At 71.4% G+C, this 56572-nt stretch carries 49 protein-coding genes (1 of these 49 only partly in view); 30 read left to right on the top strand and 19 right to left on the bottom strand.

Going from position 1 to position 56572, the window contains the following annotated elements; translation table 11 throughout:
• Positions 1-636 precede the first annotated feature (636 nt).
• Positions 637-4320, top strand: coding sequence for a helix-turn-helix domain-containing protein (locus tag ACIBQ1_RS07810; protein WP_397275366.1), 3684 nt, complete (start codon positions 637-639; stop codon positions 4318-4320).
• A 162-nt stretch (positions 4321-4482) separates the two neighbouring features.
• Here ACIBQ1_RS07810 and ACIBQ1_RS07815 read toward each other — a convergent pair whose 3' ends face one another.
• The 3 genes from ACIBQ1_RS07815 to ACIBQ1_RS07825 form a co-directional block, all read right to left on the bottom strand.
• Complete coding sequence (locus ACIBQ1_RS07815) at positions 4483-4974, bottom strand: RICIN domain-containing protein (RefSeq protein ID WP_397275368.1); 492 nt, start codon at positions 4972-4974, stop codon at positions 4483-4485.
• 233 nt (positions 4975-5207) lie between these two features.
• The gene (locus ACIBQ1_RS07820) at positions 5208-5390 is read right to left on the bottom strand and encodes a hypothetical protein (RefSeq protein ID WP_397275370.1); all 183 of its coding nucleotides are present in this window, start codon (positions 5388-5390) and stop codon (positions 5208-5210) included.
• 148 nt (positions 5391-5538) lie between these two features.
• On the bottom strand, positions 5539-7011 hold the full coding sequence (locus ACIBQ1_RS07825) for an FAD-dependent oxidoreductase (RefSeq protein ID WP_397275372.1): 1473 nt from the start codon (positions 7009-7011) through the stop codon (positions 5539-5541).
• Between the two features lie 98 nt (positions 7012-7109).
• On the opposite strand from ACIBQ1_RS07825, the gene ACIBQ1_RS07830 reads away from it, so the two are divergent.
• Positions 7110-7718: a TetR/AcrR family transcriptional regulator gene (locus ACIBQ1_RS07830; RefSeq protein ID WP_397275373.1), complete on the top strand. Its 609-nt coding sequence runs from the start codon at positions 7110-7112 to the stop codon at positions 7716-7718.
• A 171-nt stretch (positions 7719-7889) separates the two neighbouring features.
• Here the strand turns inward: ACIBQ1_RS07830 and ACIBQ1_RS07835 are convergent, their stop codons facing one another.
• The gene (locus ACIBQ1_RS07835) at positions 7890-8462 is read right to left on the bottom strand and encodes a TetR/AcrR family transcriptional regulator (RefSeq protein ID WP_397275375.1); all 573 of its coding nucleotides are present in this window, start codon (positions 8460-8462) and stop codon (positions 7890-7892) included.
• A 77-nt stretch (positions 8463-8539) separates the two neighbouring features.
• Between ACIBQ1_RS07835 and ACIBQ1_RS07840 the strand changes: the two genes are divergently transcribed.
• Complete coding sequence (locus ACIBQ1_RS07840) at positions 8540-10189, top strand: FAD-dependent oxidoreductase (RefSeq protein WP_397275376.1); 1650 nt, start codon at positions 8540-8542, stop codon at positions 10187-10189.
• A gap of 90 nt (positions 10190-10279) precedes the next feature.
• Positions 10280-11713, top strand: a complete 1434-nt coding sequence (locus ACIBQ1_RS07845) for an ATP-binding protein (RefSeq protein WP_397275378.1) — start codon at positions 10280-10282, stop codon at positions 11711-11713.
• A 227-nt stretch (positions 11714-11940) separates the two neighbouring features.
• On the opposite strand, the gene ACIBQ1_RS07850 is transcribed toward ACIBQ1_RS07845, so the two are convergent.
• Positions 11941-12969, bottom strand: a complete 1029-nt coding sequence (locus ACIBQ1_RS07850; protein WP_397275380.1) for an ROK family protein — start codon at positions 12967-12969, stop codon at positions 11941-11943.
• Positions 12970-13042: 73 nt separating this feature from the next.
• Between ACIBQ1_RS07850 and ACIBQ1_RS07855 the strand changes: the two genes are divergently transcribed.
• The 7 genes from ACIBQ1_RS07855 to ACIBQ1_RS07885 all read left to right on the top strand — a co-directional run bounded on the left by ACIBQ1_RS07855 (position 13043) and on the right by ACIBQ1_RS07885 (position 21147).
• The gene (locus tag ACIBQ1_RS07855; RefSeq protein ID WP_397275382.1) at positions 13043-14221 is read left to right on the top strand and encodes an MFS transporter; all 1179 of its coding nucleotides are present in this window, start codon (positions 13043-13045) and stop codon (positions 14219-14221) included.
• On the top strand, positions 14208-15125 hold the full coding sequence (locus ACIBQ1_RS07860; RefSeq protein ID WP_397275384.1) for an aminoglycoside phosphotransferase family protein: 918 nt from the start codon (positions 14208-14210) through the stop codon (positions 15123-15125). Before ACIBQ1_RS07855 ends, ACIBQ1_RS07860 begins: the two co-directional genes overlap by 14 nt.
• 959 nt (positions 15126-16084) lie before the next feature.
• Positions 16085-16228, top strand: coding sequence for a hypothetical protein (locus ACIBQ1_RS07865; protein WP_397275386.1), 144 nt, complete (start codon positions 16085-16087; stop codon positions 16226-16228).
• 39 nt (positions 16229-16267) lie between these two features.
• The gene (locus tag ACIBQ1_RS07870) at positions 16268-16792 is read left to right on the top strand and encodes an NUDIX domain-containing protein (RefSeq protein ID WP_397275388.1); all 525 of its coding nucleotides are present in this window, start codon (positions 16268-16270) and stop codon (positions 16790-16792) included.
• A 431-nt stretch (positions 16793-17223) separates the two neighbouring features.
• Positions 17224-18279, top strand: coding sequence for an LLM class flavin-dependent oxidoreductase (locus tag ACIBQ1_RS07875; protein WP_397275390.1), 1056 nt, complete (start codon positions 17224-17226; stop codon positions 18277-18279).
• Positions 18280-18296: 17 nt separating this feature from the next.
• Entirely contained in the window at positions 18297-19781 is a 1485-nt protein-coding gene (locus ACIBQ1_RS07880; RefSeq protein WP_397275392.1) for an AMP-binding protein, read from the top strand.
• A 208-nt stretch (positions 19782-19989) separates the two neighbouring features.
• Entirely contained in the window at positions 19990-21147 is a 1158-nt protein-coding gene (locus ACIBQ1_RS07885; protein WP_397275394.1) for a cytochrome P450, read from the top strand.
• A 94-nt stretch (positions 21148-21241) separates the two neighbouring features.
• Here the strand turns inward: ACIBQ1_RS07885 and ACIBQ1_RS07890 are convergent, their stop codons facing one another.
• Positions 21242-22150, bottom strand: coding sequence for a cyclase family protein (locus tag ACIBQ1_RS07890; protein WP_397275396.1), 909 nt, complete (start codon positions 22148-22150; stop codon positions 21242-21244).
• A gap of 44 nt (positions 22151-22194) precedes the next feature.
• Between ACIBQ1_RS07890 and ACIBQ1_RS07895 the strand changes: the two genes are divergently transcribed.
• Positions 22195-23370 carry a serine hydrolase domain-containing protein gene (locus ACIBQ1_RS07895; protein ID WP_397275397.1) on the top strand — a complete coding sequence of 392 codons (1176 nt, stop codon included), beginning with the start codon at positions 22195-22197 and terminating at the stop codon, positions 23368-23370.
• A gap of 15 nt (positions 23371-23385) precedes the next feature.
• Here ACIBQ1_RS07895 and ACIBQ1_RS07900 read toward each other — a convergent pair whose 3' ends face one another.
• Positions 23386-24123 (bottom strand): SDR family NAD(P)-dependent oxidoreductase, encoded by a 738-nt coding sequence (locus tag ACIBQ1_RS07900; RefSeq protein WP_397275399.1) that lies wholly within the window; start codon positions 24121-24123, stop codon positions 23386-23388.
• Positions 24123-24704 carry an isochorismatase family cysteine hydrolase gene (locus ACIBQ1_RS07905; protein ID WP_397275558.1) on the bottom strand — a complete coding sequence of 194 codons (582 nt, stop codon included), beginning with the start codon at positions 24702-24704 and terminating at the stop codon, positions 24123-24125. Before ACIBQ1_RS07905 ends, ACIBQ1_RS07900 begins: the two co-directional genes overlap by 1 nt.
• A 176-nt stretch (positions 24705-24880) precedes the next feature.
• On the opposite strand from ACIBQ1_RS07905, the gene ACIBQ1_RS07910 reads away from it, so the two are divergent.
• The 7 genes from ACIBQ1_RS07910 (at position 24881) to ACIBQ1_RS07940 (ending at position 33584) form a co-directional block, all read left to right on the top strand.
• Entirely contained in the window at positions 24881-26617 is a 1737-nt protein-coding gene (locus ACIBQ1_RS07910) for a serine/threonine-protein kinase (RefSeq protein WP_397275400.1), read from the top strand.
• 53 nt (positions 26618-26670) lie between these two features.
• A complete protein-coding gene (locus ACIBQ1_RS07915; protein ID WP_397275402.1) occupies positions 26671-27033 on the top strand; it encodes a Zn-ribbon domain-containing OB-fold protein in 363 nt (120 codons plus the stop codon).
• Positions 27030-27353 (top strand): VOC family protein, encoded by a 324-nt coding sequence (locus ACIBQ1_RS07920; protein ID WP_397275404.1) that lies wholly within the window; start codon positions 27030-27032, stop codon positions 27351-27353. Before ACIBQ1_RS07915 ends, ACIBQ1_RS07920 begins: the two co-directional genes overlap by 4 nt.
• A 15-nt stretch (positions 27354-27368) precedes the next feature.
• Positions 27369-28877 (top strand): class I adenylate-forming enzyme family protein, encoded by a 1509-nt coding sequence (locus ACIBQ1_RS07925; RefSeq protein ID WP_397275406.1) that lies wholly within the window; start codon positions 27369-27371, stop codon positions 28875-28877.
• Positions 28874-30889 carry an acetate--CoA ligase family protein gene (locus ACIBQ1_RS07930; RefSeq protein WP_397275408.1) on the top strand — a complete coding sequence of 672 codons (2016 nt, stop codon included), beginning with the start codon at positions 28874-28876 and terminating at the stop codon, positions 30887-30889. Before ACIBQ1_RS07925 ends, ACIBQ1_RS07930 begins: the two co-directional genes overlap by 4 nt.
• Complete coding sequence (locus ACIBQ1_RS07935) at positions 30876-31625, top strand: glucose 1-dehydrogenase (RefSeq protein WP_397275409.1); 750 nt, start codon at positions 30876-30878, stop codon at positions 31623-31625. The genes ACIBQ1_RS07930 and ACIBQ1_RS07935 overlap by 14 nt, the downstream gene beginning before the upstream one ends.
• 276 nt (positions 31626-31901) lie before the next feature.
• Positions 31902-33584 (top strand): CHAP domain-containing protein, encoded by a 1683-nt coding sequence (locus ACIBQ1_RS07940; protein ID WP_397275411.1) that lies wholly within the window; start codon positions 31902-31904, stop codon positions 33582-33584.
• A gap of 28 nt (positions 33585-33612) precedes the next feature.
• On the opposite strand, the gene ACIBQ1_RS07945 is transcribed toward ACIBQ1_RS07940, so the two are convergent.
• From ACIBQ1_RS07945 to ACIBQ1_RS07955, 3 genes are read right to left on the bottom strand one after another with little or no spacing between them, the layout of a single operon-like run.
• On the bottom strand, positions 33613-34434 hold the full coding sequence (locus ACIBQ1_RS07945) for a TIGR03619 family F420-dependent LLM class oxidoreductase (RefSeq protein ID WP_397275413.1): 822 nt from the start codon (positions 34432-34434) through the stop codon (positions 33613-33615).
• A complete protein-coding gene (locus ACIBQ1_RS07950; protein ID WP_397275415.1) occupies positions 34431-35393 on the bottom strand; it encodes an acyl-CoA dehydrogenase family protein in 963 nt (320 codons plus the stop codon). The genes ACIBQ1_RS07945 and ACIBQ1_RS07950 overlap by 4 nt, the downstream gene beginning before the upstream one ends.
• On the bottom strand, positions 35390-36493 hold the full coding sequence (locus tag ACIBQ1_RS07955; protein ID WP_397275417.1) for an acyl-CoA dehydrogenase family protein: 1104 nt from the start codon (positions 36491-36493) through the stop codon (positions 35390-35392). The genes ACIBQ1_RS07950 and ACIBQ1_RS07955 overlap by 4 nt, the downstream gene beginning before the upstream one ends.
• A 62-nt stretch (positions 36494-36555) precedes the next feature.
• Here ACIBQ1_RS07955 and ACIBQ1_RS07960 point away from each other — a divergent pair, with 62 nt between their 5' ends.
• Positions 36556-37590 (top strand): helix-turn-helix domain-containing protein, encoded by a 1035-nt coding sequence (locus ACIBQ1_RS07960; RefSeq protein ID WP_397275418.1) that lies wholly within the window; start codon positions 36556-36558, stop codon positions 37588-37590.
• Between the two features lie 39 nt (positions 37591-37629).
• Here ACIBQ1_RS07960 and ACIBQ1_RS07965 read toward each other — a convergent pair whose 3' ends face one another.
• Positions 37630-38595, bottom strand: a complete 966-nt coding sequence (locus tag ACIBQ1_RS07965) for an alpha/beta hydrolase fold domain-containing protein (RefSeq protein ID WP_397275420.1) — start codon at positions 38593-38595, stop codon at positions 37630-37632.
• 85 nt (positions 38596-38680) lie between these two features.
• The gene (locus tag ACIBQ1_RS07970) at positions 38681-39349 is read right to left on the bottom strand and encodes a type 1 glutamine amidotransferase domain-containing protein (RefSeq protein ID WP_397275422.1); all 669 of its coding nucleotides are present in this window, start codon (positions 39347-39349) and stop codon (positions 38681-38683) included.
• Positions 39350-39422: 73 nt separating this feature from the next.
• Between ACIBQ1_RS07970 and ACIBQ1_RS07975 the strand changes: the two genes are divergently transcribed.
• On the top strand, positions 39423-40304 hold the full coding sequence (locus ACIBQ1_RS07975; RefSeq protein ID WP_397275424.1) for a LysR family transcriptional regulator: 882 nt from the start codon (positions 39423-39425) through the stop codon (positions 40302-40304).
• Here ACIBQ1_RS07975 and ACIBQ1_RS07980 read toward each other — a convergent pair.
• Positions 40301-41101 carry a helix-turn-helix domain-containing protein gene (locus ACIBQ1_RS07980; RefSeq protein WP_397275426.1) on the bottom strand — a complete coding sequence of 267 codons (801 nt, stop codon included), beginning with the start codon at positions 41099-41101 and terminating at the stop codon, positions 40301-40303. The genes ACIBQ1_RS07975 and ACIBQ1_RS07980 overlap by 4 nt on opposite strands.
• Positions 41102-41198: 97 nt before the next feature.
• Between ACIBQ1_RS07980 and ACIBQ1_RS07985 the strand changes: the two genes are divergently transcribed.
• Complete coding sequence (locus ACIBQ1_RS07985; RefSeq protein WP_397275428.1) at positions 41199-41921, top strand: dienelactone hydrolase family protein; 723 nt, start codon at positions 41199-41201, stop codon at positions 41919-41921.
• On the opposite strand, the gene ACIBQ1_RS07990 is transcribed toward ACIBQ1_RS07985, so the two are convergent.
• Genes ACIBQ1_RS07990 through ACIBQ1_RS08000 form a run of 3 tightly spaced genes read right to left on the bottom strand, consistent with a single transcriptional unit; the run spans position 41913 to position 46544 of the window.
• Entirely contained in the window at positions 41913-42653 is a 741-nt protein-coding gene (locus tag ACIBQ1_RS07990) for an ABC transporter ATP-binding protein (RefSeq protein WP_397275429.1), read from the bottom strand. The genes ACIBQ1_RS07985 and ACIBQ1_RS07990 overlap by 9 nt on opposite strands.
• A 1-nt stretch (position 42654) precedes the next feature.
• Positions 42655-45342: an ATP-binding cassette domain-containing protein gene (locus tag ACIBQ1_RS07995; RefSeq protein WP_397275430.1), complete on the bottom strand. Its 2688-nt coding sequence runs from the start codon at positions 45340-45342 to the stop codon at positions 42655-42657.
• Positions 45339-46544: an ABC transporter substrate-binding protein gene (locus ACIBQ1_RS08000; protein ID WP_397275432.1), complete on the bottom strand. Its 1206-nt coding sequence runs from the start codon at positions 46542-46544 to the stop codon at positions 45339-45341. The genes ACIBQ1_RS07995 and ACIBQ1_RS08000 overlap by 4 nt, the downstream gene beginning before the upstream one ends.
• Before the next feature lie 172 nt (positions 46545-46716).
• Between ACIBQ1_RS08000 and ACIBQ1_RS08005 the strand changes: the two genes are divergently transcribed.
• The 3 genes from ACIBQ1_RS08005 to ACIBQ1_RS08015 are packed head-to-tail and all read left to right on the top strand — an operon-like array spanning position 46717 to position 48599.
• Complete coding sequence (locus tag ACIBQ1_RS08005; RefSeq protein ID WP_397275434.1) at positions 46717-47805, top strand: alcohol dehydrogenase catalytic domain-containing protein; 1089 nt, start codon at positions 46717-46719, stop codon at positions 47803-47805.
• Between the two features lie 58 nt (positions 47806-47863).
• Positions 47864-48196, top strand: coding sequence for a hypothetical protein (locus tag ACIBQ1_RS08010; protein WP_397275436.1), 333 nt, complete (start codon positions 47864-47866; stop codon positions 48194-48196).
• A 19-nt stretch (positions 48197-48215) separates the two neighbouring features.
• Positions 48216-48599 carry a hypothetical protein gene (locus ACIBQ1_RS08015; RefSeq protein ID WP_397275437.1) on the top strand — a complete coding sequence of 128 codons (384 nt, stop codon included), beginning with the start codon at positions 48216-48218 and terminating at the stop codon, positions 48597-48599.
• Here ACIBQ1_RS08015 and ACIBQ1_RS08020 read toward each other — a convergent pair.
• On the bottom strand, positions 48583-50796 hold the full coding sequence (locus ACIBQ1_RS08020) for an MMPL family transporter (RefSeq protein ID WP_397275439.1): 2214 nt from the start codon (positions 50794-50796) through the stop codon (positions 48583-48585). The two genes, ACIBQ1_RS08015 and ACIBQ1_RS08020, sit on opposite strands and share 17 nt — an antisense overlap.
• 94 nt (positions 50797-50890) lie before the next feature.
• Between ACIBQ1_RS08020 and ACIBQ1_RS08025 the strand changes: the two genes are divergently transcribed.
• Positions 50891-51415, top strand: a complete 525-nt coding sequence (locus tag ACIBQ1_RS08025) for a TetR/AcrR family transcriptional regulator (protein ID WP_397275441.1) — start codon at positions 50891-50893, stop codon at positions 51413-51415.
• Here ACIBQ1_RS08025 and ACIBQ1_RS08030 read toward each other — a convergent pair.
• Entirely contained in the window at positions 51412-52509 is a 1098-nt protein-coding gene (locus ACIBQ1_RS08030) for an ROK family transcriptional regulator (protein ID WP_397275442.1), read from the bottom strand. The two genes, ACIBQ1_RS08025 and ACIBQ1_RS08030, sit on opposite strands and share 4 nt — an antisense overlap.
• Before the next feature lie 109 nt (positions 52510-52618).
• Between ACIBQ1_RS08030 and ACIBQ1_RS08035 the strand changes: the two genes are divergently transcribed.
• The 4 genes in view from ACIBQ1_RS08035 to ACIBQ1_RS08050 are tightly spaced (each overlapping or abutting the next) and all read left to right on the top strand, a layout consistent with a single transcriptional unit that may run on beyond the window.
• Entirely contained in the window at positions 52619-53848 is a 1230-nt protein-coding gene (locus ACIBQ1_RS08035) for a Gfo/Idh/MocA family protein (RefSeq protein ID WP_397275444.1), read from the top strand.
• Complete coding sequence (locus tag ACIBQ1_RS08040; protein WP_397275446.1) at positions 53845-55098, top strand: ABC transporter substrate-binding protein; 1254 nt, start codon at positions 53845-53847, stop codon at positions 55096-55098. Before ACIBQ1_RS08035 ends, ACIBQ1_RS08040 begins: the two co-directional genes overlap by 4 nt.
• Positions 55095-56012: a carbohydrate ABC transporter permease gene (locus tag ACIBQ1_RS08045; RefSeq protein WP_397275448.1), complete on the top strand. Its 918-nt coding sequence runs from the start codon at positions 55095-55097 to the stop codon at positions 56010-56012. The genes ACIBQ1_RS08040 and ACIBQ1_RS08045 overlap by 4 nt, the downstream gene beginning before the upstream one ends.
• Positions 56002-56572: the 5' portion of a carbohydrate ABC transporter permease gene (locus ACIBQ1_RS08050; RefSeq protein WP_397275450.1), read on the top strand. The gene runs 236 nt beyond the window's last position; 571 of the gene's 807 nt are visible here — the first part of the coding sequence; its start codon is at positions 56002-56004; the stop codon falls past the right edge of the window. The genes ACIBQ1_RS08045 and ACIBQ1_RS08050 overlap by 11 nt, the downstream gene beginning before the upstream one ends.

The raw sequence follows: 56572 nt of genomic DNA on the forward strand, positions 1-56572 counted from the left end.
TCAGATCCTCTGCAGAAATCGGCGCTCAGTCCTCGCCCCTTGATCGAACCCGCGGACCATCCGCGGTGGCCGGCAGGGTCAGGGCGGTCACGACTACTGGGGCGCTCCTGGAGCTCGTGCGCATGGATGTCCTTTCAGAGGTGGTCGATCAACGGAGAACGAGATCACGAGACTGGTCGCGATCATCAGCAGTCACTGATCCCGATCCGTGGGCAGACCGGGACAGGTCACACGTCCGTGTGCCGGCTCCCGGCGGTCCCAGCGGCAAGCGGTGCCGTGACCGCTTGTCCGCCGAGGCCTGTGGCACCAGGATCGTGGCGGCAAGATTGTTCGGCACCCCTCATCAGACAGGCAAACAATGCATTTCCCGGCGCATGAATCCGCTCCGCGCCTCCCCAACCGGTGGCAGCGGCTCCTGACACCGACCGACCTTCCGGCGGGCTCTTGCCACTGGGCATGTGCGTGTCGCTCACGCGCGCGGGCATTCGGGTCTGCGACGCACGCGATCGGCGAGCCGGGGGTCAACAGGTGATGTGATCAGCGAGCGCATCTGAACCGTCTTCGTCGTCCAATGAAAGGAGTTCCATAACGGTGGTGGGCCGTCGTGAAAGTCCGGTGGACCCGACAGCGGGACCGGTGCAACGCTTTGCCTCCGAGTTACGCAAGCTGCGCCAGGAGGCGGGCGGCCTGACCTATCGGGCCATGGCCAAGCGGGCGGGTTATTCGGTCACCACGCTGTCGCAGGCGGCGGCGGGTGAGCGGCTGGCTTCGCTGCCCGTCGTCCTCGCCTTCGTGGAAGCATGCGGCGCAGACGTCTCCGAATGGGAGCGCCGCTGGCAGCGGGTCGCTCATGAATTGGCCCGCGAGAGGGCGGACGATGACGGTGCCGCCGGGCCGTACCTGGGCCTGGCCTCCTACGACACGCACGATTCCGGTCGTTTCTTCGGACGGGATCGGCTCGTCGCCGAATTGCACGAGCTGCTTGGCCGGCATCGTTTCGCCGCGGTGTTCGGCTCTTCGGGCAGCGGCAAGTCGTCCCTGTTGCGCGCCGGGCTCGTGCCCGCCGCACGCGGGGAGACGACGCCCACGGGCGAACCCCTCGGGCAGAGCCGGATACTCACACCAGGCGAGCACCCGATGCGGCACGCCGACCGGCTCCTCCCTGGCGAGGGCGACTCCGACACGCTGATCGTGGTCGACCAGTTCGAGGAGGTGTTCACGCTCTGCCAGGACCAGCGCGAGCGTGGGCAGTTCATCGACCTGCTGCTCAGCGCGCGGCAACCGCAGAGCCGGATGAGAGTGGTGATAGCGGTGCGCGCCGACTTCTACGGGCGATGCGCCGAGCACCGCGAGCTCACCGCGGCCCTGCGTGAGGCCAACCTGCTGGTGGGGCCGATGCAACCGGACGAGCTCAGGGAAGCGATAGTGCAGCCGGCCATGGCCGAGGGTTTGACCGTGGAGCGAGCGCTGACTGCCGAGATCGTCGCCGACGTCGCCGACGAGCCCGGGGCGCTTCCGCTGATGTCGCACGCGCTGCGGGAGGTCTGGCGCCGCCGTACGGGCAAGATGCTGACCTTGGACGCCTACGAGAGCGTGGGCAGGGTCCACGGGGCGATCAGCCATACCGCGGAGGAGCTGTACGCCGGCCTGTCGCAGGAACAGGCGAGGATCGCCCGGCGGATCCTGCTCAGGCTGATCCAACCAGGCGAGCAGGCCCAGGACACCCGCCGTCCCGCTGACCGGGCTGAGCTGGACCCGTACGGGGAGGCGGACACCGCGCTGGTCATCGAGCACCTGGCCAGGGCCAGGCTGCTCACGCTGCACCAGGACACCGTGGAGATCGCGCACGAGGCCTTGATCGAGTCGTGGCCGCGACTGCGTGGATGGGTGGACGAAGGACGCGATCGCCTGCGCACACATCGGCAGTTGACCAACGCGGCCGAAGCCTGGGAGGCGCATGGCCGGGACGCCGGGCTCCTCTACCGGGGCACCCGCCTGGCCGTCGTCGACAAGCTGTTCATCGAGCCGCGTGACCGCGACGACCTCACACCCCTGGAACGGAACTTCGTTGACGCGAGCGCGGCACTGGCCCGGCGCACATCCCAGAGGCGGGTCGCCGTCTCGGCCGTTCTGGTGGTCTTGCTGGTCGCCTCCATGGTCGCGGCGGGAGTCGCCATCCGGCAGGCGGGCCTGGCCGACGATCGGCTGGAGGAGGCGACGGCCCGGCTGGCCGCCAGGCGCGCGGACACCCTGCGGATGAGCGACCCGAAGCTGGCCCGCCGACTGAGCGCAGCGGCCTGGCGGATCGCCCCGGTCCCCGAGGCCAAGAGCGAGCTGATCGACTCGATGGCGCTGCCCTTGGTGGACGTCGTCACCGCCCCGTACAGCGCGACGGACTTGGGGCATGGGCTCAGCGTGGATGGCACCAAACTGGCCGTCTACACACCTGGTCCGGCGGTCCAGCCGGGCGCACTGCACGTGCTCGACCTGGCCACGAAGAAGGAGGTCGCGAGCGCCAAATGGACGGGGCAACCTGTCTCGGAAGTGGTGTGGAGTCCTGACGGCCGTACGCTGGCGGTGGACGACGGGACCAACGCACAGCTGTGGACCGTCGGCGCCGGAGGCCTGACGGACCTCGGCGTGGCCTTCCCCCGCCTCGACCCTACGAAGTTCAGCCCGGACGGGCGCTTTCTCATCGGGGTCCGCGATGGGATGAACGAAGCCTTGAGCATCGCGGACCGGACACGAGCGCTCGACGAGCCGGTCAGTGCCATCAGCCCGGACGGCCGGCTGGCCCTGGTCATCCAGGCGCAGGCCAAGAAATCGACGAGCACCCCATCGCGCCCCGACAGCACAGCGAACTCGGGGCGGAAGGTGGAGCTCTGGGACATCAAGAAGCGAAAGCCGCTCCGGGCCCCCCGTCTACCGGAAACCACCACGGAAGGCGTGTTCAGCCCAGACGGGAAGCACCTGGCCGTCTCGACCGGCGACGGTGTCCGGCTGTGGGACATCTCCTCGGGCAAGGAGGTCCTGAGCCCGCTGCTTCCACCTGCGGAACGTGTGGAGTTCAGCCCCGACGGCCGATTCCTGGCCGGGACGCGGGATGGAGGATGGGTGGTCCTGTGGCGGGTGGACGACGGCACACTGCTGCTGAGCTCCTCGGTTCTCTCCGGCGCTGTGGGAGCCCATCCCCGTATCTCGCCGGATGGCCGGTTCCTCCGGGTGATCGGCCGGTTCGGCACAGTGAACGTCCTGGACATCTCCCCCTACACCCGCCCCGAGGTGCTCGCTCCGGGAAGCGACAAGCGGTTGTTCAGCCCTGACGGCCGCCTCCTGGTGACGGCCAATCGCCGAAAAGGCAGGACGGAGGTGCGCATTTGGGATGTCGCCGCGCGGAAACCCGTGAGCGGCCCGCTACCCATCGACGATCTCCCGGAAAACGACCCTGCGGAGACGGCCTACTCCCCGGTGTTCAGCCCCGATGGGCGCACGCTTGCGCTCGCCCACCCCGCGTCCCCCGTGGTGACCTTGTGGGACGCCACGAACGGCCGCAACATCGGCGTATTGCGCGTCCGGAGACCAGGAGCCGTCGGAGTCTTGTCCATGGTCTTCTCCCCCGACGGCAGAACCGTCGCGGTGGCCCCCCTCTTCGCGAACCCGGATAACGAAGAGGGGCTCGACGGCCTGGAAGTCAACGACCTGGAGTTGTGGGACGTGAGAGCCAGAAGATGGATCCGCACCGTCTCCGATGCGGGATCAGGGGTTCTGATCTTCGAGCCGGACGGGCGCCGGATGCTCGTGGACGGATCCAGCAAGGGGCGAATCCTGGTCGATACGGCCATCGGAGCGATACGCCAGCACCCATCCGACGCCCGCGCCGAGGGAGAGATTCTCTTCATCGAGAACATGGCCGCGATCGGCGACGACAACGGGCGTTTGACGTTCTGGGACAGAAGGTTGCGCAGGCCCCTGGCCCCGCCGCAGAGCGCGCACACGGCATCGATCATGGCTCTTGTCCCTTACCCGCATGGCGGGCTACTCGCCACCGTCGCCCGCGAAGGCGATCTTGGCATCCAGCTATGGGACTGGCGCGGGTATCAGCGGATGGCCGCACCGATCAGCTTCAACACCCCGTCCGTACCGGCCGTGGCATTCAACCGGACCGCTCTCCTCGTCTCATCCACCGACGGGGCATTGCGTGAGATCATCGTCGATCCCGGCACCGCCACCGCCGTGATCTGTCGCCGGGATGGCGGCCTGTCCCCTGCCGAGTGGCAACAACACATCCCAGAACTGGCCTATCAAAAGACCTGTCAATGACGATTCTCTGGGAGAAGCTGCGGCCGTTTCTCTCAAGGGTCCGCAGTTATCGAGCGTGACTCTTGGTAGTCATTCGTGTGTGGCAAGTAAGGCACGCGACGGAGGGAGGACGTAAATGCCGTCGCCGAGGAGATGCGGGGCCGCCTCTGAGCTCCATGGGCCTCAGCTGACGCCGTGTGTCTCCCACTCCTGGGAGGCGCTGTTCAGGCAGGGCCAGGCGATCATCTTGGCGCCGCGGGCGCGCGTACCGTTCGGGACCGCCAGGCAGCCCTTGTAGCCGGCGTTCTGCAGGTTGGACGCCCCCCAGACCATCCAGATGTCCCGGGTGGTGCCGGTGCACGGCAGTTGGCGGATCGGCGCGCCCTTTCCTGGCTTGTTGATGGCGAGGCACATGTTGGAGGCGGCGTTGATGTACTGCCCGCCGTTAAAGTCGTCGTAAGGGTTGAAGTACCACTTCTGACTGTTGCTGCCGTTGCAGGGCCACTGGATGATGCGGGCCCCGAACTTCTTCGTGCCATTGGGGACGGCCAGGCACTGGCCGGTGCGGGAGTTGACGATGCGGTAGGCCGAGGCCTGCTTGGCCTGGGCGGCCGGCGCGGGGACGAGGGTGAGGGCGATCGACGCGGCGCCCGCGGCTGCCAGTAAGGTTCGCATGCGCTCAATGTGCGGCGTGCCGTGTTGAGGCGGTGTTGAGAAAGCGTTGAGCGACGCCTTATCATCACAGGCCCAAAGGGGTGGGCGGACGGGTTCAAATCCCACCACCACCGCCACTACGAAGAACCTTCGACCTGAACCAGCAGGTCGGAGGCCTTTCGTCTGTCAGATTCCGGACGCGACAGCGAACGTGTGACGCATACACGATCGCCAAGCGCTTCAAGAATGCACTTTCAACAGTCGTCCGAGATGTGCAGGCCAGCCCGGGCCTTGTTCAGCGCCTCGACGACGTTCTCGGGCGGAGCCACGTTCGTCACGAGGGCGTTCACGCTGTCGAAGGAGCACAGCAGGACAGGGGCGGACATCGAGAACTTGGTATCGTCCACAAGGAGGATGATCTCGTCGGCGATGTCCATAGCGCCCGTTTCGTGGGACGTTCGATGTCGGTGGCCACGTACACGCCACGGGCGTCTACGGCGGCGGCGCCCATGAAGAACCCTCCCGAGCGGCAACCCGCACACCAGTCCAGCTCGCACCCTCACTTCCCGGATTCGCGAAGGGTTCTCAGGCCGTCTGCTTCCGCGCTCCGCTGAACGGCAGCGTCCCCATGGGGTGTTCGGCGGTGCCGGTGATGTTGTCGCCGTCGATGGTTGCCTCGCACGGCATGGTGCCGGGGATCGGTTCCTCGACTGCGACTCGGATACGGAGTTTGCCCTCTGTGTCGAAGTACGCGCTGTCGAGTGGCGTGCCGTCCAGCGCGCCTGCGAGACCGTCGTGGGTTGCCTGCAGCGACAGCTCAGCGGGGCGGGTGCCGCCGGGGACCTCGAAGGCAATCTGCCAGGTGCCGGTCGCGGCGCGGATGCGGCGGTAGTCGGCGGCACCCTCGATGTAGCGGCGGTGCTCCTCGGCGTGGTCGGGGGCGAGGTGCTCGATGTCGTCCGTACCGATGCCGAAGAAGGCACGGGTGGCGCGGTTCGAGGAGGCGGCGAGGCCGCCGGCGCGGGCCTGCATGACGGGCTCGTACCGCCGCAGGGCGTCGTCGAGAGTGGGCTCCTCGGCGATGGCGTGCGCCAGCTCGACGGCGTCCAGCAGGGCCAGGTTGACGCCGTGGCCGCCGAACGGGCCCATGGCGTGGGCTGCGTCGCCGAGGAGGGTGACACCTCGTGTGCGCTCCCAGGCCGGCGGGGCGGGCATGAACCAGATGGCGCGGTCGATGTACTCCTCGCTCTCGGTGAGGAACGGCAGCAGCTCGGGCACCCAGCCGTCGAACTGCTTCAGCAGATAGGCGTGCACGGCGGCGCGGTCGTCCATGCGCACACCCGCCTGGGCTGCCCAGTCGTGGTCGGTGCGCATCGCGACGTAACCGCGGATGACGCCATTGCTGTTGCGCTGGGCGATGATCGCGTTGCCGTCGTCGCCGCGGACGAAGAGATGCCCGCGGTCGACCAGTTGGGCTACGGCCGGGTGCCGCCGGGCGGCATCGTCGTAGCGGACATCCAGGAACGAGACGCCTGAGTATTCGGGCCCGCCGTCGCTGACCAGCGGCCGCACCTTGGACCAGACGCCGTCGGCGCCGATGACGAGGTCCGCCTCGACGGTGGCGCCGTTCGCGAACTCGAGCCGATGCCGGCCGTCCCCGGCCGGAGCGGCGGCCACAAGCTTGTGGCCCCAGCGAACCGAGGCGGGATCCACGTGCGCGGCGATGAGCGCGCGCAGCTGCCCGCGGTCGATCTCGGGCGCGGCCGTGTCGCCTTCCTCCGGCTCAAAGGTGCCGGTGACAGCGCCGTGCCGGTCCATATTGCGCTTGCTCTGGTCCTCCACGCGGGCCACGGCCATGAACGCGTCGAGCAGCCCGGCGTCGGTGAGGGCGATCTGCCCGGTGTCGGCGTGCAGGTCGAGCGAGCCGCCGGCGTCGCGGGCGTCGGCGGTGGCATCGGCGTCGTAGACCGTGACGTCGATGCCGTGCCGCTGCAGCATGCGAGCGGCGATGAGGCCGCCGGGGCCGGCGCCGACGATGGCGATGTTCGGGGAAATCATGGTGGAGCCCTCCTGGCTACAGCCAATCAATCGACCGATTGGCTTCTACTCTCGAAGCTAACCAATCGATCGATTGATAGTCAAGCTAGGATGTCCGTATGTCTACGACCTCGGGCCGAGCCCGCCGCAGCGGCGCGCAGACCCGCGACGAGATCCGCAGGGTCGCGATGCGGCTGTTCACGGAGCGTGGTTTCGATGCCACCAGCACCCGCGATATCGCGGCTGATCTTGGCATTAACCAGTCCTCGCTCTACTACCACTTCAAGAGCAAGGACGAGATCGTCGCGAGCCTGATGCAGTCCCGCCGCGAGGAGGTGGAGGAGTTCGTGACGTGGCTGAAAGCCCAGCCGCGCACGCCGGACCTCCTCCGCACGGCGGCGTTGCGCTGGCTGGACGCGACGACGGAGGAACACATCCACGCCCAGCGCCTGGCGCTGGGCAGCCAGGCCGCCTCACAGCGGCGCTTCCGCGGCGGCGAGAACAGCGTCCCGGTGGCCTTCGAGGAGGTCATCGCGCACTTCGTGGACAAGGACACGCCGCCGGAGGAGGCGCTCTACGTCCGTACTCTGTTCAATGCGGTCGGCTCGGTCATCATGGCGACCTTCGGGCGGGAGACGGCCCCGGCGGACATCCTGGCGGCGGCGCGGCGGGTGGTGATGGCGATGACGTCATATGAAGGCGGGAGCGGGGGCAGGGAAGAGAGCTGAGCGGGGGCGCGAGCCAAGCGCGGGCGAAGGGGCGAGCGGGCGCGACACGTGCCAGGACGCCTTGAGGCTCTGCGAGTCGATGATCCCGGCCGTGGGCTTCGCCTTCTTCCCGGCGCCCTTGCGGGCCGGCTCGCGCAGCGCGTCGTGCAAAGTGCGCTTCTGCAGCAGCCGTCAGTTACGCACCAGCGTGCGCACGATCGCGGCGGCCCAGGCCTCGTCCGCCTCCGGGAGCTCGACGAAGTAGGACAGGTTCGCCCGGTGGAAGCAGGCGCCCATGAGCATCGACGCGGCGGCGCCGGCGTCGATCCCCGCATCGAGCCGGCCGCCGCGCTGCTCGGCCCGGAGGATCTCGGCCAGCGCCAGGATCGGCAGGTGCGGGCCCATGTCGTTCGCGGCCAGCATGCCCCTGAACCCCGCCATGAGCGTCGGGTCGGCCAGCACGCCGGAGGCGATGCCCACGGCCTTGGCGTAGAACTCCAGCGCCGTCAGCGCGAACTCGGTGAGGTTGCCCGTCAGGTCGCCCTGCCCGGTGCTCGCCCGCAGCCGCGTCAGCGCGGGGCCGAGCGCGGGCAGCCGCTCCAGCAGGACCGCGAGGAAAAGCGCCTCTTTACCGGCGAAGTGCTTGTAGAGCAACGCCTCGGAGCAGCCGGCCTGCTGGGCGATACGCTTGGTGGTGGCACCCGCGATGCCGAACTCCCGAATTGCCTGCTCAGCGGCGTCGACGATGCGATCGCGTGTACCCATCCGACCATGATATGAGCGAGCGCTTACTGACTCCCCCGCGCATGACATGCTTCCTGTAGGACGAGTGGGGAGAAGACATGGACAAGCCGGTCATCGTTACAGTTGATGACGATCCGGGCGTCTCGCGGGCGGTGGCCCGCGACCTGAGACGTCGCTATGGCCAGGAATACCGGATTGTCCGCGCCGAGGCGGCCCGGGACGGCATCGAGGCGGTCCGGGAGATGCGGCTGCGGGGTGACGAGGTGGCGGCCATCCTGGCCGACTACCGCATGCCGCAGATGAACGGCGTGGAGTTCCTTGAGGCCGCCATGGACATGTATCCGTACGCGCGCAGGGTGTTGCTGACCGCCTACGCCGACACCGACGCCGCGATTCAGGCGATCAACGTGGTCGACCTGGACCATTACCTGCTCAAGCCGTGGGACCCGCCGGAGGAGAAGTTCTACCCCGTGATCGACGGGCAGCTCGACGCCTGGATGCGCACGGACCGGGTCGAGCGGTCCGAGCTGCGGGTGGTGGGCGACCGGTGGTCGGCCCAGTCGTACAAGGTGCGTGATTTCCTGGCCCGCAACCACGTGCCGTACCGGTGGATGTTGTCGGAGGACCCGGAGGGCGCGCAACTGGTGAAGGCGGCCGGCGAGGGCTGCCACCTGCCGCTCGTGGTGACCGCCGACGGCGCCACGCTGGAGTCGCCCGACCAGGCCACGCTGGCGGCGGCGGTGGGCCTGTCGACCACGCCGGCCACCGACTTCTACGACCTGATCGTGGTGGGCGGCGGGCCCGCCGGGCTCGGCGCGGCCGTCTACGGCGCTTCGGAGGGGCTGAAGACCGTGCTGGTCGAGGCCTACTCCTCGGGCGGCCAGGCAGGACAGAGCTCCAGGATCGAGAACTACCTGGGCTTCCCCGACGGCGTCTCCGGGCAGCAGCTCGCGGACCGGGCGCGCAGGCAGGCGCTGAAGTTCGGGGCGGAGCTGCTGACCGCGCGCAAGGTGGTCTCGCTGGAGCCGCGCGGGCAGGCGCGGGTGATCGGGTTCCAGGACGGCGGGGAGATCGCCGCGCACGCGGTCATCCTGGCGACCGGCGTCACCTACCGCCGGCTGGACGCGCCGGGGCTCGACGACTTCACCGGCCGGGGCGTCTTCTACGGCGCCGCCCTGACCGAGGCGCCGTCCTGCCAGGACACCGACGTGTACATCGTGGGCGCGGCCAACTCGGCCGGGCAGGCGGCCGTCTACCTGGCGGGATTCGCGAGCAAGGTCAACTTGTTGGTGAGGGGTGACGGTTTGGAGAAGTCCATGTCGCACTACCTCATCGAGCAGATCGCCGCGATCCCCAACATCGAGGTGCACCTCCAGACGGAGGTCGCCAGCGGCGACGGCGACGGCCACCTGGAGCGCCTGACGCTCTCGACCAAGGGCGAGACCCGCACGGTCGACGCCCAGTGGTTGTTCGTGTTCATCGGCGCCGAGCCGTACACGTCGTGGCTGGGCGAGACGGTCGAGCGCGACGAGAAGGGGTTCGTGCTGACCGGGCCCGACCTGGTACAGGGCGGGAAGCGGCCGCGTAACTGGCCGCTGCGGCGCGAGCCGTACTTCCTGGAGACGAACGTGCCCGGGGTGCTGGCCGCGGGTGACGTACGCGCCGACTCGATCAAGAGAGTGGCCTCCGCCGTCGGCGAAGGCGCGATGGCCGTCGCGCTCGTGCATCGGTACTTGGAGAAGCAATGACCAACACGGAGCGAACCCGACGCAGTGAGCGGAGTGGAGGGCCGATGAACGAGGCACTCCGCGGAGCGAATGAGGAGCGGTGAGCGACCAATGAACATCGACATCGATGAACTGCGCAAACTGTTCCTCTTCGAGCGGCTGAACGACGAGCAGCTCACCAAGCTCGCCAACAGCGGGCAGGTGCGGACGTTCGGCGCGGACGAGGTGATCCTCCAGCAGGGCGAGCCGGCCGACTGCTTCGCGGTGCTGCTCGAGGGCGAGATGCAGATGATCAGTGAGACGGTCAGCGCCGGGACCGTGGCGATGCCCCGTACGTCGCAACCCGGTGTCTACGGGGGCGCCACCAGCGCCTACCTCGGTGACCGGGCGCCGCAGACGTACCAGCACACGCTGCGCACGACCGCGCCGACGCGGATGTTCCTGCTGCCGGCCAGGAAGTTCGCCTACATCGTGGCCGAGTGGTTCCCCATGGCGATGCACCTGCTCGACGGCATGCTGTCGGGCGGGCGGATGCAGCGGGAGATCATCGACCGGCGGCAGCGGCTGACCGCGCTCGGCACGATCACGGCCGGGCTCACGCACGAGCTGAACAACCCGGCCGCGGCTGCGGTGCGCGCCGCGAGCGAGCTGCGCTCGCTGCTCAGGACCTCGCGGCTGCAGCTCGCCCAGCTCGCCGAGGAGGGCATCCCGCCGGAGAAGCTGCGCACGCTGATCGAGTGGCAGGAGTCCTGCACGGCCAACCTGGGCAAGCGGCCCGAGCTCTCCCCGCTGGAGATCTCCGACGCCGAGGACGAGCTGAGCGACGCGATGGAGGAGCTGGGCATCGAGGACCCGTGGGACCTGGCCCCCGCGCTGGTCAACGCCGGGTTCACGCCCGAGGCGCTGGAGAAGATCCGCGGCAAGGTGGGCGAGGAGCGCGTGCCCTCCGCGGTGCAGTGGCTGGCCAAGGCGATCGAGATCTCCCAGATGCTCAACGAGGTGACCGAGGCCACCGAGCGCATCACGTCGCTGATCAGCTCGGCCAAGCAGTACTCCCAGATGGACCGGGCGCCGTTCCAGCAGGCCGACGTGCACGACCTGCTCGACAGCACGGTCGCGATCTTCCGCGGGAAGATCCCCCCGGGCATCAGCGTGGTCACCGACTACGACCGCACGCTGCCGCCCATCCCCTGCTACGCGGGCGAGCTCAACCAGGTCTGGACGAACCTCATCCACAACGCGCTCGACGCGATGGGCGACCAGGGCGCGCTCACGATCCGCACGGCGCACGACGAGGACGAGGCGATCATCGAGATCGGCGACACCGGGCCCGGCGTCCCCGAGGCGCTCAAGGACCGGATCTTCGAGCCGTTCTTCACGACGAAGAGCGTGGGTCAGGGCACCGGTCTCGGCCTGGACATCTCGTACCGGATCGTGGCCGGACGGCACGGCGGGGAGATCAAGGTGCGCTCGGTTCCGGGCGAGACCTGGTTCGAGGTACGGCTGCCGCTCCGGGAGCCGGTGCCCGCCGTCTCCGTGACCTGACTCTTGTCACTTCATGTAATGGTTGACCGAAATGCGGGAAGGAGGCGTGCCGGCGAGCGCGTCCGAGACGGGCGTTCGTGTCGATCCCGGCGGGCTACGACGCCGGCCCGCCGATCACGCCGACCGACGCCATCCTGTCGGGGCTCACCACGGCCGCCGCGCACACCGTCGATCCCGCCTGCACGGTCACGCCGCCGGACGCGCCGGGCGTCGGCGCCGCTTCGCCGTCAGCCGAAGATGTGGTCGCGGGCCAGGTCCAGGGCGGTCAGCACGGCGCCCTGGAGTATCGCGTTGCCCGTGACCGTGCTGGCGCGGACCTCCGTGGGCGCCGGGCCCAGGGCACGCAGGTGGCCGGCCACCCGCTCGGCCAGCTCGGCCCCGCCCGCGTGGCCCGTCGTCCCGCCGAGGACGACGAGGCCGGGGTCGAGGAGGGTGGCGAAGGCGAAGGCGCCCCTGGCGATCCGCCGGGCCAGCTCGTCGCGGTCGAGGCGCGCTCTGACCTCGGGGTCCACCTGCTCGCAGAAGGCCACACCGCCCACTTCCAGGAACCCGATTTCCCCCGCGCCGCCCGACGCCCCCCGGCGGAGCCGGCCTCCGAGCACGACCGCCGCCCCCACGCCGTCGTCCAGCCAGAGCAGCACGAAGTCCTCGCTCCCCGCCGCGGCCCCGGTGCGCGACTCGGCGATGGCGGCGAGGTTGACCTCGTTCTCCAGGATCACCGGCGCGCCCAGTCGCTCGCGTACGGACGCCATCATGCCGCGCCGCCAGCCGGGCACGTCGTTGGACGACACCAGCTCCCCGTCACGCGGGTTGACCAGCCCCGGAGCGCCGACCACGACCGTGTCGAGCGCGCGCTCGCCCGCGGCGTCCCTGACCACGCTCACGATGAGGCCCGCCAGGTCGGTCCGCGCCGCGCCGCCGAGCGTCGCCGCGGCCTCGCAGACCACCCGCCCGGTGATGTCGGCGACCGTGACGTTCACGGCATCGCGCCGGAGGTCCACTCCCGCCACGTGAGCCCGATCCGCCACCAGGCCGTACAGGCGCGCGTTCGGCCCTCGCCGGTCCTCGCCGTACTCCCCCGTGACCTCGATGAGCCCGGCCTCCATGAGGCGCTCGATCAGGTCGGACACGGTGGGCCTGGACAGCCCGGTCAGCGTGCGGAGCTGGGGGGCGGTCAGCGGCCCGTGCTCCAGGAGCAGGTCGAGGGCCAGCCGGTCGTTGATCGCACGAGCCAGGGCGGGGGTGGCGGTCTTCACGGTCCTCATAATAATCAGGGACCCTGCCTAAAACCTATTTCCATCAGGAAGCCTGCCTGATAATTTGCGGAACATGAGCCCTCACCGCGCCATCGTGGTCGTCTTCGCCGCGCACGGCGCCGTCGCCGGCAGCCTGTCCACCCGCATCCCCTGGATCCAGGAGCACCTGCAGCTCAGCCCCGGCACCCTCGGTCTCGCACTGCTGTGCCCGGCGATCGGCGCCTTCGTGGGCATGCCGATGGCCGGCCGCCTCGCCTACCGCTTCGGCAACCGCGCCGCCACGCGCGCCCTCCTCGCGCTGTGGTGCGCGAGCCTGACGTTGCCCGCTCTCTCGCCGTCGCCCATCTGGCTGTTCGGGGCTTACCTGCTGTTCGGGGCGGCGGCAGGCATGTGCGACGTCGCGATGAACGCGTACGCCGTCTTGCTCGAACGGCGCCTGGGCCGCTCGATCATGTCGGGGCTGCACGGCATGTGGGCCGTCGGCAGCCTGGCCGGCGGCGGCATCGGCGCCCTGGCCGCCCACGCGGGCATCGACGCCAGGATCCACCTCGCGGCCATGTCACTCGCGTTACTCGTCCTCGGCGGGCCGGCCGGCCGCGGCCTGCTCCCCGACAGCGGGTTGACAGGTTCCGCCCGCCTGGCCGACGCACCCGCGCCGCGGCGTTTCGCGCTCCCCACACGCGGGATCCTGGCCATCGGGCTGGTGGGGTTCTGCGCGACCTTCGTGGAAGGCGCCAGCTCCAACTGGACCGCCGTCTACCTCATCTCGGTCACCGACGCCGATCCCGGGCCCGCTGCCACCGGGTACACCGTCTTCATGCTCTGCATGGCGGGCGCGCGACTGCTGGGCGACCACGTCATCCACCGGCTCGGCCCGGTGACGGCCGTCAGGACGGGCGGTGCCGTGGCGGCCGTGGGCGGCGCCCTCGTGGTCGCGGCCCGCACACCGGCACTCGGGATCACCGGGTTCGCCCTGATCGGGCTGGGGGTGGCGGTGATCATGCCGCTCGTGATCGCGGCGGCGGGCAACGCGGGCAAAAATCCGAGCGAGGGCGTGGCCGGGGTGGCTACGATCACATACCTGTCGGGCCTGGTCGCCCCGGCCGTGACGGGCTGGGTCGCGGGCGGACTCGGCTACCCCGCCGCGTTCGCGATGATCACCGGCGTGGCCGTGCTGCTGGCGTTGCTCGCCCCGGTCCTGCGCCCCTCCCCCGTCTCTCACCCTGAAGGAACCGTCCGTGTCGACGCCTGACCCCGAAGACCCGCAGATCGACGAGGCCCTCGTGCGCCGCCTGCTGGCGGCGCAGCTCCCCCGGTGGGCCGATCTGCCCGTCTCCCCCGTGCCGCGGTCCGGGTTGGACAACGCGACGTTCCGGCTCGGCACGGACATGTCCGTACGATTGCCCCGCTATCGCCGGTGGGTCGGGCAGGTGGAGCGCGAGCACGAATGGCTGCCGCGACTCGCCCCGCACCTGCCACTGCCGATCTCCGAGCCGCTCGCGAAAGGCGAGCCCGGCGAGGGCTACCCGTTCCCCTGGTCGGTCTACCGGTGGCTGCCGGGCGAGACGACGGAAGACCTCGCCGATCCCGTCGAGGCGGCCAAGGAACTGGCCGGGTTCGTCAGCGCGCTGCAGCGGATCGACGCCACCGGCGGCCCCGGCCCTTCGTGGAGCAACGCGTTCCGTGGCGTGCCGATGGGCGACGAGCGGGACTCGCTGGCTGTTGAGGCCCGCGTACGCCCCAAGATCGAAGCGCTACGCGGGATCGTGGACGCCGGCGCGGTGACGGCCGTGTGGGAGGCGGCCCTGGCGGCCCCCGCCTGGGACGGCCCGCCGGTGTGGGTCCACGGCGACCTCGCACCCGGCAACCTCCTGACCATTGACGGCAGGCTGAGCGCCGTCATCGACTTCGGCACGCTCGCCGTCGGAGATCCCGCCGTGGACCTGCTGCCCGCGTGGAAGCTCCTGCCTCCGGCGGCACGGGACGTCTACCGGGAGACGCTCGGAGTGGACGACGCGACGTGGGCGCGGGGGCGCGGCTGGGGGCTCGCAGCGTCACTGCCCGTGCCCGACGACCCGTTCTACGCCGATCCCGTACGCGCCGAGACCGCCCTGCGGCACCTGGAGGAGATCATCGCCGACTTCCGCACCACCTGAAACCCTGGCAGCGTTCGGCATCTCGGCCCAAAGGCCGCCACCCACCGAACGGTCCGTTACGTTGATCCATCAGCCGGTGTACCGTGCAGCGCTTTATGGAATCAGACAATCTGACCGCATGAAGGTGATGACCGCCAATGGACGAGGCCGAGCGAGGGGAGACCACCGTGGTCACTTGGGGCAGGAGGCGGATCGTGGTGATCGATCCTGCCCCCACGGCGCCCGCTACGTCCAAGGAGGACGTCACGGTAAGCGCGTGTCCTCACGCTACTGTGGAGGAGGTCCACGACCGTCACGCGACTTCCTACTTGCAGAGCTACAGAGGTCACCTGACCGCCCCAGCGGTGCCTGTCGTCACTGCACTGCTGGGCTGGTGCAGTGGGTGGCTTCTGCGGAGGTCGGCATAACGGAAGGCAACACGACGGGCGGCTCGGTCAGGTTCGAGCACCGAATGATAGGCGTAAATGACCCGCTTGCGGTGAGGGTCCCAGCCGGTACGCCACCAATAGCGGTCGCCGTCGCACCAGACCACCAGTCCTACCCAGACGGATACCAGGGCCAGTCCGTAGCCGTCGTGGACATCGGCGGGGACACCGAGAACTTCCAGAGCGTTTCCCATGGCGCGAGCAGCGCGGAGTGGGAGCGGTGAAGCGACGATCTCGGGTTTGTTGTATGTCATGCCGCCAGTGCACTTGGTCTGGGGGCACCCCCATAAGCGCGTGATCGAGGCTGACGGTGGAAGTCGGTCCACACCCCGTGTGAATGCGATGTAGTTGTGACCCTGTCTTCCAGCGACACGCCTGTTCGCAATGTGATGATCCAATTACACTCCGAATACGGGAGTCGCTCGTCGGAGGTCCAAACGTGAGTGAGCCGAACATCCTGCTGGATTCGCTGCTCGCAGAATCATCCTCGCCGAGCGAGGAGAGCTCGAACAGGACGCCTCCACCGCTGAGGGCATGCTCGACTGCACCGCCGGCATGGAATCCGAGCGACTCACCGAGCGCATCGAGGCGGTGACAACGGCACTGAGCGGCTACGACACACAGTTCGTCAAGGCGTTCCTCGCCCGCGCCAGACAGCAGGCCGACATCCCCTTGTAGCGTGGTGCCGATTCAGGCGTCCACCATGGGAGCAGCCGCATGCGCTGGCAGGTTCACTCCGAAGAACAGCTCTACACCGACCCATGGCTCGATGTCCGGGTGGCCGATGTGGAGCTTCCTGATGGAAGGCATCTCGATCACCGGCTCATCCGCACCGCGCCCGGAGCCGGTGCGGTCGTCATGGATGACCAGAATCGCGTGCTGCTCATCTGGCGGCACCGCTTCATCACCGACACGTGGGGATGGGAGATCCCCATCGGCAAGGTCGACGAAGGTGAAGAGCCGATCGCAGCCGCCGCCCGGGAGGTCGAGGAAGAGACCGGCTGGCGGCCCGGCCCCTTGCGTCTGTTGCTCTACACACAGCCGACCAATGGCATCTCCGACTCCGAACACCACATCTTCCGCGCCAACAGCGCCCAGTACATCGGCCCGCCTACCGAGTCATGGGAGGCTGAACGCATCGAGTGGGTACCGCTCACGGACATCCGCCGTCTGATCGACAAGCGCGACCTCGTCAGCGGGACCAGCATGAACGCCCTGCTCTACGCCCTTACAGAGGTGTAGTCGCCCACGATCGCGGTGCCGCCGGCGTCATGGTTCCGCACCTTCGAAGTCGCTTCAAGTAGGCGCCTGTCGCACCGATCCGCAGGCGGACCGTCCTTTCGCGGGCGGAAGAGGGCTCCAGCGAGCCCATCCGGTAACCACGCAACGGGCGGTCGACTGGCGAGCGAAGCGAGCGGGGTTTGGGCGGGCTCCAGCAGGCCAAGCCGGTAATCGGGCAAGGGGCGGGGACCGGCGAGCGAAGCGAGCGGGGGGTTTCGGGGGGTCGAAGGGGGACGGAGCCCCTCCTGGGAGACACTGTCTGGAACCCCTTGGCGCGAAGCGCCGCCTTCGTGGAAGGCCATGCGTTTCCCCCGGCCCCTGGGGCGTTCCTGGGTGGCGTGGTACGCTCCCAAGCGAGCGCTTGGTTTAGCCGCCTGCCGAGGGGTCGCCGCATGAAGTTCTCGACCTTCCACCTCTTCCACCGTTTCGACGGCCACAGCTTCAAGGACGTCTATGACTACCATCTGGAGCTCATCGAGCTGGCCGAGGAGCTGGGGTTCGACGGGGTACGGCTGGCCGAGCACCACTTCCGGGACTACGGCGTCGTCCCCAACCTGTTCACGATGCTCGCCCACGCCGCCGCCCGCACCTCCCGCATCCGGCTCGGGACGGGCATCGTGGTGCTGCCCCTGCACAACCCGATCCACGTGGCCGAGGAGGCCGCGATGGTGGACGTGCTCTCCCGGGGGCGGCTGGACCTGGGGATCGGACGGGGGTACCAGAGCTTCGAGTTCGAGGGGTTCGGGATCGACCTGGCCGAAGCCCGCGACCGGTTCAACGAGGCGCTGGAGGTGATCATCGGGCTCTGGACGCAGGACTCGTACCAGCATGAGGGGAAGTTCTACAGGACCGGCTCCGAGGTGGGCCTCGTCCCCAGGCCGCTGCAGTCGCCGCACCCGCCGCTGCACGTGGCGGCGGTCTCCCCCGAGACCGTCACCATGTACGCCGAGCGCGGGCTGCCCATCCTGGCCGACCCGGCGGCGCCGTTCCGCAAGGTCGTCAAGGCCGCGGAGACCTGGCGGGAGACGGCCGCGCAGGCGGGCCACCCCGAGGGCGCGGAGCTGGTGGTGGCGCGCAGCGTGTACGTGGCGCCGACCCTGGAACAGGCGCGCGAGGACCAGGCGCGGTTCGAGGCGTCGTTCGACCGTTCGCGGATCTTCAACGAGCGCAGCGCCCCCATCGACCCGAAGACCGGCCGGGCCGCGCAGGGCTTCGAGTACTACCAGGACCGCTACCTCAAGGGCGGCACGGTGTCGACCGACTTCCGGTGGGAGCAGCTGGACGTGATCGGGGACCCGACGCGGGTGATCCAGCAGATCTCCCTCCTGCGGGACTCCGGCTTCTCGAACCTCCTGTGCGACTTCGGCAGCACCCGCCCCATGCCGCTGGAGGAAATGAAGCGGATCATGCGCTTCTTCGCCGCCGAAGTCATGCCGGCGTTCCAGTAATCCCTCGGGAGGCTCAGATGATCCACAGCCTGTCCCTGTCAGACCTCCTCGCCGATCACGCCCGCAGCCGTCCCCAGGTCACGGCGGTGGTGGACGGGGACGTACGGCGCACGTACCCCGAGCTCGACGCCCGGGTGACCCGGCTGGCCGACGCCCTGGCGGGGCGGGGTGTGGCGGCCGGGGAGCGGGTCGTGTGGCTCGGCCAGAACTCCCACGCCGTGCTGGAGCTGCTGCTGGCCTGCTCACGGCTGGGCGCGATCCTCTGCCCGGCCAACTGGCGGCAGTCGGAGGACGAGCTGCGGTTCGTCCTGTCCGATCTGACCCCCAAAGTCGTCGTATGGGAGCCTTCCGACGCCACCACGGCCGTGTCCGAGAGCACCTGGGTGCGAGCCGGGGACGAGTACGAGGAGCTGGTGGCGAGCGGGACTCCGAGGGACTTCCCGCAGGTGGACGACACCGAGCCCGTCCTCGCCCTCTACACCGCCGCCTTCGACGGACGCCCCAACGCGGCCCTGCTCAGCAGCGCCGCCCTGGTCGCCCACAGCGCCTCGCTCCTCGTCGTACGCCAGATGGAGCCCGGCTTCACGTTCCTCGACAACGGCCCGCTCTTCCACGTGGGCACGATGATGTTCTGCCTGGCCACGCTCCAGATCGGCGGCACGAACGTGTTCATGCCCGCCTTCGACGCCGAGGAGGTCTGCCGCCTGATCGACGCCGAGAAGGTGACGCAGGCGTTCCTGTTCGGGCCGATGATCGACGCGGTGACGGCCGCGAACGCGGGGGGCAAGTACGACCTGTCGTCGCTGAGGTTCGTCGCGCACTCGGCCGAGTGGGACAGCATGATCACGGTGGACGACTCTCCCTGGTGCCGGTCCAAGATGGGCGGGTACGGGCAGACCGAGGTCGGGGGGATGCTCACGTTCCTCGGGCTGGCCGACGGGGGGTCGGGGTTCGCGGGACGTCCTTCTCCGCTGGTCCAGGTACGCATCCTGGCTCCGGACGGAACCGAGCTGCCGGCCGGCGAGGTGGGCGAGATCTGCGCCCGCGGCAAGACCCTCTTTTCCGGATATTTCGCCCGGCCCGACTTAAATGCCGCCAAGTCCGCGTACGGCTGGCACCACACCGGCGACCTCGGCCGCCGCGAACCCGACGGCACCATCACCTTCATCGGCCCCAAGCTCCGCATGATCAAATCGGGCGCCGAGAACATCTACCCGGCCGAGGTCGAACGCACCCTCAAGTCCCACCCGGCCGTGGCCGACGCCGCCGTCATCGGCGTCCCCGACCCCACCTGGCACCAGGCGGTCAAGGCCGTCGTCGCACTCAAGCCGGACGCCGCCGCCACCGCGGACGAACTCGTCGACCACGTCAGGACGCAGCTGGCGTCGTACAAGAAGCCGAGCCAGGTGGCGTTCGTGGACACGATCCCGAAACGCGGCTTCACCCCTGACTACGACGCTCTGGACGAGGCACACGGCGGCGGCAACTACCCCGGCACCTGACCCCAGGCGGCTGCCGGAAGCCCCGGCCGGACACGCGAACGGCCCGGCCGGGGCCCCGAGCGAGCAGGCGGGCCGCGTCGGGCGGGTGGGCTGGGGCGGTCGTAGCTGGGCTGGAGCGCTTCGATGAAGGGCGGCCATCCGGATCCGATTGCAAGAGAGGACATTCAATAGCTATACAACAATCAATTGAGAGTCTACTCTCAAAATTATGCGACTTCCCATCGAACGCAACCAGGAGTGCCCCTTCGACCCGCCCCCGGGCCTGCGCGGGCTGCCGTCGATGACCCGGCTGGAGATGGCCGACGGGCATCCGGGCTGGCTGGCCACGACGATGGCGGCGGGGCGCGCCGTGCTGGGCGACCCGAGGTTCAGCGCCAGGCAGGAGCTCAGGCACAGCGCCATGCACGTCGTACGCCCCGGCGGTGCCGCCCAACCCGCCCCGCCCGGGTTCTTCGCCGCCACCGACCCGCCCGAGCACACCCGCTACCGCCGCCTGCTCACCGGGCAGTTCACGGTGCGCAGGATGCGGCTGCTGGAGCCGCGCATCGAGCAGATCGCGGCCGACCACCTCGACGCCATGGAGAAGGCGGGCCCGCCGGTCGATCTGGTGACGGCCTACGCCCTGCCGATCCCGTCATTGGTCATCTGCGAACTGCTCGGCGTGCCGTACGCCGACCACGACTTCTTCCAGGACCGCAGCGCCGCCATCGTCACCGCCGGCAGGGACGGCGCGCGGGCGACGGCCGACCTCATCGCGTATCTGGGCGAGCTGGTACGCCGCAAGCGGGTCGAACCGGGCGACGACCTGCTCAGCGGGCTGACCGGCGAGCTGACGGACGACGAGCTGACCCACGTCGCGCTGATCCTGCTCGTGGCGGGACACGAGACCACCGCGAACATGCTGGCCCTGGGGGTGTTCGCGCTGCTGAAGGAGGGACCGCCGGTCGAGGAGTTCGGGGAGGGCACGGTGGAGGAGCTGCTGCGCTGGTTGTCGATCCTGCACCAGGGGGCGCCGTCCAGGGCGGCGCTCGAGGACGTGGAGGTGGCGGGAGAGCTGGTCAGGAAGGGCGAGACGGTCGCCCTGTCCCTCCCCATGATCAACCGCGACGGCGCGGTGTTCGAGGATCCGGAGGCGCTCAGGCTGGACCGGCCGGACGCGCGGCGGCATCTGGCGTTCGGCCACGGCGTGCACCAGTGCCTGGGGCAGCAGCTCGCCAGGAACGAGCTGCGCATCGGCTGCCGGGCGCTGTTCGAGCGCTTCCCCGGCCTGCGGCTGGCCGTTCCCGCCACCGAGGTGCCGCTGAAGCACGACGCCTCGGTGTACGGGGTGAGATGTCTGCCGGTGACCTGGCCCACGACCGGCTGACCGATGGCCGGCCCAAGACCGGCTGACCGATGTCCGGCCCACGACGGGCTGAACGGTGACCTGGTCCGCTACCGGCTGAGGCGTTCCAAGGTCTTCAGAGGATGGCCAGCGGCGTCACCGGGCTGCCCGTGCCGCCCTCGATCCTCAGCGGCGCCACCACGAACACGAACTCCGTACACCCCCTCTCCCCCAGCTCCTCCAGCCAGAGCATCTCGATCAGGTGCACGCCGTGCCGGTGCAGCAGAATGAGGTGCAGGTCGTCGGCGAGCCCCTCGTCGGCGAGGCCGCGGGCGTTGAGCCCGCCGACGGCGGCGTTGTCCGAGGCCACCACGGACACGTCGTGCGCCGCCAGCCAGCGGCCCGCCTCCGCCGACAGGCCGGGCTGGCCCGACCAGTACTCCTCGCGCGAGCGCCCCCACACCGAGGGCCATCCGGTACGGATCACCGCGGCGTCCCCCGCCCGCGGCGTGGCGATCTCCGCCAGCAGCTCCGCCGGGATCCGGAAGTCGGCGGGCAGGTGGTCGAGGCCGAGGCGCCGGGGCACGTCGAACAGCACCCCCCTGGCCACCACGCCGCCCACCTGCTCGATGCCGCACCTGGTCGCGCCGTAGGAGCGGACCCGGGCCGCCGGGTGGCCGTTGTAGAGCTCGTCGCCCGACCACATGTGGCACAGCGCGTCCATGTGGGTCGTGGTCCCGTGGTGGCTGACGACGAGCGCGTCGTCGGCCACGTACAGGCCCTCGCCGATCGCGCGGGCGCCGGCCGCGTAGTCGCCGCCGTCCACGGACATGAAGTGCTGCGGCAGCGGGCGGCCCGGCAGGTGTGGCACCGTCGTGGGGGCGGGCGAGGAGGTGGCGCCCCTGATCGGCATGGCCAGGCTCAGCACCTCGCCCGTGGTGGCGCTGCGCAGGGCGTCGAGCACCACGGCCGGGGTGAGGAGGTTGAGGGTGCCGCGCTGATCGTCTGGGCCGAATCGTCCCCAGTTGTTAGGCTCGTGAACCAAGTAAGCGCTTCCTTTCCCCTGTCTCATGCGAATGCGGAGGTCTGATGCACTGCGATCCGCGGTTCTCGCGCGTGCGCGAGGTGTTCGAACGGCATCTCGCCGACGGTGCGGAGCTGGGCGCCGCCTTCGCCGTCTACCTGGACGGCGAGCTGGTCGTGGACCTGTGGGGCGGCGTCGCCGACCGGCACACGGAGCGGCCCTGGGAGCACGACACGCCGGCCTTCGCCTACTCCTGCACCAAGGCGATCACCGCCACCGTGCTGCTGCAGCTCGCCGAGCGGGGGCTGGTGGACGTCCAGGGGCCGGTCGCGGACGTGTGGCCGGAGTTCGCGGCCGAGGGCAAGGGGTCGGTCACCGTCGAGCACCTGCTCACGCACCAGAGCGGGCTGCCGACGGTGGAGGAGCCGGTGCCGGTGGAGGAGTTCGGGGACCTGGCGGCCATCGCCGCCCGGCTCGCCGGCCAGGCGCCGCTGTGGGAGCCGGGGTCGGCGCACGGGTATCACGCGCTGTCGTACGGCTTCCTGGTCGGGGAGGTGATCAGGCGCGTGACGGGCAAGTCGGTGGGCGAACTGGCGTCCGCCGAGATCGCCGGGCCACTGGGGCTGGAGCTGTGGGTGGGCGCGCCGGACGCGGTGATCGCCCGTACGGCCCGCCTCAAGGCAGGCGAGCGCGCCGGCACGGGCCCGGCGCCTACCGAGGGACAGGCCGAGGGACAGGCCGAGGGACAGGCTGGGGGCGTGCTGGCCGAGATGGCCAAGGCCGCGCTCGATCCGGGCAGCCTCATGAACCGGGCGCTCGGCAACCCCGGCATGCACCTGCTCAAGGGCGGCGCGAACCACCCCGCCATCCTGCGCGCGGGCTGGCCCGCGGCCGGGGTCGTCACCACGGCCAGGGGGCTGGCCGGGTTCTACCGTTCGCTGATCGCGGGCGAGCTGCTGCGCCCCGAGACGCTGCGCGACGCCGTACGCCCCCGCGTCCACGGCCCCGACCGCGTCCTCCTCCTGGACACGTCGTTCGGCCTCGGCTACATGCGGCCGTCGATGACGTTCCTGATGCCGTCGGAGACCGCGTTCGGCCACTCCGGGCTGGGCGGGTCCCTCGGCGCGGGCGATCCGGAACGCGGCCTCGGCATCGGCTACGTCATGAACAAGATGGCCAACGCCGTCTCCGGCAACCTGCGCGGCCTGCGCCTGGTGCAGGCCGTCTACGACTCGCTCTGACCGCGTCATGATCGCTCAGTGCATGGTCACGCCGCCGCTCACCGACAGCGTCTGCCCGGTGATGTACGCGGCGCGATCCGTACAGAGGTAGGCCACCAGGCCCGCCACGTCGGCGGGCGTGCCGAGGCGGCGCAGCGGGATGCCTCGCGCGATCTTGTCCACCAGCCCCGGCTCGGCCGCCGACACCCGCCGGAGCATCGGCGTGTCCGTGGGGCCGGGGCAGACCACGTTGGAGGTGACCCGCGCCCTGGCGGCCTCCCTGGCGAGCGTCTTGGCCAGGCCGAACAGCCCCGCCTTGGTGGCCGCGTACGCGCCCTCGCCGCCCGAGCCCGCCCTGGCGCCGTCCGAGGAGACGAACACCAGCCGCCCCCGGCCCCTGGCCGCCATCCCGGGCAGGAGCAGCTTGGTGAGCAGCATCGGCCCGCGCAGGTTGACCTGCCACATGACGTCCCAGCCGGCCGGGTCGCTCTCGGTGAACGGCTCCACGATCGACACCCCGGCGTTGTGCACCAGGATGTCCACGGGACCCACGGCGCCGCCGAACTCCTCGACGGACGCCGGCGCGGCCAGGTCGACGGCCAGCGCCCGCGCGCCGGGCAGGCCCGAGGCCACCTTCTCCGCGTTCGGCAGGTCCACGTCGGCGACGACGACCTCCGCCCCCAGCGCGGCCAGGTCCGTGGCGATGGCCGCGCCGATCGCGCCCGCTCCGCCGGTGACCACCGCCACGCGCCCGTCCAGGCGCAGCCCGTCCATCACTTCCACTCCTCCACCAGGTCGGCGGTGGTCGCGCGGGTGGCGAGGAGGCTGATCGTGTGTTTCAGCACGGCCTGCGCGTACTCCTCCGGGATGCCCGCCACCGCGTCCCTGACCACGGTCACCCGGTAGCCCAGGTCGACCGCCTCCAGCGCGAGCCCGGGAATGCCCAGGTTGAGCGAGACCCCCAGCGCGACCACGTGCGAGACGCCCAGGGAGCGCAGCATCATGTCGAGCGCGGTGCCGGTGAATGGGGAGAAGCCGTGGTGCCGGCGGCTCTCCAGGTCGCCGCCGTCCCACAGCTCCGGGAGCACCTCGGTGGCGGCCGTGCCCTCCAGCATGTGGTCAGGGTCCTTGAGGAGGGAGACGATGAACGGGCAGTTGCCCGCGTGGGAGCCGGCCCGGTCGGGGCGGAAGGCCGCCGTGCAGTGGATCACCGGGATCCCGGCCGACCTGGCCGTGTGGAGGAGGCGGGCGGCGTTGGCCACGACGTCGTGCCGCGTACAGGCCGCCACCAGATCCGGAAATTTCGTGAGATCGCCGACGACGCCCCTCTGCATCTCCATCACCAGCACGGCCATGCGCTCCACGGGCGACCTCCGTCGATTTAGCCGAGCGCTTGCTTGGGACGCCTCAGCATATCACCCGCGACTCAGGGTCATTTCCCATTAACGCCCGGCGAAATATCTCCAGTCGTGACAACCCGAACCCCGGGTGAGACCGTCGAATCGAAGACGGCTGCTAATGGGGGTTCGACTTGGTCCCTGGTTACCGTGAAGTCCGCCAGCTCGGCGCCGGCCGCACCGGCCGCGTGTTCCTCGCCACCTACCAGCAGACGGGCGCCTACGTGGCGATCAAGTACCTGAACGCCACCCTGCGCAGGGACACCGAGTTCATGGACCGCTTCCGGTCGGACACCCACGAACTCGTCGAGATCGACGACCCCAACGTGGTCCGGTGCTACGAGTACGTCGAGACCCCCACCAGGGCGGCCGTCGTCATGGAGCTGGTGGACGGCGTCTCGCTGCGTACGCTCCTGACCGAGCACCGCGGGATCAGCCCGGAGGCGGCCCTCGCCGTGCTGAAGAGCACGCTGCTGGCCCTGGCCGCCGCGCACGAGCGGGGCGTGCCGCACCGCGACGTCAAGCCGGAGAACATCCTGGTCCAGGCCGACGGCACCAGCAAGCTGGCGGACTTCGGCGTGGTCGTGCACGCGGAGGAGCCGGGCGTGCCTGCCGGCAGCCCCGAGTACATGTCGCCCGAGCTGTGGACGCAGGGCCGGGCCGGACCGCCCGCCGACGTGTACGCGGCGGCGTGCGTGCTGTTCGAGGCGGTGAGGGGGCGGCCGCCGTACCGGGCCGTCAAGGAGGGCGAGGACGGGGAGCTGGACGTCCCGGCCGTGCGGGACAAGCACCTGGTGGAGCCGGTGCCGCTGGAGGTCGCGCCCGACTCGCTGCGCGACCTGCTCAGGCGCGGGATGGCCAAGGACCCGGCGACCAGGTACGCCTCGGCCAGGCAGTTCGCGGCGGAGCTGGAGGAGGACGCGCTCGCCGGGTACGGCGCGGACTGGGAGAAGCGCGGGCGGCGGCACCTGGGCGAGCTGGCCACGCTGCTGGCCCTGCGCTTCCCGCTGGCCAGGACCGAGCGGGCCGCCGGCGTCACGACCACCATCCGGGACCGGGTGCTCCAGATGCCCCGGCTGCCACCGCACCTGTGGGTGGCGGGGGCGACGGTGGTGGCCGTGTCGATCGCGCTCATGATGTCGGGCGGGCGCCTGCCTCCCGGGCCCGGCACGATCCTGATGCCGGCGCCCAAGGCGACGCGGAGCGAGCCGGATCCGACTCCCGTGGACGCGGCCACGCCCACCCGCACCCAGGCGTCCGCCGCTCCCCGGCGCACCACGCCCGCGCGTACGGCCACCCCCACCCCTCCTCCCCCGAGTCCTCCCGCCACGGTGCGGCAGGGCGGGACCTCGGTGCCGCGTCCCGCCGCGGTGCAGGCCGCCGGCATCGTGGGGTGGAGCGGCACGGCGGGGGCGGTCAAGGTCTCGGCCGACGGGACGGGGCCCGTGCGGCTACGGATCTCGTACACGCGGCGGGAAGGGGACGGCGGGGCGGCGCGGACGGTCCGGCAGGAGACGCGGACCCTGCGGGGGAGCACGGCCTACACCAGCGCCGTCACGCACGACCCCGGGGGCGTTTCCTGCGGGAAGCGGGCGTACTTCGGGCTCGTGGTGATGACGGAGCCGGCCGCGGCGAACGGGCCGCAGGTGAGCGAGGTCGCCGTCGACGGTCCCGCCTGCCCTACGCCTACGCCGACTCCCCACTCGCCTACACCTACGCCTACGCCCAGCGAGGAGCACAGCAGGACGGCCGTCGGGACGCCTACGCCGTCGGAGGAATCTTTCGCCCGACCGTCGGACGAGCCCACCGGCCGGCCTTCCGAAGAGCCCATGATGCTCTTTTCGACGCCCGAGGAGGAGCCGCCCCTTTAGCGGCGGGGTGGGGGCCTTGTGAGGCAACCAAGCGTGCGCTAGCTTGGCAAGCGATGAGCGGTGACACCTCTGCGTACTGGGCCGCCTGCGAGCGCGGCGAGCTGGTCGTCCAGCGCTGTACGTCCTGTAACAGGCGCGTGCACCTCCCCGAGGCGGCCTGCCCCTGGTGCGGCGGCGCGGAGCTCGTCTTCGAGCCGGTCGAGGGCGAGGGCGTCGTGCACACCTTCACCGTCGTGCACCGCTCGTTCGCCCCCGCCTACCGGGGCCGGGAGCCGTACGTGATGGCCTGGGTGGACCTGCCGGCGGGCGTGCGAGCCTTCGGGCACGTGGTGGGATGCGCCCCCGACGAGGTACGCGTCGGCATGCCGGTACGTGTGACGTTCATCGACGAACTCCCCCATTGGAGGCCCGTGTGAAGCTCGGCAACGTGCTCATCCCCGTCGCGAACCTGGACGAGGCGATCGCCTTCTACGGGCTGCCGGTGAAGTTCAGGGACGGCGACAGGTTCGCGGCGCTCGACGGCGGCGGGGTGACCGTGGCGCTGGCCGGGCCCGCCGAGCACGTCACCTCCTCGGCCGCGCCGTCGTACAAGGTGGACGACGTGGCGGAGGCCGCGCGGGAGCTGGTGGCACGCGGCGGCGAGGTGGTGCGGGAGCCCGAGAAGGGGCCGCACGAGATCCGGGCCGTGCTGCGCGACCCCTCAGGAAACGTCTTCGTGCTCTATCAGCCCCTCTGACTGGAGGCCTCCCCCATGGCGCGAACACCTTACGGCAACTACGGCCACGCGATCCTGACCGCCGGAGCGCTGCGCACGCCCGACCAGGTCGCGCTCACGTACTGCGGCGAGCAGAGCTTCACCTACGACCAGCTCAACAGGAACGTCAACCGCCGCGCCAACGCCCTGCTGGAGAGGGGGGTCGGGCCGGGCCGGCGGGTGGCGGCGCTGCTCAACGAGACGTTGCGGGTGGCCGAGGTCTACCTCGCGCAGGCCAAGATCGGGGCGGTGACGGCGGCGCTGAACCCGTACTGGCCGGTGGAGACGCTGCGCGACGTGGTGGCGGCCTCGGGGTGCACGGCGTTCGTGTACGACGCGACGGTCGAGGGCGTGGTCGCCCAGATCAGGGATTCGCTGCCCGCCGTGACCACGTGGATCGACGTGCGGGAGCTCGAAGGCGACTCCGACGAGGAGCCGCCGATCAGCGGCCGGTACGACGACCCGCTGGCGCTCTACTACACCTCGGGCACGACGGGACTCCCGAAGGCGGTCGTGCACACGCACGCGTCGTCGCTGGCCACGGCGCAGATCTGGCTGGACGTGCCGTGCGGCCCCGACTCGGTGTTCGGGACGGGCGCGATCATCTGGGGCATCGGCTTCCCCGCCATCGTCGGGCCCGCCCTGTACGCCGGGATACGGCTGGTGCTGGAGCAGGACTGGGGCCCGGCGAACTTCCTGCGCGTCGTCCCCCGCGAACGGGTCACGCATCTCTCGCAGATCCCCTCGTTCTACGCGGCCCTGCTCGCCTCCCCCGACCATGAGGACGTGGACCTGTCGTCCATCCAGGTGATCATGCTGGGCGGCGAGCCGCTGACCGCGACCATGCTCGAACGGATCAAGGCCAGGCTGCCGCAGGCGGGCGTGTACTCCTACTACGGCCAGACCGAGGCCCCGTACACGTGCATGGGCCGCGTGGACGACGGCACGACCCCGCTCGGCTCCTCGGGCCGCGCCCGCACCGGCAACGCGGTGCGCATCACCGACCCGAACGGCGAGCGCGTGGTCGGCGAGGTCGGCGAGATCAACCTGGCCGGGCCGCACCGGATGACCGGCTACGACGGCCTGCCGGAGCGGACGGCCGAGGTGCTGCGCGGCGAGTGGTACGTCGGCGGCGACCTCGGCACGCTCTCCCCCGACGGCGTGCTGCGCGTGCTGGGCAGGCGGGAGGACTCGATACTCAAGGGCGGCGTCTGGACGCAGCCGGTCGTGATCGAGGAGGCGGCCTCGGCGCTGGACGGCGTCGCCGAGGCGGGCGCGGTGGGCGTGCCGGAAGGGGCCTCCGAGCAGGAGGTTCTGCTGGCGGTCGTGCCGCGGGCGGGGCACACGCTGGACGCGTCCAAGCTGGCGCTCGCCCTGGCCGACACCCTGCCCGCCCATCAACGGCCCGACCACATCGTGGTGGCCGACGCGCTGCCGCACTCGCAGGACGCCTCCGGCGGCCCCGGCAAGCTGCTGCGCGGGAAGATCCGCGAGCTGCTCGGGTGAGCGCGTACGAGCACGAGGTCAAGGCGCTGCTCAGCGCGGCCGGAGTGCCGGTGCCGCGCGGGGTGGTGGTGCGGGACCTCGACTTCGACCGGGCCGCGGAGCTGGCCGAGCCGCTGGTGCTGAAGGCGTTCGGCCCGGGGCTGGTGCACAAGTCGGACGTCGGCGCCGTCGCGCTGGGGCTGTCCAGGAACGACCTCGCCGCGGCGGCCGCCGGCATGCGGGCCCGGCTGGAGGTCGCCGGGTTCCTCGTCGAGGAGCAGGCCGAGGCCGGTGTGGAGCTCATCGTGGGCCTGGTGCGGGACCCTGGGTTCGGGCCGGTGCTCCTCACCGGGCTGGGCGGGGTGTGGACGGAGGCGCTGCGTGACACGGCGCTGCGGCTCTGCCCGATCTCGGAGGAGGACGCGCGGCGCATGCTGGCCTCGCTGCGCGGCTCCTCCCTCCTGTACGGGAGCCGCGGCGGCCCGCCGGTGGACGTGGACGCGGTGGTCAAGCTGCTCATGACGGTCGGCGGCCCGGGTGGGCTGTGGGAACGCCTCGAACTGGGCGAGTTCGAGCTGAACCCGGTGATCGCCGGCCCCTCCGGGGTGATCGCGGTCGACGCCCGCCACCTGCCCGCCCCAGGACCGCCCGCGGGCGCGCCCGGTGCGGCGACGGACTTCCTGCCGCTCTTCGAGCCCAGAGCCGTGGCCGTCGTCGGGGCCTCCACGACCAGGCCGAACTTCGGGAACATGTTCCTCGGCTTCTACCGGGCCGCGGGCGTCCCGCTGGTGGCCGTGCACCCCACGGCGGCCGAGGTGGCCGGGGTGCGGGCCGTGCCGTCCCTCGCCGCGGCGGACGTGGACTACGCGCTCGTGGCGGTGCCCGCCGAGCGGTGCGCCGAGGTGGTGCGGGAGGCGCGCGGGGTGCCGTTCGTGCAGGTCATGAGCGGCGGGTTCGCCGAGACGGGCCGGCCGGACCTGGAGGAGGAGCTGGCCGAGGCGGCGCGGGCGGCGGGCACGCGGCTGCTGGGGCCCAACTGCATGGGCGTGTACAGCCCCCGGGGACGGCAGACGTTCGTCGGGGGCGGGCTCGGGCCCGCCGGGACGGTGGCGCTGATCTCGCAGAGCGGCGGGCTCGCGGGCGAGGTGATCAAGGTCGGGGAGCGGCGCGGGCTGGCGTTCAGCCGGGTCGTCACCGTCGGGAACTCGGCCGACGTGACCCCCGCCGAGCTGCTGCGCTGGCTCGCCGGGGACGAGGAGACGCGGGCCGTCGGGCTGTACCTGGAGGACCCGCGTGACGGGCGCGAGCTGTTCGAGGCGCTGTGCTCCGCGGACCTGCCGGTGGTGCTGCTGGTCGGCGGGCGGACCGGGCAGGGGCAGGAGGCGGCGGCCTCCCACACGGGCGGCATGGTGAGCGACCGGCGGGTGTGGGAGGCGGTGGCCGAGCAGGCGGGGGCGGTGCTGGTCTCCAGCCAGGACGACCTGATCGGGGTGCTGGCGTACTTCCAGGCGCACGGCTCGCGCGACGCCCGCGGCGGCGTGCTGGTGGCGGGGCCGAGCGGGGGCGCGAGCGTGCTGGCGGCGGACGCGTTCGACCTGGCGGGGGTGCGGCTCGACCCGCTGCCCCCGGACGCGCCGGAGGCGCTGCGCGGGCTTGGGGTGGTGGCCGCCGGCAACCCGCTCGAAGTGCCGGTCGGGCCCATGGGGCGGGCCGGGCTCGTGCCCGAGGTGCTCTCCGCCCTGCTGCGCTCCCGTCCGTACGGCGACGTCGTCCTGCACGTGAACGTCCAGGCGTTCTTCACGTACGGGGACGCGGCGGAGCCCCTGTACGCGTACGCGCGGGCCGTGGCGCAGGCGCAGGCCACGCTGCCGCGCACCAGGATCACCCTCGTCACCAGGAACGGCGAGTGCGCGCCCCCGGGCGTCGAGGACGAAGTGAGGCGGATCGCGGCGGCGGCGGGGATCCCCGTCTACCGCTCCATGGAGGCGGCGGCGGCGGCCGTCGCGGCTGGAGGACGTCATGGGATTGCTTGACGGCAAGGTCGCGTTGATCACCGGCGGGGCTCGCGGGATGGGAGCGGCGCACGTGCGGCTGTTCCTCGAAGAGGGCGCGCGGGTGGTGTTCGGTGATGTGCTGGATGAAGAAGGGAAGGCGCTGGCCGAGGAGACGGGGGCCGCGTACGTCCATCATGACGTGACGAGCGTGGAGGATTGGGAGCGGGCGGTGGCGACGGCTGGCGAGTTGCACGGTCGGCTGGACGTGCTCGTCAACAACGCCGGGATCCTGAAATTTCGTCGCATCAGCGATATGTCGCCCGAGGACTTCGACCGGGTGATCGGCGTCAACCTCAGGGGCACCTGGCTGGGGATCAAGTCGGTGATCGACCCCATGAAGGCGGCCGGACGGGGCTCGATCGTGAACATCTCCTCGATCGAGGGCTACGTCGGGGCCGAGGGGCTGTCTGCGTACTCGGCGTCGAAGTTCGGGGTGCGCGGGGTCACCAAGTCGGCGGCGCGGGAGCTGGCCCGGTTCAAGATCCGGGTGAACTCGGTGCACCCCGGCGCGATCAACACCTCGATGGCGATGGATCCCGACCTGATGAACGAGGTCGACGCCGAAGCCTTCGTGAAGTCCATGGTCATCAAGCGCTTCGCCAAGCCGGTGGAGGTGTCCCACGTGGTGGCCTTCCTGGCCTCGGACCGGGCGAGCTACTGCACCGGCAGCGAGTTCACGGTGGACGGCGGCCTGCTCACGGGCGCGGGCTACTGACTCGGGCAAGCCTCCCACCTGGAACAAGGTAGATCTTTTTGGATTAAACCACCTTAGCTTGGACATTTCTGGCAGCATCTTTGACCAGCGGGTTCTTGGTCTTGGAAAGCTTGAGCGTCTCTTGATGCTGGCTTGACCTGCCGAGACGGCACGGTAGCCTCGCTCATCACGGAAGACGACAAGCCTCCGGTTTTGTCCCACTAGTCACGGGGTGTCCCTTTACCCGGGATCTATGCGGACAAACCGGTCTTGCCCGGAAGGTTGCCCCATACTTCCATGACGCCAGAGATGCAGAAGTTCATCGAGCTGCTGGAGAGCCAGCTCGGGTATGCCGAGAAAGCCGGGGCATACACCAAGTTCGGCGAGTGGTACGGCAAGAACGTCGAGTTCGACGCCGACTACAGCTCCGCCCCGTGGTGCGACATGTACCTCTCCTGGGCTGCGCACAAGCTCGGGTACGAGGACTGGATGGGGCAGTTCGCGTGGACGGTGTCGCACGCGGAGTGGTTCAAGGAGCAGGGGGCGTGGGGTCACAAGCCCAAGCCCGGGGCGTTCGTCTTCTACGACTGGAGCGGCTCGAACAGCATCGACAACATCGACCACGTCGGCATCGTGACGCGGGTCGAGGGCGACAAGATCTTCACCATCGAGGGCAACATCGACGGAGGCGTCGCCAAGCGCAAGGAACGCGACACGAGCAAGGTCGTCGGGTACGGCTACCCGGAACGCATCAAGGACCGCCTGGACGAGGAGGCGGCCCGGCAGCAGCGGGAGGCCCAGAAGAAGGCCGAGGAGCAGGCCGCCCTGCAGCCGGGACCCGGGACCGACGTCGGCGTGCTCCAGCTCCCCGAGCACGATTCGCTCGGCTCCCTGATCCCGCGCAGCGAGATCGTGGAGCCTGCCCAGGCCCCTCGGATCGGCAGCTCCCCCGCGAAGAAGAGCCCTGAGGCCGCCCCCTCGCCCGCCCCCACCAAGATCGCCAACGGCTCCGTCTCGGACGGCACGGCCGCCGAGGCCCTCAAGCAGCCGAAGAAGGCCAAGCACGCCAAGCCCGCGACGGCCGACACCACGGCGGCCACCGCCGAGCCCCTCCCCACGCACGCGGACGCCTCGGCGACCGGCCCGATGCCGGCCATCTCCTCACCGACGCTGGTCGGCTCGGCCCTGGTGGCGGCCCTGGCGCTGCTCGCCGTGGCCAAGACCCGCCGCCTCCGGACCGCCCCGGCCACCGCGTCGGGCACGGGGGCGGGCAGGGGGGCGGGCACGGCACCCCGCCCTGCCGCCAACCGCCGTCGTCGCCGCAAGCTCGACGCCGAGCCGGTCCGTACGACCACACTCCAGCCGACCACGGCCCTGGACACCGCCCTGGACGCCTTCCTCCGCTCCCAGCCGGCCCAGCCCACCCGGAGTGGGCCGGTCGAGATCCTGGTGGACACCGGGCCCCTGGAGCGCTTCGTGGACACCGGGCCGTTCGAGCGCATCGTCATCCCCCAGGCGACCAGCGCGTTCGACGCCTTCGCCCCGGCCCGCGGCGGCGGGGACGTCCTCGACACCCCCGACGTCGGCGCCACCTACCAGGGCCGTCGCCGCCGCCTCGGGCACCCCGCCGACGAGTCGGGGACCTTCGCGACCGATCTCCCGGCGCGTGGCCGCCGCCACCGCCGGCCGGCGCCCACCCAGGGCGTCCACATCGGCGGCGCGCAGCCGTTCGCCCAGGACGCCCCGTCAGTGGGCCGACGGCACGCCACCCCCGGGTTCCCGCCGCCGCACCGGCGCGAGGACGACCGCCAACTGGTCGGCGCGGGCGGCCCCGGCAGAGGCGCCACCGGCCATCCCGCCAGGAGCGCGACCGGTCAGCCCAGCCGAAGCGCACCCGGCCAGCCCGGCAGAAACACCACCGGCCAGCCCGGCCGGAGCGCCCCCGGCCAGTCCCGCAGGCGGGGACGCCACCGCGCGTGAGCGCCCCCGGTCAGTCCCGGAGGCAGCCTCACGCCGCGTCCCCGACCCCGTAGTCGGCGGCGAAGGCGGCCAGCCGGGACACCGCGTCCCGGCTACGGCTCCAGGGCCGCACGATCAGCCGCTCCACGCCCAGCGCCGCCCACGCGGGCACCTCGTCGGGCGAGGCCAGCGCGTACGCGTGCGCGGTCACCGGCACCCCCGCCCCCAGCCGGTCGAGCTGCGGCTTGATGGACTCCAGGGTGTGCGGCATGCTGATCCACCCGTCGCACAGCCGGGCCGCCCGGCGCAGCGCGGCGGCCGACTCCCCGCCCGCGAGCACCGGCAACCGCCGCTGCACCGGCTTGGGCTCGAACGCGACCTCGGGAAAGGAGTAGAACGTCCCGGAGTGAGTGACCACCGGCTCGCTCCAGAGCCGCCTGACCACCTCGATCGCCTCGTCCAGCCGCGCTCCCCGGGTGCGGAACTCGACGCCGGCCGCCTCCCACTCGCCCCGGTACCAGCCCGCGCCGACCCCGCAGATCGCCCGTCCCGACGAGACCACGTCCAGGGTCGCGAAGGCACGCGCGGACACGAAGGGGTGGCGCAGGGCGAGGAGCTGCACCGCCGTACCGAGCCTGACGCGGGAGGTGAGGGCGGCGAGCCAGCACAGGTACGCGGGCGCGTCGAACAGCGGCGTGGTGGGCTTGATCCCCGGGTCGGACGTGCCCGGGTAGCGGGCGAGCGACAGGTCGGTGGCGAAGACGAGGTGCTCGGGCAGCCAGACCGACTCGAACCCCAGCTCGTCCGCCGCCACCGCCACGTCCTTCCACGCGGCCGGATGCACCAGCCCGAGCGGCACGCCGAACTTCATGGGTACCTCCGCAGGTCACCGGCCGGCACGGCAGCACGCAAGCGCTCGCGGTGGAAAGCCGTGGTGCCGTACGCGGCCGACAGCGACCAGGCCCGCGCGAGCCAGAACCGTAGATCCAGCTCCTCGGTGTACCCGATCGCCCCGTGCGCCTGCAGCGCCACCCGGGCCGCCAGGACGGCGGCCTCACCGGCGGCGGCCTTGGCGGCGCTCACGTCCCGGTCGGCGGTCTCGACGTCCCGGTCCACCGACAGGGCCGCCCGGTGCACCAGCGGCGCGGCGAACTCCACCGCCACGGCCACGTCGGCGAGCTGGTGCTTGACCGCCTGGAACGACCCGATCGCCGCGCCGAACTGCGTCCGGACCCGCGCGTAGGCGACGGTGACCGCCAGCAGCTCCCTGGCGACCCCGACGAGCTGCGCCGCCGTCGCCACCGTGGCCCGCCGCAGCGCCGGCCCGGCCGGGCCGCCCAGCTCCTCGGACTCGTCGAAGGCCACCTCGAACACGGGACGGCACGGATCCGCCCCGGTCCTGGACGCGAGGCGGACGGACTCCCGGGAGACCAGGCGCCACCCGTCGTCCCGCGCCACCACCAGCAGGTCGGCCAGGTCGGCGTCCGGCGCGTACGCCTGCCCCGGCGCCAGCACGGCGACGCTCAGCGCGCCGGAGGCCAGCTTGGGATGGTCCGGCAGCAGGTACGGCGCCGCCACCGCGGTCTCGACGACCGGCCCCGGCAGGCACGCCCGCCCGGTCTCCTCCAGCGCGGGCAGGACGTCGACCAGCCCGAGCCCCAGCCCGTCGGACTCGGGAGGCACCAGCAGGCCGAAGAAGCCCAGCTCGGCCAGCTGCTCCCAGGCCGGCCGCCGCTCGGACCGCAGCGCGGCCGGTGGGCAGTGCGCCCGCAGCACGTCCCGCACCGTGGCGGCCAGCGCGAGCTGTTCGTCCGTGAATCCGAAGTTCATCGTGGCAGCCCCAGGACCCGCTCGGCGATGATGTTGCGCTGGATCTCGTTCGTGCCCGCGTAGATGGGCCCGGCCAGCGCGAACAGGAACCCGTCCAGCCAGCCCGCCTCTCCTGCCCGGTCCCCCAGGAGCTCCATGGCCAGGGCGTGCATGCGCAGGTCGAGCTCGGACCAGAACACCTTCCCCATGCTGGCGGCGGCCCCGATCTCCTCCCCCGCCGTGAGCCGCCGGGCCGTCGCGAACGTGTGCAGCCGGTACGCCTCCGCGTCGATCCAGCACCTGGCGGCCCGGTCGGCGGCGGCGGGGTCGCCCGCGGAGCGGGCCAGCGCGACCAGCCGGTCTGCCGTGGCCAGGAAGCGGCCGGGGCTGCGCAGGGTGAGGCCGCGTTCGGAGGAGGTGGTGGCCATCGCGACCCGCCAGCCCTCGCCGGCCTCGCCGAGCACCATCGAGTCGGCCGTGAACACCCCGTCGAAGTGCAGCTCCGCGAACCCCGGCAGCCCGTCGAGCTGCGCGATCGGCCGCACGGCGACGTCCGCGAGAGGGAAGAGGAAGTATGTCAGCCCCTTGTGCCGGGTTCCCGACGTGCGGAACAGGCCGAACCCGTGCGTGGCGTAGGCGGCCCGCGAGCTCCACGTCTTGTGCCCGTACAGGCGCCAGCCGCCGGGCACGCGCTCGGCGCGGGAGGTCAGCGCGGCCAGGTCGCTGCCCGCCTCCGGCTCCGACCAGGCCTGCGCCCACACGTCGTCGCCCCTGGCCATGGCCGGGAGCCACCGTTCGCGCTGCTCGGGGGTGCCGAAGCGCATCAGCGACGGGCCCAGCAGGAAGATGCCGTTCTGGGTGACGCGGGGCGGGGCTCCGGCGGCCCAGTACTCCTCCTCGAAGATCAGCCACTCGATCAGGGAGGCGCCGCGCCCGCCGTACTCCTCGGGCCAGGAGACGACGGACAGCCGCGCGTCCGCGAGCCGGGCCTCCCAGGCGCGGTGCGCGGCGAAGCCCTCGGGGGTGTCCATGGACGGAAGCGGTCCCGGCACGTGCGCGCCCAGCCAGCCGCGAACCTCGGCGCGGAAGTCCTGCTCGGCCGGGGAGAAGTCGAGATCCACAAAGCCAACCTAGCGCACGCTTGGTAAGCCGAACAGCGGTTTTCAGACATAGTCTGTTGGCCATGCAGGGACTGCTGTTGAAGCTGTCCACGCTCGACGCCGACGCGGAGAGCGCGGTGCGGGTGATCGCCTACTTCGACTCGCTGCTTCGCGACCACGTGAGCGTGCCCACGCTGCTCGCGGCCACGGCGCGCCTGGCGCAGTGCTCGGTCGGGCTGCTCGACGCGGCCACCGGCCGCCGCACCCGTACGTCGCCCACCGGCGCCGTGGACACACCCGCTGACGCCCCACCCAAGGTCAGGGAGCTGAGCGACGGGCTCGGGGCGGTCTGGATGGAGCGCGAGGGGCCGGCGCACGGGCTCGACGAGATCGTCCTCGAACGGTACGCGGTGGCGGCCGAGGTCACCCTCGAACGCGCGGCGCGCTCAGGGCAGGACCCCGCGCTGGTGGAGCTGGTGCTGTCGGCCGAGACCGATGACGTCGAACGCGCCCGCGCCCTGCGCCTGCTCGGCTTCGCCCCCTCCACCCCGCTCCAGGCCCTGGCCATCGCCCTGCCTGACCAGGGGCTGGCCGCCGGCCTGCGCGCCATGGGTCACCAGGTGCGGGCCGCCAGGATCGGCGACACGGAGGCCGTCCTGGTCGCGACCACCCTGCCCCGCGACCTGCCCGAGGGGTCGCGGGTGGGCATCGGGCCCGAGCTGCCGGGCGCGCGGGCGGCCGAGTCGTGGGCCGGCGCGCGGACCGCGCTCCGCTTCACCGGCCCGCGCGATCGGGTGATGCGCTGGTCGGAGCTGGGTGCTCTGGCGCTGTTCGCCGACCTTCCTGAGCCGGCGGTCGCGGGGCTGGCCGACGTCCGGGCGATGGAGCGGCTCGGCGAGGAGCACCTGGCGGCGGTGCGGGCGCTGTGCCTGGCGGGCTCGGTCCGCGGCGCCGCCGCCACCTCGCACCTGCACCACAGCTCGATGGCCGCGCGCATCGCCCGCGCCGAGTCCGTGCTGGGCTTCTCGCTCGCCGACCCGGCCGGACGCCTGCGCGCCCACCTGGCCCTCGCCCTGGTCCGCCTACGCGCCAACCTCAGGTCCGGCACGCCCGCCTGAGCCGCACGCCGGACCTCCCACGCCGGAGCCGCGCGAGCCTCAGAGCCCGTACGCCCGCTTGAGCGCGGCCAGCCGGGCCGCCCGCGCCCGCTTGGAGAGCGCGGCGTCCGGGACCATCCCGTCGAACCCGTGGAAGGCCCCCGGATAGAGGTGAAGCTCGGTGGACACGCCCGCCTGCGACAGCCGCAGCGCGTAGTCGACGTCCTCGTCCCTGAACACCTCCAGCTCACCGACGTCGATGAACGCCGGAGGCAGCCCGGCCAGCTCCGTGGCCCTGGCGGGCGCCGCGTACGGGGGCACGTCGTCGGTGCCGATCCGGTCGCCCAGCAGGGCGGTCCAGCCGTAGAGGTTCGCGCTCCTGTCCCAGACCACCGCCTCGGTGAACTCGTGGCTGGACGGGGTGATGTTGCGATCGTCCAGCATCGGGCAGACGAGCAGCTGGAACGCCACGTCGGGGCCGCCCCGGTCGCGGGCCAGCAGCACGGTGGCGGCGGCGAGCCCGCCGCCCGCGCTGGCGCCGCCGACCGCGATCCTGGCCGGGTCGATGCCGAGCTCCTCCGCCGCCTTGGCGGTCCACACCAGCCCGGCGTAGCAGTCCTCGACCGGCGCGGGATGCGGGTTCTCCGGGGCCAGCCGGTAGTCGACGGAGACCGCCACGCACCCGAGCTCCTCGACGTAGCCGATCATCATCGCCTCGTCGATCTCGGGCGTGCCGATGATCATCCCCCCACCGTGGATCCAGTACAGGCCCGGCCGCCCCACGCCGTCGGCCGCCGGGCGGTAGATCCGTACCCGCACGTCGGGAGCGCCGTCCGGCCCCGGCACGTGCCGGTCCTCGATCACGACGTCGGTGTCGGCCTGCGGCGCGGCGGCGAGGAACGCGTTGATCTGCGCGCGGTGTCCGGGCAGTTCCTCGGGCGTCAGGTTCGCCGTGTCGAACACCGGGAGCGGCGTCTGCTCAAGGAAGGCGCGGATCTCTGGGTCGAGGTTGGGGTGGTATGCCATCTGATATCCCTTCTACAAGGCCACTCCTCGATGGTCAGAGCCAGCGCCGCGCCGCACAACCGCCATCCGGCGGCGATTGCGCTCCTCAGCCCCGCCGTTCGGCGAGGACGTCGAGGACGCGCTCCGCGAGGGGCGCGGCGCTGGCCGGGTTCTGGCCGGTGGCGAGCCTGCCGTCCACCACGACCTGAGCCTGCCAGTTCGCGCCCGGCTCGTGCTCGGCGCCACGCTCCACCAGCTTGTCCGCCAGCAGGAACGGCACCACGTCGGCCACGCCGCGCAGCCGCTCCTCCTCGTTGGTGAACGCCGCCACCCGCTTGCCGGCCACCAGGTACGAACCGTCGGAGAGGGTCAGGTTCACCAGCGCGGACGGGCCGTGGCAGACCGCCGCCACCACGCCGCCCCGCTCGTACACCTCCCGCCCGACGCGGATGACGTCCGGGTCGTCGGGGAAGTCCCACATGGTGCCGTGGCCTCCGGCGTACAGCACGGCGTCGTAGCGGGAGGCGTCGACGTCCGCGAGGCGGTCGGTGTCCCGCTGTCGGAGTTCGGCCAGGAAGGCCACCTGGATCTGGTCGCCGGCGTCGAACCCGTCCTGGGGCGGCTGCCCGCCCCGCACGCTGGCCACGTCCACCTCGTAGCCGGCCTTGCGGAAGATCTCCCAGGGGTGGGCCGCCTCGGGCACGTAGTATCCGGTCCGCTCGACGCCGCCGAGGTCGTCATTGCTGGTCAGGGCTATCAGAATGCGCTTGCTCATGTCTCACATCGTGCCCCCGCCCCGCCATAGGTAACAAATAACGAAATATCGTCCTAGGTATCAGAATAGTGATATGTCGTCTATCTCGTTCGACCTGCTGCGGACGTTCCTCGCGGTGCACAGGACCGGCTCCATCACGGCCGCCGCGCAGACCCTCGGCCTGTCGCAGCCGGCCGTGACGGCGCAGGTCAAGACGCTGGAGTCGGCGCTGGATCGGCCGCTGTTCGACCGCCTGCCGCGCGGCGTCGCGCCCACGCCGGCCGCCGACGAGCTGGCCCGCCGGGTGGCGCCCTCGCTGGACGCCCTGGACGAGGTGGTGGAGTCGGAGCTGCCCTCCGACGCGGCCGTGCACCTAGGCGGGCCCGCCGAGTTCCTGTGCGAGGAGGTCATGCCGATGCTCGCCCCGCTGGTGCGCTCCGGGCTGCGGCTCCGCACGACGCTCGGGCTGTCCGACGACCTCCTCGCGGACCTCGCGGCCGGGCGCCTGGACCTGGTGCTGTCCACGATCCGGCCCCGGGTGCGCGGCGTGCAGGCGGAGGCCGTCTACGACGAGGAGTTCCTGCTGGTCGCCGCCCCTTCCCTGGCGCTTTCCAGGGTGGGGCCGAGGGAGCTGGCGGGGGTGCCGCTGGTGGCCTACGCCGAGGACCTGCCCATCGTGCGCCGCTTCTGGCGGTCCGTGTTCGGCAGGCGGCCCGTGATGGCGGCCCAGGTCGTCATCCCCGACCTGCGCGGGGTGCTCAGCGCCGTCAGGGCGGGGATGGGCGTCTCCGTGCTGCCCGCCTACCTGTGCCGCCGCGACCTGGCGGCGGGCACGCTGGTCACGCTGGCCGAACCCGACGAGGCGCCGATCAACACCGGCTACCTGGCCGTGCGCTCGGGCGCGCTGGCCAAGCCCGCGGTGGCCCGGGTACGGGCGCACCTCATCGAGGCGTTCCGCACCGCTCCCACCTACTAGGCGGACCAGGAGGCGAGCAGCCGCAGGGACTCCTCGTCGGCGCCGCCCGGCTCGGGGTGGAGCAGGCTGACCCGCTGCCCCGATCCGCCCGGCAGGTCGAACGTCTCGTAACGCAGCGCCAGCTCGCCCACCACCGGATGCGTGAACCGCTTGACCCCGTTGGTGCGCTCCCTCACGACACGACCCGCCCAGAGGGTGCGGAAGCGCGGGCTGTGCACCGACAGCTCGCCGATCAGGGCGGTCAGCGCCGGGTCGTCGGGGTGGCGGCCGGTGGCCAGGCGGAGCTGCCCGACCGTGGCCCGGAGCACCTCCTCGCGGTCCGCGTAGAGATCGGGCTCGGCGAGGAAGTTGTACCTGGCCAGGTTGGCGCCGGGGCGGCAGAGGCCGGGGAAGAGCGCGTCGGCCAGCCGGTTCCAGGCGAGCAGGTCGAGCCGGTGGTCGAAGATCATGGCCGGCACGTCCGTCATGCGGTCGATGAGCTCCACCAGCTCCCGCCGCACCCCGCCGGACGGCCGCGTCCTGCGGGGCCGCGGCGCGCCCAGGTCGAACAGGTGCGTCCGCTCGGCCTCGCTCAGGCCGAGCGCCCTGGCCAGCGACTCCATCACGGACGCGGACGGCTGGGCGGTGCGCCCCTGTTCGAGGCGTACGAGGTATTCGACGCTGATGCCCGCCAGCTCGGCCAGCTCCTCGCGGCGCAGCCCGCGCACCCGCCTGCGCGGCCCGCTCGCCAGCCCCACGTCCTCCGGCATGACCTCGTTCCTGCGGGCCTGGAGAAATGCCCCGAGTTCCCGGTTCATGGGGACAAGTCTGCCCGTGGATAGCCCTGCCGGGACACGCCGAGCCTGACACTCCGAGTACCTGGATAGCCGCGATCACGGTGGGCATGCTGGCCTCATGTGCCATTCCACCGACAGCAGGCCGCCCGCACCGCCGATCCAGGGCGAGGTGGCCTCTCACGAGCAGATCGAGCTGACGGCCGCCGACGGCAACCGTCTTCTTGCCTACCGGGCCGAGCCCGCCGAGCCGAACGGGCGCAGCGTGGTGATCCTGCCCGACGTTCGCGGGCTGCACCCGTACTACCGCGACCTCGCGGTGCGCTTCGCCGAGGCGGGCTTCCGTACGATCGCGATCGACTACTTCGGCCGCACGGCGGGCCTCGGCGAGCGCGGCGACGACTTCGACTACATGAAGCACGTCACGCAGCTCACGGCCGAGCACGTCAGGGCCGACGCCAGGGCGGCCACCGAGCAGCTCGACGGCCCCGTCTTCACGGTCGGCTTCTGCATGGGCGGCGCCCACTCATGGCGGCAGGCGTACGAGGGGAACGGCCTGGCGGGCGGCATCGGCTTCTACGGCGCGCTGCGCGCCATCCCGGAGCCGACGACCGGGCCCGGCGCGCCCCTGCTGATGCTGCTGGCGGGTGCCGACACGGCGACCACGCCCGAGCAGTTCGAGGCGTTCGAGGCGGCGCTCGACCGGGTGGGCACGGGGCACGAGAAGGTCGTCTACGAGGGCGCGCCCCACTCCTACTTCGACCGCTCGTACGCCGAGTGGGCGGAGGCGTGCCAGGACTCCTGGCGCCGCATCCTGTCGTTCACGGAGCGCCACTCATCCTAGGTAGGCGGCCCTGACGACCGGGTCCTCCCGGATCTCGCCCGGCTCGCCGGCGGCGATCACCTTGCCGAGGTCCAGCACGACGATCCGGTCACAGGTCTCCATGACGAAGCCCATGTCGTGCTCGACCAGCAGCACGGTCGTGTCCAGCGCCTTGACGACCTCGCCGAGGCGGGCCGTCTGGGAGGCGTCCAGGCCCGAGGTGGGCTCGTCCAGCAGCAGGAGGCGGGGCCGGTCGGCCAGGGCCCTGGCCAGCTCGACGAGCCGGCGCTGCCCGACGGGGAGCGCGGCGGCGTACGCGTCGCGCAGCGGGGTGAGCCCGCACAGCTCCAGCACCTCGGCCACGCGCTCACCGCGCTCCCGCTCCAGCCGGCGGCGGGCGGGCCAGCCGACCAGGTCGGCGGCGAGCCCGCCCCCGCCGCCGTGCCAGTCGAGCGCGGCCAGCACGTTGCCTGCCACGGTGAGCCGGCCGAAGACCTGGGTCCGCTGGAACGTGCGCCGCACCCCGGCCCTGGCCCGCCGGACCGGGGACACGCCGGTCAGGTCCCGGCCCGCCACCCGGACCCGGCCCTCGCCGGGCCGGCGCAGCCCCGAGACCACGTCGAACAGCGTCGTCTTCCCGGCCCCGTTCGGCCCGATCACGCCGCACACCTGACCCGCCGCGACCTCGAACGACACCTGGTCCAGCGCCCTGACCCCGCCGAACGCCACGGACACGCCCTCCACGACCAGCATGTCACCGCACTCCCAGATAGGCGGCGGTCAGCCGCTCGCTGTCCACTTCCGAGCGCGGGCCCACCCAGGTGACCCGCCCCAGCCGCATGAACGCCACCCGGTCGGCGACGGCCAGCGCCTCGGTGGCCTTCTCCTCGACCAGCAGCAGTGACACGCCGCGCGAACGCAGCTCGGCGAACACGTCGAACACCTGCCGCACCATCATCGGCGCCAGCCCCAGCGACGGCTCGTCGGCGATGAGCACCCGCGGCGGCCGCACCAGCGCGGGCGCCAGCGTGAGCAGCTGCTGCTCGCCCCCGGACAGGGAGCCGGCGAGCACGGCGCGGCGTTCGGCGAGCTGGGGCAGGCGCTCGTAGACGGGTCCCGGGTCGGGCAGCCAGGTCCGCAGGTTCTCCTCCACCGTGAGCCCGGGGAACACGCCCCGGCCCTCGGGCGCGAGCAGGATGCCCGCGCGGGCCCTGCGGTGCGCGGGCCAGGCGGTGACGTCCTCGCCGTCCAGCAGGATCCGGCCGCTGGTGACGGCCAGGTCGCCGGCGGCCACGGCGCAGGTCGTGGACTTGCCCGCCCCGTTGGCGCCGAGCAGCGCGACGACCTCGCCGGGCCTGACGGTCAGGTCCACGCCGCGCAGCACCGTGGTGTCCGCGTACCCGGCCACCACGCCCTCCAGCCGGAACAGCGGCCCGTCCGCCCGGACGGCCGACGGCGCCAGGCCCGGCTCCAACGGGACCTGCTCCGGCGAGGCCCGCTCTGCCTGGGCCCGCTCTGCCTGGGCCCGCTCTGACTGGGCCCGCTCTGACTGGGCCCGCTCTGACTGGGCGCGGCGGTGGCGCAGCTCGGCCAGCTGGGTCAGCACCCCGTCGGGGTGCTTGGCCAGGATCACGCCGCCGGCCCCGAACAGGATGGCCCCGACGTGCGCGGACACGCCCCAGGTGGCCAGCAGTTCGGGCACGGCCACCGCGATCAGCCCGCCGAGCACCGCGCCGCCGATGCGGCGCACACCCTGGAGCACGACCACGGCCAGCCACACGAACCCGGAGAACGCCGGCAGGTCGGTGGCGGTGATCGAGCCCTTGGAGACCGCGAACAGCACGCCGCCCAGCCCCGCGATAGCCGACGCCAGCGCGAAGAGCATGATCTTGGTACGGGGCGCCGACAGCCCGGACGTCGTGGCGGCGGCGGGGGCCGACCTGACCGCGAGGATCGCCCGCCCGGAGGCCGACCTTTCGAGGTTGCGCACGAGCAGGGCGACCGCCCCGATCAGCACGAGCAGCACCACCACCCGCACCCGAGGATCCGAGGTGTCCGCGAAGCCGAGCCCCAGCGCGGGCACCGGCCAGCCGATGGTCCCGTTGCTGAAGGCGTCCACCTGGAACAGCACCTGATCGGCCAGCAGCGCCATGGCCAGCGTGGCCAGCGTCAGCACCCGCCCGCCCAGCCGCAGCGCGGGCAGCGCCACCAGCATCCCCACGGCGGCCGCCGCCAGCACGCCCAGCACGATCGCCACGAAGAACGGCAGCCCGGACGAGAAGGCCCATCCGCAGGTCAGCGCCGCCATCGAGGCGAAGGCGGCCTGGGCCAGGTTGACCATGCCGCCGATCCCGGTCACCACCACGAACGAGCAGAAGATCAGCGCCAGGACCAGCCCCTGCGCGGCCACGCCCACGTAGTACTCGGACGCGAGGAAGGTGAACGCGAGCAGCGCGGCCAGCGCGAGCGCCCACGGCATCCGCCGCCGCCACGGCGGCAGCCCCGCCAGGTGGTCGGGCGGGGGCGCGTCCTCGGCCGCGCTGCCCGCGACCCGCTCGCGCGACCTGTTCAGCAGGACGAGCCCGGCGAACAGCAGGATCACCGGCACGGCCGTACGCAGCCCGGTGACCTCTTCGAGGAAGTCGGTGTATCCGGCGACCAGGTTCTGGACCACGCCGAGCGCGAGCCCGGCCGCGAACGTCCACGGGATCGACCGCAGCCGCCCGAACACCGCCGCCGTCGCCGAGGCGAACAGCAGCACCGTGTACGCCGTCGCGTCCAGCCCCAGCACGGACACGGCCAGCACCCCGGCGAGCCCGGCGAGCCCCGAGCCGAGCATCCACGCCAGCGCCGAGGTGGCGTCCGCGTCGATGCCCCGGAGCGTGGCCAGGCGCCGCCGGTCCACGGCGGCCCGCATGCGCAGCCCGTACGGGGAGTGCCGCATGAACGCCCACAGCCCGGCCGCCGCCACCGCCGAGAAGCCGAACGTGATGAGCTGGTCGGTGTCCAGCCGGGCCCCGAGCACCTCGAAGGAGAGCGCCGGATGCGGGCCGACGCCACGCGGCAGCGAGGTCGCGTCCGCGCTCGGCAGCCCGGCCAGGTCCACGACCAGCAGGCCCAGCGCGGGCAGCGCGATCGTGAGACCGATCGTGGCGACGATCTGCGCGGTCTCACCCGCCTGCGCGAGCCCGCCGAACATGGTCCTGTGCAGCACGTATCCGAGCGCGGGCGCGAACAGCGCCGCCGACACCAGGGCCGACAGCCAGGCGGGCAGCCCGGCCGCCTGGTTGAGCTCGTAGAACAGCAGCGCGGACAGGAATCCGACGGCGCCGTGGGCGAAGTTGAACACCCCGGTCGCCGCGTACGACAGCGTCAGGCCCGACCCCATGACCGCGAAGATCGCCCCGGTGACCAGGCCGCTGAGCACGTATCCAAGGATCATTTGAGCGGCACGTTGTCGAAGCACTTCATGCTCTTGGCCACCTGGAAGGCGCCTTTCTCCAGCTTGACCAGGGCGCCGCAGCCGTTCGGCTCGCTGTGGTCCTTGGGGTACTGGATCCTGCCGAACCCGGCGTTCTCGTAGAGGTAGTCGCCGTTGCCGGTGGCCAGGAACTTCTCACGGGTGAGGTCCTTGCCGGCCTTGCCGGCCATGTCGAGGAAGATGTCGGCCGACCAGTACCCGATCGCCATGTGCTGGGTGGGCACGGCGCCCGGCGCGACCTTCTCGACGTCCTGCTTGAACTGGGCGATCTCGGGGGCGGTGGACTCGAACGGCTCGAACATCGGGGCCGCGATCACGCCCTCAAGGGCCTGCGCGCTGGCCGGGTCCTTGAGGATGGCGGCGTCGTAGCTGGTCGCGTCGGTGAGCGCGCCCTTGTAGCCGGCCCGCTTGAGCGCCGAGTACAGGCCGACGTTGAACTTGGTGCCCGCGATCACGGAGACCACGATGTCGGGGGCCTTGCCGCCGTTCGAGGTCATGATCTTGTTGACGTACGGGAGCCAGTCAGGGGGTGGGGCGGCGGCCGGGAGGCCGGAGTTCACGCCGACCAGCTTGAATCCGGCGGCGGTGAACGACTGGGAGATGGTGGTGCCGCCGTACTTGCTGCCGCTGGAGTCGGAGGTCTGGACGTACACGCTCTTGCCGGCGGCGCCGCCCAGCAGGTCGGCCATCTGCCGGCCCCACCACGTCTGGGAGCCCGCCCCCTGCTTGGGCGCCAGGCAGCCGTTGTAGCCGAAGCCGGTCTTCGTGCCGCACCACTGCGGGCCCGTCGCCCAGCCGAACCAGGGCACGCCCTGCTGCTCCAGGAAGGCGGCGCCGCCGAAGTTCGGGGCGTGCACGGGGACGAGGGCGAAGACCTGGTCCTTCTGCACGAGCTTCTTGGCGGCCGCGTCGCCCTTGGCCGCGTCCTGGCCGTCGTCCTCCGCCCCGATGAACTCGATCTTCCGCCCGTTCACGCCGCCCTGGGCGTTGGCCCGCTCGAACCTGGCCTTCGCCCCGATCTCGGCGTCCTTGGTCGAGTAGCCGCTGGCGCTGGTCTTGGTCAGCACGCCGCCGACCTTGATCGTCGTGTCGGTGACGCCCGGCGCGGCGGTGCCTTGTCCCGCTGGGCTCTTCTGCTGGGCCGCGCACCCTGAGACGAGCAACGTTGTTACCGTGAGTGCCGCCGCGACCCGCCGTACCATCCTGGCCTCCTGCGATTTGGCCTAGCGCTCGCTTGGTTTTGCGCCGAGCGTAAATTCGCCCAGGAGGGGTGTCAACCGGGCTTGCCGAGCAACCGCTTGCTCGCAATCATGAGGCCGGGTTACCGTGTGGCGCATGCTGATGCGCGCGGCCGTCCTGACCGGCTTCCACGCCCCCATGGAGATCCGCGAGGTGGAGATCGCCGACCCGGGTCCGGGCGAGGTCCGCGTGCAGATCAAGGCGTCGGGCGTGTGCGGCTCCGACCTCAAGGCCATCGACGGCAAGAGCCCGGTGGTCAGCAGGCTGCCGTTCATCCTCGGCCACGAGAGCGCCGGAGTGGTGGAGAGCGTCGGCGCGGGCGTCACCGGCGTGCGGCCCGGCGACCACGTCATCATCTCGATGAACGGCCCCTGCGGGCAGTGCCGCAGCTGCGGGGCGGGCCGGTTCCACCTGTGCTCGGGCCCCGTCAGGCTGCAGACGATCATGGGCGGCGCGCCCAGGATCACCCTGGACGGGCAGGAGACACGCCGGTTCATCGGCATCGGATCGTTCGCCGAGTACGCGGTCGTCGCCCAGAGCATGTGCGTAAAAGTCACGAAAACTGCGGCGCTGGATGCGCTGTGCCTGCTGGCCTGCGGGGTCGTCACCGGCATCGGCGCGGTCATGAACGTCGCCAAGGTCCCGCCCGGCGCCAGCGTCCTCGTCGTCGGCTGCGGCGGCGTCGGCCTCAACGTCATCCAGGGCGCGGTGCTCGCGGGCGCCACCACGATCATCGCCGCCGACGTGGCCGAGCAGAAGCTCAAGCTGGCCGAGCGCTTCGGCGCCACCCACACGCTCGTCGCCGACGACCTGCCACGACAGGTGAGCGAGCTGGTCAAGGGCGGCGTCGACTACGCCTTCGACGCGACGGGCGCGCCCGGCGTCCTGTCCAGGGCCTTCGCCGCGACCCAGTCAGGCGGCACCACGGTCATGGTCGGCAGCCCGCCCCAGGGCCGGGCCGTGGAGGTGGACCCCGGCCTGCTGTTCGCCTCCCGCCGCCTCATGGGCACCCAGGGCGGCGACGCCGCGCCCCACCGCGACCTGCCCATGCTGACCGACCAGTATCTGCGGGGCCGCCTCGACCTCGACGGCCTCATCTCCGAACGCCTGCCGCTCGACCGGATCAACGACGCCGTGGCCCACGTGCGCGAGGGCTCGGTGGCGCGTACCGTCATCACGTTCTGACCGTCCGGCGCCCCGAAATCCGGGCACTGGACGTGACCGAACTCTTACTCTGAGTGTCATGACGGAGAGAAGACTCGGGGTGCGCATCCGGCGAGCCGCCCTGGCCACGGTTCTCACGGCCCTGGCCATGACCGGCCCGGAGCCCGCCGGGGCCAGGGGCCTGTACGACTTCGGCGCCTACGGCGTGGTCATCTGGCGCGAGCCGCGAGGCGACTCCGTCCTGGTCGGCTTCGGCTATCCGGGCCAGGGCTTCGAGTCGGACCGGTCGGAGGAGTTCGGCCTCTACCAGTGCGACCACTACTTCGACAGCATCCTGTGGCACCACGGCCGCAACACGGCCACCGGCGTCGTCGGCTGGGTCCCCGCCTGCGGCCTCGCCGACGCCGACTGAGCCGGGGTACATTCCGGTCGTGGCCGTTGAGCTGAGTGTCGTGGGTGACAGTCCCGGGGACGCGCTGCGGGACCTGTACTCCTGGTTGTCCGAGGAGCCCGAGCTGAGAGGCCGGGTCAGGATCGTCGAGGCCCCGCCCGAGCCGGGCGCGCTCGGCACGGCCCCCGACGTGCTGCAGCTCGCGCTGGGCGCCGGAGGGGCGTTCGCGACCACCGCCACGGTGGTGATCGCGTGGCTGCGCACCCGCCGCGGCGAGCTGACCGTCAAGCTCAGCCGCGGCCAGGAGCAGGCCGAGGTCGAGCTGACCGCCAAGGGCATCAAGGACCTGGACGCGGCGGCGGTCAGGACCATGACCGACCACCTGGCCCAGGCCCTGGAGCAGGCGGCTAGACCCCCAGCTTGACCGGCTCGCGCCGCTCGGGCGCGGGCTCGTCCTCCTCGTGGCCCTCCACCGAGAGGTTCGGCAGGACGCGGTCCAGCCAGCGCGGACACCACCAGTTGAGCCGTCCCAGCAGCACCATCGTCGCCGGCACCAGGAACCCTCTGATGATCGTGGCGTCCACCGCGACGGCCACCGCCAGCCCCACCCCGAACGTCTTCACCATCGGGTCCGGGTACGCGATGAACGCCACGAACACGGCCACCATGATCAGCGCGGCCGACGTGATGACCCGGCCCGTCGAGCCGAGCCCCTCCGCCACCGCCCGCGCGTTGTCCCCGTGCCGCAGGTACGCCTGCCGCACCGCCGTCAGCAGGAACACCTCGTAGTCCATCGACAGCCCGAACAGCACCGCGAACAACATCAGCGGCACGTAGCTCTCGATCGGCACCGAGAAGAAGATCGTCTCCAGGTACGAGGAGCTGGCCGGGGCGTCCATGCCCACCAGGCGGCTGCCCAGGCCGATCGAGAACACCAGGGCGAGCGCGCCGAAGGCGGCGCCGAGCGAGATCAGGTTCATCACCGCGGCCTTCACCGCGACGACGGGAGCGCGGAAGGCCAGCAGGAGAAGCAGGGCGCTCAGCAGCACCACCACGCCGATGACCAGCGGCGTGCGCTCGGACATCCTGGTGCCCGCGTCGGTCATCGCCGCCACCTTGCCGCCGACGTGCACGCTCACCCCGGGCGGCGCGATGGCCCTGATGTCCTTGACCACGTCGGACGCGCGCGCGTCGCTGGGGGCGTACTCGGTGACGACCTGGATCAGGACCGAGCGGCCGGAGGAGTTGACCTTGGGGGTGGCCACGTGCGCGACGCCGTCGACGTCGCCGACCTCGCGGGCGATCCGGTCGACGACCGGGTCCTTCTGGTCGGCCACCTTGGCGGGCAGCTCGGCGACCACGAGCAGCGGGCCGTTGAAACCGGGACCGAAGCCGGTGGCCATCAGCTCGTAGGCCCGCCTGGGCTCCGAGCCCCGGTCGCCGTACCCGTCGTCGAGCGGCCCGAGCTTGAGCGCCAGCGCCGGGGCGGCCAGCAGGCCCAGCACCACCACGCTGCCGAACAGCACCCGCCACGGCCGGCGCGCCACCCACGAGCCCAGACCGGCCCAGCCGGAGCCCGACGAGCCGCCTCCGCGCAGGAACGGCACCCTGAGCGCGTTGATCCGGTGGCCGAGCACCCCCAGCAGGGCTGGGACGAGGGTGACCGAGGTCAGCACGGCGGTGATGACGGAGATGCCGGTGATCCAGCCGAGCGTCGCCAGCAGCGGGAACCCGCCCAGCATGAGCGCGCTCAGCGCGATCATCACCGTGCCGCCCGCGAACACCACGGCCCCGCCCGAACTGGCCACGGTCCGGCGTACGGACTCCATCACCGGCACCCCCTCGGCCAGCAGCCGGCGGTGCCTGGACAGCAGGAACAGCGCGTAGTCGATGCCGACGCCCAGGCCGATCATCGTGGCCATGATGCCCGCCTGTTTGGGCACGTCCAGCACGTGTCCGAGCAGCCCGATCACGCCGAGCCCGGCCGCGACGCTGACCAGGGCCGTGAAGATCGGCACCAGCGCGGCGGTCAGCGTCCCGAACGCGAACACCAGCACCAGCAGCGCGCACACCACGCCGATGATCTCGCTGGGCCCGGTCTTGATGTCCTTGTCGGCCGGCGTGGAGCTGTCGGCCGCGACCACCTCGATCCCGGCGGCCCGCACCGGGTCGGCCGCCTTCGACAGCGCCCGCGTGTTCTCGGCGACCTTGGTGCTGTCATGGCCCTGCAGGCGGATGGCGATGAGCCCGATCTGCAGGTTGGAGGAGATGCCGCCGCGTTTGAACGGGGTGTCCACCTGCACGACGTGCGGCATGGTGCGCAGGCGCGCCAGGACGTCCTCGACGGCCTGCTTGCGCGGCTTGTCGATGAGCGGCCCGGCGGCGGAGTAGAGGACGAGCTGGACCGTTCCGCCGGTGTCGTACCCCGGCCCGAAGCCGGTCTTCATGAGATCGTGCGCCCGCTGCGCGTCGGTGCCGGGGATGGACGCGTCGTTGCTGACCGGGCTGCCGAGCACGAGGCTCCCGCCCATCAGCGCGGCGGCCACGACGACCCATAAGGCCAGAACCAGGCGTCCGTGCCGCGCGCACCAGCCGCCCAGTCGTCCAAGAAACCGCGTCATCGACCAAGTCCCCCTCGACGGCCGTCCTGTACGCACGTACAGGACTACGATAAAGCAGGAAATATCCGGAGGGGATGGATCGCACGGAAATGAGATGATGACCACACCCGACGACACCCGGACCCGGATCCTGGCCGCGGCCAGAGAGCTGTTCGCCGAGCGCGGTTACTCAGGCACCTCGCTGGCCGACATCGCCGCGGCCGTGGGACTGACCAAGACCGCCGTCGCCTACCACTTCCACCCGAAAGGCCGCCTGGCCTCCGAATTACTGGCTCCGGCGGGCGACGACATGCTGGCGCTGCTCGGAACCGAGTTCCCGGACAGGGAGGCGTTCGTCGACGCGCTGGTGACCTTCGCGGTGCGCTACCGCTCGGTCATCCGCCTGTTCATGGAGGACCTGGCCGCCGAGGACCCCGGCTCGCCGGACTCGGAGCGCGCGACGGTCAGGACGTTCAGGGACGAGATCTTCAGCAGGCTCGTGGGCGACGACCCCGCCCCGGAGACCACGCTGAAGAGCTGGGCCCTGCTCGGCGCGCTGCAGTGGGGCGCGGTCAAGACGATGGACCTGCCGGAGGAGCAGGTCCGCGAGGTGCTGCTGGAGGCCTGCCGGGCTTTCTAGAGACCCAGAACCTCCCGTTCCACGTGGTCGAGCGCGAGGCGGACGGCGCCCAGCGCCACCCCCTCGTCCCCGAACGTGGAGGCCACCACCTCCGGCACGCTCACGCACAGCTCGGCCAGGTGCCGGCGGAGCGGTTCGAGCAGCACGTCGCCGGCCTGCGAGTAACCGCCGCCCAGCACCAGCAGGTCGGGGTCGATGGCCAGCGCGAGCGCCGAGGCGCCGATCGCGAGGTTTTCCGCGTAGCGGTCGACCCGCCGCACCGCGTCGCGGTCGCCCGTCAGCGCCGCCTCGAACACCTCGGCCGCCGACGCGTCCTTGACCAACTCGCGGGCCGCATCCTCCCAGCCGACCTGGCGCAGCGTGCCGATCTCGCCCGCGGCCCCGCTGCGCCCCGGGTGCAGCCGCCCGCCGATGAGGACGCCCGCGCCCGCCCGGTGGCCGATGAGCACGTAGACCACGTCGGAGGCGTGCTGCGCGCTGCCGCGCCAGTGCTCGGCGAGCGCGGCGAGGTTGGCGTCGTTGGCGGCCAGCGCCGTGCACCCGAACCAGCGCCCGGCCAGCCCCGCCAGGTCCACGCCCGTCCAGCCGGGCAGGGTGATCGACAGCGTCACCCGGCCGGTGCGGTCCACGATGCCCGAGGTGCCCGCCGCGACCGCCCAGACCCGCTTGCGCGCGACGCCCGCGCCGTCCACGCACTTCAGCGACGTACGCCGGGCCGCCTCCAGCCGCTCGTGGGCCGGGGCGTCGCCGGAGACGTCGGCCCGCTCCCAGGCGATCACCTCGCCGTTGAGGTCGGCCAGCGCGGCCACGATCCCGTCGCCCCCGACCTCTGCGCCCACCACGTAGCCGGCGTCCGCGCGGAACCCGAACCGCCGCGCGGGCCGCCCCATCACTCCCTCGTCGGGCGGCACCTCCCTGACGTAGCCTCGCTCGCCCAGCTCGTCGAGCACCGCCTCCACCGTCTGCCTCGACAGCCCGGTGATGCGGCCGAGCTGGGTCAGCGTGGCCACGCCCTCGCGGCGCAGGGCCCTGAGCGTGACCTGGGTGTTCACCTTGCGCAGCAGGGACGCGTCACCTGGGCGAAGCTCGGTCAACTTATGAGACCCTTCCTCATAACTCCCCTGTAACTCCCCATTGACGAGCAACAGCCAGCATCCTAGCATCGGCCGACATACGTGAACTGGTTACATATGTGGAGGTGCAATGCTCACTCTCGCCGTCGTCGGCGCGGGTTCGCGGGGGACCTCCTACGCCCGCCACGCCGCCGCGAGCGGCCGGGCGCGGGTGGTCGCGGTGGCCGATCCGCTGGAGGCCCGCCGCGACAGGTTCCCGGAGGCCGAGCGGTACGCGGACTGGCGCGAACTGGCCGCGCTCCCCCGCCGGGCGGACGCGGTGATCATCGCGACCCAGGACAGGGACCACGTCGAGCCCGCCGTGCGCTTCGCCGAGCTGGGCTACGACATCCTGCTGGAGAAGCCGATGGCCGTCGCCGAGGACGACTGCCGGCGGATCGTCGAGGCCGCCGGACGCTCCGGCGCCGTCTTCGCGGTCTGCCACGTGCTGCGCTACACGCCGTACACGCGGACGCTGAAGGCGCTGCTGGACGCGGGCCGGATCGGCGAGATCGTCAGCATCCAGCACCTGGAACCGGTCGGGTGGTGGCACCAGGCGCACTCGTACGTGCGGGGCAACTGGCGCCGCTCCGACGAGTCCACGTTCATGCTGCTCGCCAAGTCGAGCCACGACCTCGACTGGCTGGTGCACCTCACCGGCAAGCAGGTGACGCGCGTGTCGTCGTTCGGCGGGCTCATGCACTTCCGCCCGGAGAACCGCCCGGAGGGCGCGGCCGACCGCTGCCTGGACTGCGCGGTCGAGGCGACGTGCCCGTACTCGGCCAAGCGCATCTACCTGCCGCTGACCGGGCGCGCGGAGTGGCCGGTGACGGTGCTCACCGACGACGTCTCCGAGGCCGGCGTCCTGGCGGCGCTCAGGACCGGCCCGTACGGCAGATGCGTGTACGCCTGCGACAACGACGTGGTCGACCACCAGGTCGTGAACATGGAGTTCGAGGGCGGCACGACCGCGTCGTTCACCATGACCGCTTTCACCCCCGCCCTCCACCGGCAGACCCGGATCTTCGGCACCCGCGGCTGGATCGAGGGCGACGGCGACCGCCTGACCGTCTTCGACTTCGTCACCGGCCGCGACGAGACCGTCGACACCCGCCCCACGGGAGACCCGACGGCCCGGGGCGGCCACGGGGGCGGTGACGAGGCGCTGGTCGACGCGTTCCTGACCGCGGTCGCCACCAGGGACCGCTCCTCCATCCTCTCCTCGCCGGGCGAGAGCCTGCACAGCCATCTCGTCGCCTGGGCCGCCGAGAGGTCGCGGCTGCACGGCGAGACCGTCACTCTGGAAGGAACCCCCCGATGAAGGCAAGGCACATCACTGCCGCGATGGCTCTCGGCGCGGGCCTCGTGGCCTGCGGCTCGTCCACCCCGGCGGAGAGCGGGCCGAGCGCCCGGCAGGACGGCGGGCGCGGGCCGATCACGTTCATCAGCGGCAAGTTCGAGGCCGAGTCGGTCCAGAAGATCGTCGACGCGTGGAACGCCGGGCACCCGGATGAGAAGGCCACCGTCGTCCTGCTCCCCGAGAGCGCCGACGAACAGCGCCGCAAGCTCATCCAGAACGCGCAGACCAAGTCGGACGCCGGCGACGTGATCCTCATCGACGCCGTGTGGACCAGCGAGTTCGCCGCGAACCGGTGGGTGGACGAGCTGAAGCTGGACACCAGCGACTTCCTCCCCACAACCGTCGAAACGGCGAAATATCGCGACAAGCTCTATGCGATGCCGCTGTTCACCGGCACCGGCCTGCTCTACTACCGCAAGGACCTGGTCAAGGCGCCGCCGAAGACCTGGGCCGAGATGAAGAAGACCTGCGACGAGGTGCTGCCCGAGCAGAAGGGCATGAGCTGCTACGGCGGCCAGTTCGACAAGTACGAGGGTCTCACCGTGAACTTCTCCGAGGCCGTCGCCTCCGCGGGCGGCGAACTCCTCGACGCCTCCGGCCGGCCCCAGCTCACCGGCGACGCGGCGAAGCAGGCCGCCCGGTTCCTCGCCGACGGCTTCAAGAGCGGGATGATGCCGAAGGAGGCGATCACGTACAAGGAGGAAGAGGGACGGGTCGCCTTCCAGGAGGGCAAGCTGCTCTTCTACCGCAACTGGGCCTACGGCTACGAGGCCGCGCAGAAGACCGACGGCTCCAGCAAGGTCGTCGGCAAGTTCGACGTGGCGCCCATCCCCGGCCTGAACGGGCCCGGCGCGGGCACGCTCGGCGGCAACAACCTGGCCGTCTCCGCCTTCTCCAAGCACAAGCAGAGCGCGCAGGACTTCATCGCGTTCATGACCAGCGCCGCGCAGATCAAGGCGTTCGCGCAGACCAGCTCGATGCCGGTGCCGCGGACCGCGATCTACGAGGACCCTGAGCTGATCAAGAAGTATCCGTACCTGCCCGCGCTCAAGGACGGCATCCTGGCCGCCAAGCCGCGCCCCAAGGCCGTGCGCTACGGCGACGTGACCGCCGCCATCCAGGAGTCCGCGTACGCCATCGTCACCGGCGCCAAGCCGGTCGACCAAGGGCTGTCCGAGCTGCAGTCGGCCCTCGGACCCCTGCTGAAGTGAGGACGCGCGCCTCGCGGGGGCAGTCGTGGCTGGCCGCGGCCATGCTGTCCCCCACCCTGATCGTGCTGGCCCTCGTGGTGTTCTATCCACTCCTGTCCGCCATGCGCGAGTCGTTCTACGAGAGCGGGCAGCGGCTCGACGCCGACGGGTTCGTGGTGGAGGGCGAGTGGTTCGCCGGACTCGCCAACTACGCGGGCGTGGCGGGGCAGCGCTTCCTGAACGCGGCCCTCAACACGACCCTGTTCACCGTGGTGACGGTGGCGCTGGAGGTCGTGCTCGGGGTGGCGATGGCGCTGGTCATGCAGCGGGCCTTCAAGGGCCGGGCGTTCCTGCGGGCCGGCATCCTCGTGCCGTGGGCGGTGCCGACGGCGGTCTCCGGGCTGATGTGGAAGTGGATCTTCCAGGCCGACGGCGTGGCGAACGCGCTCCTCGGCACCGACATCCTCTGGACCGCCGACGGCGACTGGGCCAAGCTCGCCGTGATCATCGCGGACGTCTGGAAGACCGCGCCCTTCGTCGGCCTGCTCGTGCTGGCGGGGCTGCAGATCATCCCCGCCGACGTGTACGAGGCGGCGAGGGTCGACGGCTCGACGCCCCGGCAGACGTTCTGGCGCATCACGCTGCCGCTGGTCAGGCCCGCGCTGCTGGTGGCGGTGCTGTTCCGGCTGATGGACGCGCTGCGCGTCTTCGACCTGCCGTACGTGCTCATCGGGCCGCGCAAGCAGTCGGTGGAGACCCTGTCGGGACTCATCTGGGACGAGGCGACGCGCGTGCACTACGGGCCCGCCTCGGCGTACGGGACGGCGTTGTTCGTCTACATCGCGTTGATCGCGTTCGTGTTCGTCAAGCTGCTCGGGGCCGACCTGCTGAGTGACGTGCGCTCGCGCAGGAAGGAGGCCCGGGATGTGGCGTAGGGCGGGGATGATCGGCATCGCGCTGTACTGCCTGGTGCCGTTCTACTGGATGGTGGTGTCGAGCTTCCGCCGCACCTCCGACATCTACGACAAGTCCCCCATTCCCGCACCGTGGTCCCTGGAGAGCTACGAGGCGGTCTTCGACGAGGGCATGGGCTTCGGCCGGTCGCTGCTCAACAGCCTCGTCGTCGCGGCCACGACGACGGCGGTCACCCTCCTGGTCGGCACCCTGGCGGCCTACGCCCTGGCCAGGCTCGACTTCCGCGCCAAGAACGTCATCCTGGCCCTGGTCATCGCCGTCTCCATGTTCCCGGGGGCGCTACTGATCGTGCCGCTGCTGAAGCTGTTCACGACGATCGGGTGGATCAACTCGTACCAGGCGATGATCGTCCCTTCCATGTCGTTCGCCCTGCCACTGACGATCTGGAACCTGACGACGTTCTTCCGGCAGCTGCCGTACGAGCTGGAGCAGGCGGCCATGATCGACGGCTGCACCGCCTTCGCGGCCTTCCGCCGCGTCATGCTCCCGCTGGCCGCCCCGGGCGTCTTCACCACGGCGA

Origin of the sequence: Nonomuraea sp. NPDC050153 (assembly GCF_044460125.1) — a bacterium.
GTDB lineage: Bacteria > Actinomycetota > Actinomycetes > Streptosporangiales > Streptosporangiaceae > Nonomuraea.

Excerpts from the sequence above, each read along its gene's own strand:
- ACIBQ1_RS07975 (WP_397275424.1), top strand. The coding sequence starts at position 39,423 with ATGTCGTCTATCTCGTTCGACCTGCTGCGGACGTTCCTCGCGGTGCAC.
- ACIBQ1_RS07950 (WP_397275415.1), bottom strand. The coding sequence starts at position 35,393 with ATGAACTTCGGATTCACGGACGAACAGCTCGCGCTGGCCGCCACGGTG.
- ACIBQ1_RS07995 (WP_397275430.1), bottom strand. The coding sequence starts at position 45,342 with ATGATCCTTGGATACGTGCTCAGCGGCCTGGTCACCGGGGCGATCTTC.
- ACIBQ1_RS07880 (WP_397275392.1), top strand. The coding sequence starts at position 18,297 with ATGATCCACAGCCTGTCCCTGTCAGACCTCCTCGCCGATCACGCCCGC.
- ACIBQ1_RS07840 (WP_397275376.1), top strand. The coding sequence starts at position 8,540 with ATGGACAAGCCGGTCATCGTTACAGTTGATGACGATCCGGGCGTCTCG.
- ACIBQ1_RS07870 (WP_397275388.1), top strand. The coding sequence starts at position 16,268 with ATGCGCTGGCAGGTTCACTCCGAAGAACAGCTCTACACCGACCCATGG.
- ACIBQ1_RS07845 (WP_397275378.1), top strand. The coding sequence starts at position 10,280 with ATGAACATCGACATCGATGAACTGCGCAAACTGTTCCTCTTCGAGCGG.
- ACIBQ1_RS07940 (WP_397275411.1), top strand. The coding sequence starts at position 31,902 with ATGACGCCAGAGATGCAGAAGTTCATCGAGCTGCTGGAGAGCCAGCTC.
- ACIBQ1_RS07905 (WP_397275558.1), bottom strand. The coding sequence starts at position 24,704 with ATGGCCGTGCTGGTGATGGAGATGCAGAGGGGCGTCGTCGGCGATCTC.
- ACIBQ1_RS07915 (WP_397275402.1), top strand. The coding sequence starts at position 26,671 with ATGAGCGGTGACACCTCTGCGTACTGGGCCGCCTGCGAGCGCGGCGAG.
- ACIBQ1_RS08040 (WP_397275446.1), top strand. The coding sequence starts at position 53,845 with ATGAAGGCAAGGCACATCACTGCCGCGATGGCTCTCGGCGCGGGCCTC.
- ACIBQ1_RS07945 (WP_397275413.1), bottom strand. The coding sequence starts at position 34,434 with ATGAAGTTCGGCGTGCCGCTCGGGCTGGTGCATCCGGCCGCGTGGAAG.
- ACIBQ1_RS07825 (WP_397275372.1), bottom strand. The coding sequence starts at position 7,011 with ATGATTTCCCCGAACATCGCCATCGTCGGCGCCGGCCCCGGCGGCCTC.
- ACIBQ1_RS07900 (WP_397275399.1), bottom strand. The coding sequence starts at position 24,123 with ATGGACGGGCTGCGCCTGGACGGGCGCGTGGCGGTGGTCACCGGCGGA.
- ACIBQ1_RS08035 (WP_397275444.1), top strand. The coding sequence starts at position 52,619 with ATGCTCACTCTCGCCGTCGTCGGCGCGGGTTCGCGGGGGACCTCCTAC.
- ACIBQ1_RS07965 (WP_397275420.1), bottom strand. The coding sequence starts at position 38,595 with ATGGCATACCACCCCAACCTCGACCCAGAGATCCGCGCCTTCCTTGAG.
- ACIBQ1_RS07990 (WP_397275429.1), bottom strand. The coding sequence starts at position 42,653 with ATGCTGGTCGTGGAGGGCGTGTCCGTGGCGTTCGGCGGGGTCAGGGCG.
- ACIBQ1_RS08025 (WP_397275441.1), top strand. The coding sequence starts at position 50,891 with ATGATGACCACACCCGACGACACCCGGACCCGGATCCTGGCCGCGGCC.
- ACIBQ1_RS07820 (WP_397275370.1), bottom strand. The coding sequence starts at position 5,390 with ATGGACATCGCCGACGAGATCATCCTCCTTGTGGACGATACCAAGTTC.
- ACIBQ1_RS07935 (WP_397275409.1), top strand. The coding sequence starts at position 30,876 with ATGGGATTGCTTGACGGCAAGGTCGCGTTGATCACCGGCGGGGCTCGC.
- ACIBQ1_RS07815 (WP_397275368.1), bottom strand. The coding sequence starts at position 4,974 with ATGCGAACCTTACTGGCAGCCGCGGGCGCCGCGTCGATCGCCCTCACC.
- ACIBQ1_RS07985 (WP_397275428.1), top strand. The coding sequence starts at position 41,199 with ATGTGCCATTCCACCGACAGCAGGCCGCCCGCACCGCCGATCCAGGGC.
- ACIBQ1_RS08010 (WP_397275436.1), top strand. The coding sequence starts at position 47,864 with ATGACGGAGAGAAGACTCGGGGTGCGCATCCGGCGAGCCGCCCTGGCC.
- ACIBQ1_RS07885 (WP_397275394.1), top strand. The coding sequence starts at position 19,990 with ATGCGACTTCCCATCGAACGCAACCAGGAGTGCCCCTTCGACCCGCCC.
- ACIBQ1_RS07895 (WP_397275397.1), top strand. The coding sequence starts at position 22,195 with ATGCACTGCGATCCGCGGTTCTCGCGCGTGCGCGAGGTGTTCGAACGG.
- ACIBQ1_RS07970 (WP_397275422.1), bottom strand. The coding sequence starts at position 39,349 with ATGAGCAAGCGCATTCTGATAGCCCTGACCAGCAATGACGACCTCGGC.
- ACIBQ1_RS07875 (WP_397275390.1), top strand. The coding sequence starts at position 17,224 with ATGAAGTTCTCGACCTTCCACCTCTTCCACCGTTTCGACGGCCACAGC.
- ACIBQ1_RS07925 (WP_397275406.1), top strand. The coding sequence starts at position 27,369 with ATGGCGCGAACACCTTACGGCAACTACGGCCACGCGATCCTGACCGCC.
- ACIBQ1_RS07855 (WP_397275382.1), top strand. The coding sequence starts at position 13,043 with ATGAGCCCTCACCGCGCCATCGTGGTCGTCTTCGCCGCGCACGGCGCC.
- ACIBQ1_RS07960 (WP_397275418.1), top strand. The coding sequence starts at position 36,556 with ATGCAGGGACTGCTGTTGAAGCTGTCCACGCTCGACGCCGACGCGGAG.
- ACIBQ1_RS07835 (WP_397275375.1), bottom strand. The coding sequence starts at position 8,462 with ATGGGTACACGCGATCGCATCGTCGACGCCGCTGAGCAGGCAATTCGG.
- ACIBQ1_RS08020 (WP_397275439.1), bottom strand. The coding sequence starts at position 50,796 with ATGACGCGGTTTCTTGGACGACTGGGCGGCTGGTGCGCGCGGCACGGA.
- ACIBQ1_RS08005 (WP_397275434.1), top strand. The coding sequence starts at position 46,717 with ATGCTGATGCGCGCGGCCGTCCTGACCGGCTTCCACGCCCCCATGGAG.
- ACIBQ1_RS07830 (WP_397275373.1), top strand. The coding sequence starts at position 7,110 with ATGTCTACGACCTCGGGCCGAGCCCGCCGCAGCGGCGCGCAGACCCGC.
- ACIBQ1_RS07865 (WP_397275386.1), top strand. The coding sequence starts at position 16,085 with ATGCTCGACTGCACCGCCGGCATGGAATCCGAGCGACTCACCGAGCGC.
- ACIBQ1_RS07980 (WP_397275426.1), bottom strand. The coding sequence starts at position 41,101 with ATGAACCGGGAACTCGGGGCATTTCTCCAGGCCCGCAGGAACGAGGTC.